Origin of the sequence: Actinoplanes oblitus (genome assembly GCF_030252345.1) — a bacterium.
Lineage (GTDB): Bacteria > Actinomycetota > Actinomycetes > Mycobacteriales > Micromonosporaceae > Actinoplanes > Actinoplanes oblitus.
Map to the genome: position 1 here is coordinate 9,552,775 of NZ_CP126980.1, position 56,202 is coordinate 9,608,976.

56 protein-coding genes and 1 pseudogene (1 of these 57 only partly in view) are annotated in these 56,202 nt (G+C 71.4%); 22 read left to right on the forward strand and 35 right to left on the reverse strand.

Going from position 1 to position 56,202, the window contains the following annotated elements; genetic code table 11:
- Positions 1–446: the 3' portion of a GNAT family N-acetyltransferase gene (locus Actob_RS42645; RefSeq protein WP_284917621.1), read on the forward strand. The gene continues 148 nt to the left of window position 1, outside the view; only the last 446 of its 594 coding nucleotides appear in the window; the start codon falls outside the window, past its left edge; it ends in the stop codon at positions 444–446.
- Here Actob_RS42645 and Actob_RS42650 read toward each other — a convergent pair.
- On the reverse strand, positions 415–786 hold the full coding sequence (locus Actob_RS42650) for a hypothetical protein (protein WP_284917622.1): 372 nt from the start codon (positions 784–786) through the stop codon (positions 415–417). The two genes, Actob_RS42645 and Actob_RS42650, sit on opposite strands and share 32 nt — an antisense overlap.
- A 219-nt stretch (positions 787–1,005) precedes the next feature.
- Here Actob_RS42650 and Actob_RS42655 point away from each other — a divergent pair, with 219 nt between their 5' ends.
- Complete coding sequence (locus Actob_RS42655; RefSeq protein WP_284917623.1) at positions 1,006–1,335, forward strand: ArsR/SmtB family transcription factor; 330 nt, start codon at positions 1,006–1,008, stop codon at positions 1,333–1,335.
- A gap of 60 nt (positions 1,336–1,395) precedes the next feature.
- On the opposite strand, the gene Actob_RS42660 is transcribed toward Actob_RS42655, so the two are convergent.
- Positions 1,396–1,980 carry a monooxygenase family protein gene (locus Actob_RS42660; RefSeq protein ID WP_284917624.1) on the reverse strand — a complete coding sequence of 195 codons (585 nt, stop codon included), beginning with the start codon at positions 1,978–1,980 and terminating at the stop codon, positions 1,396–1,398.
- A gap of 84 nt (positions 1,981–2,064) precedes the next feature.
- On the opposite strand from Actob_RS42660, the gene Actob_RS42665 reads away from it, so the two are divergent.
- A complete protein-coding gene (locus Actob_RS42665; protein ID WP_284917625.1) occupies positions 2,065–2,721 on the forward strand; it encodes a MerR family transcriptional regulator in 657 nt (218 codons plus the stop codon).
- Positions 2,722–2,760: 39 nt separating this feature from the next.
- On the opposite strand, the gene Actob_RS42670 is transcribed toward Actob_RS42665, so the two are convergent.
- The 7 genes from Actob_RS42670 to Actob_RS42700 all read right to left on the reverse strand — a co-directional run bounded on the left by Actob_RS42670 (position 2,761) and on the right by Actob_RS42700 (position 9,102).
- Complete coding sequence (locus Actob_RS42670; RefSeq protein ID WP_284917626.1) at positions 2,761–3,597, reverse strand: hypothetical protein; 837 nt, start codon at positions 3,595–3,597, stop codon at positions 2,761–2,763.
- A gap of 83 nt (positions 3,598–3,680) precedes the next feature.
- On the reverse strand, positions 3,681–4,670 hold the full coding sequence (gene mgrA, locus Actob_RS42675; RefSeq protein ID WP_284922524.1) for an L-glyceraldehyde 3-phosphate reductase: 990 nt from the start codon (positions 4,668–4,670) through the stop codon (positions 3,681–3,683).
- A gap of 427 nt (positions 4,671–5,097) precedes the next feature.
- Entirely contained in the window at positions 5,098–5,700 is a 603-nt protein-coding gene (locus Actob_RS42680; RefSeq protein ID WP_284917627.1) for a hypothetical protein, read from the reverse strand.
- Complete coding sequence (locus Actob_RS42685) at positions 5,697–6,962, reverse strand: hypothetical protein (protein WP_284917628.1); 1,266 nt, start codon at positions 6,960–6,962, stop codon at positions 5,697–5,699. The genes Actob_RS42680 and Actob_RS42685 overlap by 4 nt, the downstream gene beginning before the upstream one ends.
- On the reverse strand, positions 6,959–7,759 hold the full coding sequence (locus Actob_RS42690) for an ABC transporter ATP-binding protein (RefSeq protein WP_284917629.1): 801 nt from the start codon (positions 7,757–7,759) through the stop codon (positions 6,959–6,961). The genes Actob_RS42685 and Actob_RS42690 overlap by 4 nt, the downstream gene beginning before the upstream one ends.
- A gap of 3 nt (positions 7,760–7,762) precedes the next feature.
- Positions 7,763–8,557: a cupin domain-containing protein gene (locus Actob_RS42695; protein ID WP_284917630.1), complete on the reverse strand. Its 795-nt coding sequence runs from the start codon at positions 8,555–8,557 to the stop codon at positions 7,763–7,765.
- A complete protein-coding gene (locus Actob_RS42700) occupies positions 8,554–9,102 on the reverse strand; it encodes an RNA polymerase sigma factor (RefSeq protein WP_284917631.1) in 549 nt (182 codons plus the stop codon). The genes Actob_RS42695 and Actob_RS42700 overlap by 4 nt, the downstream gene beginning before the upstream one ends.
- A 102-nt stretch (positions 9,103–9,204) precedes the next feature.
- Between Actob_RS42700 and Actob_RS42705 the strand changes: the two genes are divergently transcribed.
- Entirely contained in the window at positions 9,205–9,531 is a 327-nt protein-coding gene (locus Actob_RS42705) for a TfoX/Sxy family protein (RefSeq protein WP_284917633.1), read from the forward strand.
- Positions 9,532–9,574: 43 nt separating this feature from the next.
- On the opposite strand, the gene Actob_RS42710 is transcribed toward Actob_RS42705, so the two are convergent.
- The 7 genes from Actob_RS42710 to Actob_RS42740 form a co-directional block, all read right to left on the reverse strand.
- Positions 9,575–10,414, reverse strand: a complete 840-nt coding sequence (locus Actob_RS42710; RefSeq protein WP_284917634.1) for a sugar phosphate isomerase/epimerase family protein — start codon at positions 10,412–10,414, stop codon at positions 9,575–9,577.
- Positions 10,411–11,550 carry a dihydrodipicolinate synthase family protein gene (locus Actob_RS42715; RefSeq protein ID WP_284917635.1) on the reverse strand — a complete coding sequence of 380 codons (1,140 nt, stop codon included), beginning with the start codon at positions 11,548–11,550 and terminating at the stop codon, positions 10,411–10,413. Before Actob_RS42715 ends, Actob_RS42710 begins: the two co-directional genes overlap by 4 nt.
- On the reverse strand, positions 11,550–12,701 hold the full coding sequence (locus Actob_RS42720; protein WP_284917636.1) for a Gfo/Idh/MocA family protein: 1,152 nt from the start codon (positions 12,699–12,701) through the stop codon (positions 11,550–11,552). Before Actob_RS42720 ends, Actob_RS42715 begins: the two co-directional genes overlap by 1 nt.
- Before the next feature lie 246 nt (positions 12,702–12,947).
- Positions 12,948–13,418, reverse strand: a complete 471-nt coding sequence (locus Actob_RS42725; RefSeq protein WP_284917637.1) for a calcium-binding protein — start codon at positions 13,416–13,418, stop codon at positions 12,948–12,950.
- Between the two features lie 10 nt (positions 13,419–13,428).
- Entirely contained in the window at positions 13,429–14,481 is a 1,053-nt protein-coding gene (locus tag Actob_RS42730; RefSeq protein WP_284917638.1) for a hypothetical protein, read from the reverse strand.
- A complete protein-coding gene (locus Actob_RS42735) occupies positions 14,474–14,809 on the reverse strand; it encodes a PadR family transcriptional regulator (RefSeq protein ID WP_284922525.1) in 336 nt (111 codons plus the stop codon). The genes Actob_RS42730 and Actob_RS42735 overlap by 8 nt, the downstream gene beginning before the upstream one ends.
- 182 nt (positions 14,810–14,991) lie before the next feature.
- Entirely contained in the window at positions 14,992–15,234 is a 243-nt protein-coding gene (locus tag Actob_RS42740; RefSeq protein ID WP_284917639.1) for a hypothetical protein, read from the reverse strand.
- 53 nt (positions 15,235–15,287) lie between these two features.
- Here Actob_RS42740 and Actob_RS43940 point away from each other — a divergent pair.
- From Actob_RS43940 to Actob_RS42780, 7 genes and pseudogenes are all read left to right on the forward strand, one after another.
- Positions 15,288–15,720 (forward strand): annotated as a pseudogene (locus Actob_RS43940) (amidohydrolase family protein).
- Between the two features lie 125 nt (positions 15,721–15,845).
- Positions 15,846–16,187, forward strand: a complete 342-nt coding sequence (locus tag Actob_RS42755; protein ID WP_284917641.1) for a gamma-glutamylcyclotransferase family protein — start codon at positions 15,846–15,848, stop codon at positions 16,185–16,187.
- 101 nt (positions 16,188–16,288) lie between these two features.
- Positions 16,289–17,464, forward strand: coding sequence for a calcium-binding protein (locus Actob_RS42760; RefSeq protein WP_284917642.1), 1,176 nt, complete (start codon positions 16,289–16,291; stop codon positions 17,462–17,464).
- A gap of 104 nt (positions 17,465–17,568) precedes the next feature.
- A complete protein-coding gene (locus Actob_RS42765) occupies positions 17,569–17,763 on the forward strand; it encodes a hypothetical protein (protein WP_284917643.1) in 195 nt (64 codons plus the stop codon).
- 141 nt (positions 17,764–17,904) lie between these two features.
- Positions 17,905–21,840, forward strand: coding sequence for a bifunctional nitrate reductase/sulfite reductase flavoprotein subunit alpha (locus Actob_RS42770; protein ID WP_284917644.1), 3,936 nt, complete (start codon positions 17,905–17,907; stop codon positions 21,838–21,840).
- 178 nt (positions 21,841–22,018) lie between these two features.
- The gene (locus Actob_RS42775) at positions 22,019–22,696 is read left to right on the forward strand and encodes a response regulator transcription factor (RefSeq protein ID WP_284917645.1); all 678 of its coding nucleotides are present in this window, start codon (positions 22,019–22,021) and stop codon (positions 22,694–22,696) included.
- Positions 22,693–23,769 (forward strand): sensor histidine kinase, encoded by a 1,077-nt coding sequence (locus tag Actob_RS42780; RefSeq protein ID WP_284917646.1) that lies wholly within the window; start codon positions 22,693–22,695, stop codon positions 23,767–23,769. Before Actob_RS42775 ends, Actob_RS42780 begins: the two co-directional genes overlap by 4 nt.
- On the opposite strand, the gene alr is transcribed toward Actob_RS42780, so the two are convergent.
- Together alr and Actob_RS42790 are read right to left on the reverse strand one after the other, a co-directional pair.
- The gene (gene alr / locus Actob_RS42785; RefSeq protein WP_284917647.1) at positions 23,682–24,851 is read right to left on the reverse strand and encodes an alanine racemase; all 1,170 of its coding nucleotides are present in this window, start codon (positions 24,849–24,851) and stop codon (positions 23,682–23,684) included. The two genes, Actob_RS42780 and alr, sit on opposite strands and share 88 nt — an antisense overlap.
- Entirely contained in the window at positions 24,848–25,855 is a 1,008-nt protein-coding gene (locus tag Actob_RS42790) for a D-alanine--D-alanine ligase family protein (protein ID WP_284917648.1), read from the reverse strand. The genes alr and Actob_RS42790 overlap by 4 nt, the downstream gene beginning before the upstream one ends.
- Before the next feature lie 336 nt (positions 25,856–26,191).
- Here Actob_RS42790 and Actob_RS42795 point away from each other — a divergent pair, with 336 nt between their 5' ends.
- Positions 26,192–26,743, forward strand: coding sequence for a thymidine kinase (locus tag Actob_RS42795; RefSeq protein ID WP_284917649.1), 552 nt, complete (start codon positions 26,192–26,194; stop codon positions 26,741–26,743).
- A 1,675-nt stretch (positions 26,744–28,418) separates the two neighbouring features.
- On the opposite strand, the gene Actob_RS42800 is transcribed toward Actob_RS42795, so the two are convergent.
- The 6 genes from Actob_RS42800 to Actob_RS42825 form a co-directional block, all read right to left on the reverse strand.
- Positions 28,419–29,849 (reverse strand): chitinase, encoded by a 1,431-nt coding sequence (locus tag Actob_RS42800; protein ID WP_284917650.1) that lies wholly within the window; start codon positions 29,847–29,849, stop codon positions 28,419–28,421.
- A 39-nt stretch (positions 29,850–29,888) separates the two neighbouring features.
- A complete protein-coding gene (locus Actob_RS42805) occupies positions 29,889–30,626 on the reverse strand; it encodes a calcium-binding protein (protein ID WP_284917651.1) in 738 nt (245 codons plus the stop codon).
- Complete coding sequence (locus Actob_RS42810) at positions 30,623–30,769, reverse strand: hypothetical protein (RefSeq protein ID WP_284917652.1); 147 nt, start codon at positions 30,767–30,769, stop codon at positions 30,623–30,625. Before Actob_RS42810 ends, Actob_RS42805 begins: the two co-directional genes overlap by 4 nt.
- Positions 30,770–30,862: 93 nt before the next feature.
- Positions 30,863–31,984 (reverse strand): SPFH domain-containing protein, encoded by a 1,122-nt coding sequence (locus Actob_RS42815; RefSeq protein WP_284917653.1) that lies wholly within the window; start codon positions 31,982–31,984, stop codon positions 30,863–30,865.
- A 17-nt stretch (positions 31,985–32,001) separates the two neighbouring features.
- Complete coding sequence (locus tag Actob_RS42820; RefSeq protein ID WP_284917654.1) at positions 32,002–32,253, reverse strand: hypothetical protein; 252 nt, start codon at positions 32,251–32,253, stop codon at positions 32,002–32,004.
- A gap of 55 nt (positions 32,254–32,308) precedes the next feature.
- A complete protein-coding gene (locus Actob_RS42825; RefSeq protein WP_284917655.1) occupies positions 32,309–33,025 on the reverse strand; it encodes a helix-turn-helix domain-containing protein in 717 nt (238 codons plus the stop codon).
- A 224-nt stretch (positions 33,026–33,249) separates the two neighbouring features.
- Between Actob_RS42825 and Actob_RS42830 the strand changes: the two genes are divergently transcribed.
- Genes Actob_RS42830 through Actob_RS42840 form a run of 3 tightly spaced genes read left to right on the forward strand, consistent with a single transcriptional unit; the run spans position 33,250 to position 35,686 of the window.
- A complete protein-coding gene (locus Actob_RS42830; RefSeq protein ID WP_284917656.1) occupies positions 33,250–33,912 on the forward strand; it encodes a DUF4097 family beta strand repeat-containing protein in 663 nt (220 codons plus the stop codon).
- Between the two features lie 11 nt (positions 33,913–33,923).
- A complete protein-coding gene (locus Actob_RS42835) occupies positions 33,924–34,907 on the forward strand; it encodes an ATP-binding cassette domain-containing protein (RefSeq protein WP_284917657.1) in 984 nt (327 codons plus the stop codon).
- Positions 34,904–35,686, forward strand: coding sequence for an ABC transporter permease (locus tag Actob_RS42840; protein ID WP_284917658.1), 783 nt, complete (start codon positions 34,904–34,906; stop codon positions 35,684–35,686). The genes Actob_RS42835 and Actob_RS42840 overlap by 4 nt, the downstream gene beginning before the upstream one ends.
- A 56-nt stretch (positions 35,687–35,742) precedes the next feature.
- On the opposite strand, the gene Actob_RS42845 is transcribed toward Actob_RS42840, so the two are convergent.
- From Actob_RS42845 to Actob_RS42860, 4 genes are read right to left on the reverse strand one after another with little or no spacing between them, the layout of a single operon-like run.
- Positions 35,743–36,417, reverse strand: coding sequence for a DUF4097 family beta strand repeat-containing protein (locus tag Actob_RS42845; protein WP_284917659.1), 675 nt, complete (start codon positions 36,415–36,417; stop codon positions 35,743–35,745).
- Positions 36,418–36,428: 11 nt separating this feature from the next.
- Positions 36,429–37,805, reverse strand: coding sequence for an alpha/beta hydrolase family protein (locus tag Actob_RS42850; protein ID WP_284917660.1), 1,377 nt, complete (start codon positions 37,803–37,805; stop codon positions 36,429–36,431).
- Between the two features lie 58 nt (positions 37,806–37,863).
- Positions 37,864–38,535 (reverse strand): response regulator, encoded by a 672-nt coding sequence (locus Actob_RS42855; protein ID WP_284917661.1) that lies wholly within the window; start codon positions 38,533–38,535, stop codon positions 37,864–37,866.
- Positions 38,532–39,674 carry a sensor histidine kinase gene (locus Actob_RS42860; protein ID WP_284917662.1) on the reverse strand — a complete coding sequence of 381 codons (1,143 nt, stop codon included), beginning with the start codon at positions 39,672–39,674 and terminating at the stop codon, positions 38,532–38,534. The genes Actob_RS42855 and Actob_RS42860 overlap by 4 nt, the downstream gene beginning before the upstream one ends.
- A gap of 122 nt (positions 39,675–39,796) precedes the next feature.
- Here Actob_RS42860 and Actob_RS42865 point away from each other — a divergent pair, with 122 nt between their 5' ends.
- From Actob_RS42865 to Actob_RS42875, 3 genes are all read left to right on the forward strand, one after another.
- Positions 39,797–42,286: an Ig-like domain repeat protein gene (locus tag Actob_RS42865; protein ID WP_284917663.1), complete on the forward strand. Its 2,490-nt coding sequence runs from the start codon at positions 39,797–39,799 to the stop codon at positions 42,284–42,286.
- A 104-nt stretch (positions 42,287–42,390) separates the two neighbouring features.
- A complete protein-coding gene (locus tag Actob_RS42870; RefSeq protein ID WP_284917664.1) occupies positions 42,391–42,936 on the forward strand; it encodes a DoxX family protein in 546 nt (181 codons plus the stop codon).
- A gap of 76 nt (positions 42,937–43,012) precedes the next feature.
- Positions 43,013–44,104, forward strand: a complete 1,092-nt coding sequence (locus Actob_RS42875) for a calcium-binding protein (protein ID WP_284917665.1) — start codon at positions 43,013–43,015, stop codon at positions 44,102–44,104.
- 62 nt (positions 44,105–44,166) lie between these two features.
- On the opposite strand, the gene Actob_RS42880 is transcribed toward Actob_RS42875, so the two are convergent.
- Together Actob_RS42880 and Actob_RS42885 are read right to left on the reverse strand one after the other, a co-directional pair.
- On the reverse strand, positions 44,167–46,413 hold the full coding sequence (locus Actob_RS42880) for an Ig-like domain-containing protein (RefSeq protein ID WP_284917666.1): 2,247 nt from the start codon (positions 46,411–46,413) through the stop codon (positions 44,167–44,169).
- Positions 46,414–46,583: 170 nt separating this feature from the next.
- The gene (locus Actob_RS42885; RefSeq protein ID WP_284917667.1) at positions 46,584–47,081 is read right to left on the reverse strand and encodes a Pycsar system effector family protein; all 498 of its coding nucleotides are present in this window, start codon (positions 47,079–47,081) and stop codon (positions 46,584–46,586) included.
- A 468-nt stretch (positions 47,082–47,549) separates the two neighbouring features.
- On the opposite strand from Actob_RS42885, the gene Actob_RS42890 reads away from it, so the two are divergent.
- From Actob_RS42890 to Actob_RS42905, 4 genes are read left to right on the forward strand one after another with little or no spacing between them, the layout of a single operon-like run.
- Complete coding sequence (locus tag Actob_RS42890; RefSeq protein WP_284917668.1) at positions 47,550–48,248, forward strand: hypothetical protein; 699 nt, start codon at positions 47,550–47,552, stop codon at positions 48,246–48,248.
- Positions 48,241–50,313: a hypothetical protein gene (locus Actob_RS42895; protein ID WP_284917669.1), complete on the forward strand. Its 2,073-nt coding sequence runs from the start codon at positions 48,241–48,243 to the stop codon at positions 50,311–50,313. The genes Actob_RS42890 and Actob_RS42895 overlap by 8 nt, the downstream gene beginning before the upstream one ends.
- A 9-nt stretch (positions 50,314–50,322) precedes the next feature.
- A complete protein-coding gene (locus tag Actob_RS42900) occupies positions 50,323–51,702 on the forward strand; it encodes a hypothetical protein (protein ID WP_284917670.1) in 1,380 nt (459 codons plus the stop codon).
- A complete protein-coding gene (locus tag Actob_RS42905; protein WP_284917671.1) occupies positions 51,692–53,044 on the forward strand; it encodes a DUF4407 domain-containing protein in 1,353 nt (450 codons plus the stop codon). Before Actob_RS42900 ends, Actob_RS42905 begins: the two co-directional genes overlap by 11 nt.
- Here Actob_RS42905 and Actob_RS42910 read toward each other — a convergent pair whose 3' ends face one another.
- From Actob_RS42910 to Actob_RS42930, 5 genes are all read right to left on the reverse strand, one after another.
- The gene (locus tag Actob_RS42910; RefSeq protein WP_284917672.1) at positions 53,045–53,740 is read right to left on the reverse strand and encodes a Crp/Fnr family transcriptional regulator; all 696 of its coding nucleotides are present in this window, start codon (positions 53,738–53,740) and stop codon (positions 53,045–53,047) included.
- A 122-nt stretch (positions 53,741–53,862) separates the two neighbouring features.
- Positions 53,863–54,171: a hypothetical protein gene (locus tag Actob_RS42915; RefSeq protein WP_284917673.1), complete on the reverse strand. Its 309-nt coding sequence runs from the start codon at positions 54,169–54,171 to the stop codon at positions 53,863–53,865.
- Positions 54,172–54,261: 90 nt separating this feature from the next.
- On the reverse strand, positions 54,262–54,465 hold the full coding sequence (locus Actob_RS42920; protein ID WP_284917674.1) for a cold-shock protein: 204 nt from the start codon (positions 54,463–54,465) through the stop codon (positions 54,262–54,264).
- Positions 54,466–54,898: 433 nt separating this feature from the next.
- On the reverse strand, positions 54,899–55,603 hold the full coding sequence (locus tag Actob_RS42925; protein WP_284917675.1) for an alpha/beta fold hydrolase: 705 nt from the start codon (positions 55,601–55,603) through the stop codon (positions 54,899–54,901).
- Between the two features lie 49 nt (positions 55,604–55,652).
- Positions 55,653–56,114, reverse strand: coding sequence for a RidA family protein (locus Actob_RS42930; RefSeq protein WP_284917676.1), 462 nt, complete (start codon positions 56,112–56,114; stop codon positions 55,653–55,655).
- Positions 56,115–56,202: the final 88 nt, after the last annotated feature.

The window sequence follows — 56,202 nt, forward strand, 5'->3', positions numbered from 1 at the left end:
CCGAGGTGATCACCGAGCGACTCGCGACGCACTGGGCCACCACGGCCCTCACCGACGAGGGGCAGTCGCTGACCCTGGGCATCGAGGTCGCCGCGACCGGGCAGCTGGCCGGCGACGTGATCCTGTTCTGGCACAGCCGCCAGCATCGCGGCGGCGAGATCGGTTACGTGCTGCACCCGGACCACGCCGGTCAGGGCTACGCCACCGAGGCCGCCCAGGCGATGCTCAAGCTCGGCTTCGAGGACCTGGGCCTGCACCGGATCATCGGGCGGATCGACGAGCGCAACGAGCCGTCCGCCAGGGTGCTGCGCCGGCTCGGCCTGCGGCAGGAGGCCCGGCTGGTGCACAACGAGCTGTTCAAGGGCGAGTGGAGCACCGAGATCGACTTCGCCATGCTCTCCGAGGAGTACTTCGCTAAATATCCAGGTTCGCCTCAATCCGCTTGAGGTGGTGACGGGCCAGCGCCAGGTTGGCCCGCTCCTTGTGCAGGGCCAGGTAGAGGAACAGGCCCTGCCCGGAACGCCCGGTGAGCGGCCGGATCAGGTGGTACTGCGTGTCGAGGGTGATCAGCACGTCCTCGATGTTCTCGCGCAGCCCCAGCATCTCCATGGTGCGCAGCTTGGCGCGCACCACCTCGGTGTTCGCGGCGGCCGCGACGGTCAGGTCGAAATTCCGGTCGCCACCGGCGATGCCGAGCGCCATCCCGCTGCTGCGGTCGACCAGCGCGACGCCGATCGCGCCGTCGATCTGCATCGCATCCTTCAGGGCCACATCCATGTCCGGCATTCGGCTTCCTCCGATGTCTCGCTTCCGTCGACATCGACTGTCACCGACTCACCGCCGGACCCGTCGCACATGATGTCCGGCTTGGCCACCCGGCCGGCTCGCATGCTGGTGACAGCACCGAGAGAGTTGACGGTTTTCGCAACTCCGAAATAGCACAAGGCGCGTAACCGGGCCGCCCCTCCCGCGTTGGCCGGTGTGAACGACTGGAGGGCATCCGCCGTGTCAGTGCCGCTGTACCAGGCGAAGGCCGAGATGTTCCGGACTCTCGGCCACCCGGTCCGGATCCGAGTCCTGGAACTGCTGCAGGACGGCCCGCGGCCGGTCCGCGATCTGCTGGCCGAAATAGACGTCGAGGCCTCGAACCTCTCCCAGCAGCTCGCGGTGCTCCGCCGGGCCGGCATCGTCACCTCGTTCCGGGACGGCGCCCTGGTCATGTATGCCCTGAGCACCCCGGATGTCGCGGACCTGCTGGCAGCGGGCCGCCGGATCCTCGGCGCGGTCCTCACCGACCGGGACGGCCTGCTGGTCCAGCTCCGCGCCCAGAAATGACCGCTTTCCGCTACGCCGGAAGCTCAGCCCCGGATGACCGCTTTCCGGTACGCCGGAAGCTCAGCCCCGTAGCTGGGAGTGAAAGATCGGCTCCGTGGTCGGCTGGTAGCCCCCGTGCTCGCCTTTCGGCACCACCGGCCGCAGGCCGCGGACGGCGCCGATCCCGGTGGCCGGCATGTCCCCGTAAAGACACTGGTAGGCGCCCTTCGGCACGGAGAACATCTCGTGCCAGATGCCGACCGCGCCGTTACCCGCGAAGTACCGCTTCCAGAACCGGTCCTGCGCCGGGCGGTGCAGCCGGGCGCCGTCGTGCGCGAACGCGCGGATGTCGCCGGCCCGGCGCCAGTACTGGATCAGCGTGACCTGACGCAGCCCGGGGCCGCCGAGCAGTTGGTAGCCGAGCAGGCCGCTCTCCGGGTCGGCGGCGAGCTCGCGGAGCATCCCGGGCATCGCGAACATCACCGACAGCCAGCTGCGCAGCGAGCGCCACCGGTTGATCCGCATGCCGACCAGGAAGATCGCGATCGGCTCCTCGTTGTCGGCCATGAACCGGCCGCGGTGCACCTGGTCGTCCACCGGCCCGGTGCGCTGCCAGCGCGGGTGCATGAGCAGTTGAGTTCCGTGGAACAGCGCCGACCCGGCCATCGCGGGCTCCCTCCGCTATAAGATAGTTCCACTATCCTATTGACGGCGGTCGCTGTCCAGACCGTTCCGGAAGAATGGCTCAGCGTGCGCCTGTCCGAACTCAGCACCGAAAGCGGTGTGCCCATCGCCACCATCAAGTTCTACCTGCGTGAGGGCCTGCTGGAGCCGGGGACGCCGATCAACGCACGGCAGTCCGCCTACGACGACAGCCATCTGCGCCGGCTGCGCCTGGTCCGCGCCATGCAGCAGATCGGCGGCATGAGCATCGACCAGGTGCGAAACGTGCTCTTCGCGGCCGGCGAGAGCACGCTGAGCCGGCACGAGCGGCTCGGCGTCGCGCAGTACATGCTGCCGCCGCTGGTCGAGGCGCCGGCCGGCGATCCGCTCTGGGACGAGGTGCACGGCGAGGTGCTCGCCCTGATGACCGAGCTGGGCTGGCTGATCAATGACTTCAGCCCGTCCCTGAACGCGCTGACCAGGTCGATCGTCGCGCTGCGCCGGCTCGGTTACCGCGACGGCATCGAGCACCTGCGCCGCTACGCCGCCGCGATGCACCCGCTCGCCGAGGGCGAGTACCGCTTCATCGACGGCCACCGGGACCTGGACGAGGCGATCGAGGCAACGGTCGCCTACACGGTGCTCTACGAGCCGATCCTGCTCGCGGTCCGCCGGCTGGCCCACGAGGACGTCTCGGCCCGCCTGCACGGCCGCCGCCCGATCAGCCCCCTCGACGGCGTCTAGCCCGGTCGGCCCACGTCGCGGGCGTACCCCGATGTGGGCTCAATCGGCCAGAGCCGGAGAACGCCAGCGCTCGGCAGGACCCGCCAGCAGCCAGCCGACCGCGCCGGTCAGCGCCAGCAGGATCATCAGAATCAGGTACACCCAGCTCAGCGTGCTGTCCCAGCGGACCTCGCCGGGGTAGCGAAGCAGGCCGATCACGCCGGCCGCACCGGCGACCAGGTAGTTGATGGCGCCGGCGCGCTGGCGGTCCGGATCGCCCTCCCGGATGGCGAGGATCGAGCCGATCCCGAAGACCAGCGCCCACACCCCCAGCGCGGAGACGTCGAGTTCGCTGACCGGCCAGGGCCACCGGTCGGCGGCCGTGGCCGGGAAGAGCAGCGCGAACAGGCCGACACCGGTGCCGATCAGGGCCACGACGGCGACCGGCAGCACGGTCAGCCAGAGGCGGGGGAACTCGCGCCGCGGGTTCTGCCCGGGCGCCCGGACCTGCAGCGCCAGCAGGATCGCGCCGGCCACCGGGGCGAGCAGGTGCACGATCAGCCAGCCCCAGGCGTTGCCGAAGGCGACGATGTCACCGCCGCCGAGGTGGGTCCGGCCCGCGTAGCGCAGCGTGACCAGCAACATCAGCACCATCAACGCGAGCGTGCTGAGATACGCCACCCGGACGTCCACCCACCGCCGCAGCCGCAGCGACGCGACCAGCATGGCCAGGCCGCCGCAGTAACCGGCGCCCATCGTGGCCGCGGACAGCGGTGACTGGAACGTCCAGGCGAAACCGCGGCCGCCGAGCACGAACAGCAGCAGCACCTGGAGGCCGGCGCAGACCGCCAGCGGGATGAGGAAACCGGCTCGGATCGCGGGCGTGACGTCCTTCATCCCGTGAAGCTACAGCGAACACCATCAATTGGATAGTGGCCCTATCCTGTCTCTGTCACATGCCGGGAGAAAGGGCGCCCCCGTCAGTACGCGCTCGACCGCGCCCACAGGTTGATCCCGGACTCCGTCGCGTGCTGATCGATCTCCGCCAGCTCGGCGTCGGTGAACGAGGTGTTGCCGAGCGCCGCCAGATTGTTCTCCAGCTGGGCGACGCTGCTCGCGCCGAGCACCACCGAGGTCATCCGCGGGTCGCGTACCGACCAGGCGATCGCCATCTGGGCCAGGCTCTGCCCGCGCCGCTCGGCTATCGCGTTCAGCGCCCGGATCTTGCCGAGGTTCTCCTCGGTTAGCCACTGTTTGGTCAGCGACTTCTGCTCGTCCGCCCGGGACCCCTCCGGCACCCCGTTCAGGTAGCGGTCGGTGAGCATGCCCTGGGCCAGCGGCGAGAATCCGATGCACCCGGCGCCGACCCGCTCCAGCACGTCGAGCAGCTCGCCCTCGACCCACCGGTTCAGCATCGAGTAGGACGGCTGGTGGATCAGCAACGGCGTGCCCAGGTCGCGAAGGATCGCGGCGGCCTCGGCGGTCTTCGCCGGCGAATACGACGAAATGCCGACGTACAGCGCCTTGCCCGCCCGGACCGCGGCGTCCAGCGCGCCCATCGTCTCCTCGAGCGGCGTCTCCGGGTCGAACCGGTGCGAGTAGAAGATGTCCACATAGTCCACGTTCATCCGCCGCAGCGACTGGTCCAGCGACGCCGTCAGATACTTCCGCGACCCCCACTCGCCGTAGGGTCCCGGCCACATGTCATAACCGGCCTTGGTCGAGATGACCAGCTCATCGCGGTAGGGCGCGAAGTCCTCGGCCAGCAGCCGACCGAAATTGACCTCGGCGGAACCGTACGGCGGGCCGTAGTTGTTGGCCAGGTCGAAGTGCGTGACGCCGAGATCGAACGCGCGCCGCAGCACCGCACGCTGCGTCTCGATCGGCTTGTCGTCACCGAAGTTGTGCCACAACCCCAGGGAGATCGCGGGCAGCTTGAGGCCGCTGCGCCCACAGCGGCGGTACTCCATGGCGTCATAACGGGCCGTCGCGGCCGCATAGGAACTCACCGTTGATTCCTACCGCACTCCGGCTGCTTCCGGTCGCGGTCCGCACAACCCTCGCTGCCGCAACCCCAACCACCCTCGCTGCCGCCACGCCGCCCCAGAGCTTGCGGATCCTTTTCCGGTACGACTTGGCGCCCCGTGGCAATCGGCACGCGAGGCCCGGCCCCCGCACGACCGCAACGCGTGTCGTGCGGGTCCGCTGCCCCTCCCGGAAACCCGGCGGCAGTCGCACCGGGCACAGCCGGTCAGCCCTTTGCCGGGGTGGAACGGCCGGCGGGACGGGCAGGTGAGGCCGAAGGTAGTCAGGCGAGCAGGTCCGGGAGCCCGGCCAGACACGCTGACCGGCCGGCCAGGCGGCCCGGCCGGTCAGGCGGTCAGGCCGGTCAGGCGGTCAGGCGGGCAGGTCGGCGGTGGCTCGGCGGGACGGGCCGGCCAGCGCGTAGGTGGCGAGGCCCGCGACCGCCGCGAGCAGCGCCAACAGGGCGGCCGGGGTGTTGCCCGGGTCCTGGGACTGCCACGTGAGCAGCTGGCCGACGACCGTGTCCGAGCGGGGGAACATGACGGCGGCCAGAGTCCAGCCGAGCGGCAGGAACCAGGAGCGGACCGGGGTGAGCAGGCTGGCGCCGAGCGCGGTCAGGCCGAGCAGCCCGGCCGCGTCGCGGAGCACCACCGACGCCGGGCCGATCCGGGCCGAGGTGAGCAACGTGATCGCCAGCAGGCCCAGCACGATCAGCAGCGCGGCCAGCAGGTGGGCGGCCCGGCGCGGCGGCCAGGACACCGCGGCGGTGCGGTCCAGGGCGTAGTCCGGGCTGCTCAGCGTCACGGTCAGGGCCGACACCAGCAGCAGCACGGTCAGCACCACCAGCGGCGGGTCCGCGTCCCGGGTCTTCCCGAATCCGGCCCACAGCCCCCACATCAAGCCGGCGCAACCACCGGCCAGGGCCAGGGCCATCGGGGCCCGCCGGGAGCGCAGGTACAGCGCCAGCCACCTCACGACGTGCAACCCACCGCGGCCTGGCGGATCGCGACGAGCCGGGCGGTCGCCTGCCCGGCCGGCAGAGCCCGCAGCTGCTGCCAGCGGACCACGGCGGCGGCGGTGTCGTCGGCCTCCTCGGTCACCGGCTGGCGCCCGATCAGCAGGTACGCGGCGGCGAGCGAGTCCCGCCAGTCGGGGCCGTTCGGGCAGTCGTAGGACCCGGCGAACGCCGCGATCACGATCTCCTGCGTCAGGTCGTCCATCTCGCCGTTCCGGATCGGCACGAGCGCCACGCCGGCGTTCCGTGGGGCCGGCACGTACGGGATGTAGGTGGTGGTGTCCTCGTTCACCCGGGTCGGCCCGCCGGGCAGCCTCGCCAGCAGCGCCAACGCCGCCCGGGCCTGCGGAACCACCTGAGGCAGCAGCCCCTCGTGCACCCGGCTGACGCACACCCGCGGCTCGTCCGGGGCGCAGACCAGCACCTGGGCCGCATGATCCACCGAGTCGACGACGAGCCGGTTCTGATGCGGCATGACAGCGATCGCCAGGGTGGCGCCGAGCACCACCGGCAGCAGCGCCGCCACCCGGATCCGCCAGCCGCGAGCCGCGAACAACAGCAGCCCGGTGATCGCCAGCGCGCCCAGCCAGCTCGCCTGCGCGGCGCTGACCCGGCCGGGCACTGTGGTGTAGGCGTCCGGCATGTTCATCTCGTAGATCGGCGAGAAGACCAGCGCCAGCCAGCCGCGGGGCCGGGTGGCGCCGGGGATGGTGAGCAGCAGTCCGAGACCGGCCACCGCCAGCAGCGGCGCGGTCACCAGCCACGGCAGCAGGCGGCCGATCGCGAGACCCACCCAGACCGCCGCGACCAGCGACAGCACGCCGACCACGGTGACGGTCAGCACCGCCGGCGGCAGGTACAGAGCGGTACCGACCAGGGAAACGGCGCCCGCGGCGCCCATCAGCAGGTAGCCGGCGGTGAGGGTGACCGCCATCGCCAGCAGCGTCGGCACGGCGCGGTGCACCCGCGGCCGGGGCGTGGTGGCGAGCAGCTCGGTCATGTTCGCCTGCCGCTCGCGGCGGCCTTCCCAGGCGCCGGCGGCCAGGGCCAGCGGCCAGAGCACCGCGAGGTACAGCCGCTGGGTCATGGCCAGTTGCATCCAGCCGGTCGGCCAGTCCGTTTCGTCGAACAGGTAGAGCAGCGCCACGCCGGCGACCAGCAGGATCAGGGCGGACCCGAGCGCCGCGGAGCGGCGGATCTCGATGCGCAGGATGCGGCTCATCGGCACGCCCCCGCCCGGTCCCGGCGCAGCAGCGCCGAATAGCCACGTTCGGCGGGGCTGTCCCCGGCGTCGCCGTCGCCACCCTGCGCGACCAGGTCGTCCGGCGTGCCCTGGAAGACCAGCCGGCCCTGGTTGATCATCACGACGTCACCGCACGCGGCGACCACGTCCTCGACCAGGTGGGTGGAGACCAGGACACAGCTGTCCACCCCCAGGTCGCGCAACAGCTCGCGGAAGTCGAGGCGCTGCTCCGGGTCGAGCCCGACGGTCGGCTCGTCGAGCAGCAGGAGTGCCGGATCGTTGACGATCGCCTGGGCGATGCCGACCCGGCGCAGCATGCCGCCGGAGAGCGTCTTCAGCCGCGCGCCGGCCCGGTCGGCCAGGCCGACCCGCTCGATCGCCCGCTGCACCGCGCCGGGCACCGTGGCTTTCGGCATCTCCTTGAGCCACGCCATGTACTCGACGAACTCGCGCACCGTGAAGCGCGGGTAGAAGCCGAACTGCTGCGGCAGGTAACCCAGGCCGCGACGGATCCGGCGCAGGTCGGCACGCCCGTCCACGGACTCGCCGAGCAGCGTCAGCTTGCCGCCGGCCGGTTCCAGCACGGTCGCCAGCGCCCGCATCAGCGTGGTCTTGCCGGCGCCGTTCGGACCGAGCAGGCCGTGCACCCCGGTACCCAGGGTCAGATCGAGCCCGTCGACGGCCAGGTGCCGGCCGGCCCGGACGCGCAGTTGCTCGGTGTGCACCGCCCACGGATGGGTGGTGGGTGCGGTCTCGGCCGCGCTCACCGTACGCATGAGTCATCTCCTCCTGAGAAAGCGGTCGGCGCGGGCCGTCGCGAAGGCCGCCGAGGCCACCGCGATGAACGCCCAGACGCCGAGACTGCCCGGCTGAAGCACGACCGGGAGGTGGGCGGTGTAGACCGCCGGTAGGGCCACCGCGCACGACCAGGCGGCGATCAGGACGAGCGCGGCACGGCGCACGCCGATGAACGCGCCCAGCGCGATGGCGGTGGTGGTGAAGGCCAAGCAGGGCAGCAACGCACAGGCCAGCGAGACGCCGGCCCGGTCGCTGGCCAGCAGCAGCATCGGCACGATCACGGCGAGCACCGTGGCGGTGCGCCGCAGCAGCAGGGGCAGTCCGGCCGCCGGGGTGCTGGCGATCAGCTCGCCGGCCGGGTCACTGCCCCGGCTCCAGGCGATCGCCACCGCGGGCAGCGGCGCGACCGGCGCCAGCAACAGCACCAGCGACGGCATGCTGGGCTGCAGCGCCTGGAGCAGCACCGCGCAGCCGAGCACGGCGCCGGTCATGGTCAGCCACGGCACCAGCTGCCAGACCAGCCACCGGTTCCGCGCCACCGACCAGCGCTGCCGCGTCCGCACCGGGGCGGGTCCGGTCGCGACGTCCCGGTCCAGCTCGTCGCGCACCCGGTCGAGCAGGGTCAGGACGTCCGCCGGGGTGCTGCCGGCCAGCCGGGCGCGGCAGTCGGCGCACTCCTCCAGGTGCACCTCGACCGACCAGAGGGCGGCCTCGTCGAGGCCCGGATCGCCGGACGCGTACCGGGAGATCACCGACGGGTTGGGGTGTCCGGTCATGACAGTGCCTCCCGCAGGGCGAGCCGGGCCCGCCGCGCCCGGGACTTGACGGTGCCCTCCGGCACCCCGAGCAGCAGTGACGTCTCCCGGACCGAGAGACCGTCGAGGACCATCGCGCGCAGCACCTGCCGGACGTCCGGGGGCAGGGTCAGCAGCGCCTGCTCCAGTTCGTGGCCGACCCGGGCGGCCATCACCTCGTCCTCGGCGGCCGGCACCGTCGTCGCGGTGTGCGCGGCCGGCACCTTCTCCTGCCGGGCGCGGCGGCGGAACGCGTCGACCAGCCGGTTGGCGGCGATGGTCCAGAGCCAGCCGACAGCGCTGCCGTCGGTGGCCGAGCCGGCGAAGTCGCCGGCGGCCCGCCAGACGGCCAGGTAGGTCTCCTGCATCACGTCGGCGACCACGTCGTCGTCGGCGCACCGGCGGCGCAGCCGGACGGCAAGCCACGGCGAGGTGCGCCGGTACAGCTCGTCGAACGCGCGCCGGTCGCCGGCGGCGGTGCGCCGCACCAGCTCCGCCTCGTCGGCCGCGTCCAGGCTTCGTCTCACAACCAGCAAGACGACGGCAGGGGGCCCACGGTTCTCCAGCCGGAGTGGCGTGCGTCACATTGCTGACGCCGAGGGCCCGCGGGCGGTGGGTTAGCGTGAGGCATGGCTTTCGACGAGGCGCTCGCGGAGCGGATCCGGGACGGGCTCGGGGACGTCGACGGGGTGACCGACAAGCGGATGTTCGGCGGGATCACGTTCATGGTGCACGGCAACATGGCCGTCGGCGTGATGGGTGACGACCTGATCGTGCGGCTCGGCGCGGCGGCCGGGGAGTCCGCCCTGGCCGAGCCGGGCACCCGGGTCTTCGACTTCACCGGCCGCCCGATGAAGAACTGGATCGTGGTGGACGGCGACCGTCTCGACGACGACGGCCTGGCCCGCTGGCTCCGGGCCGGCGTCGACTTCGCCTGCTCCCTGCCGCCGAAATAGCGGGCCCGGCGCGGACATCGTCGGCCGCCGCCGGACCCGGCTCCTAGAGGACGCTTCCGTACGCGGTGAGCGTCGCGTCCAGCACCTCACGCCCCGGCCGTGCCCACAGCTCGGCGTTCATCACCTCGACCTCGATCGGCCCGGTGTACCCCGCCTTGTCCACCGCGTCGTGGAACGCCCGCATGTCCACGCAGCCCTCGCCGGGCAGCCCCCGTCCGGTGAGCACGCCGGCCGGCAACGGCGTGATCCAGTCGGCGAGCTGGTAGATCGCGATCCGCTCGCCAGCCCGGGCGATCTTGTCCAGCACGGTGTCGTCCCACCACAGGTGGTAGGTGTCGACGGTGACGCCGACCTGCCCGACCGGATGCCGCGCGGCGATCGTCATGGCCTGGTCCCAGGTGTTGATCACGCAGCGGTCGGCGGCGTACATCGGGTGCAACGGCTCGATCGCCAGGGTCACCCCGGCGGCGGCCGCGTGCGGCACCAGCCGGGCGATCGCGTCGGCGACGTGCTGCCGGGCCCCGGCGATGTCCTTCGAGCCGTCCGGGAGGCCACCGGAGACCAGGACCAGCACCTTCGTGTCCAGCGCGGCGGCCTCGTCGATCGCCCGGCGGTTGTCGTCGAACCAGTCCGGCAACTGGAAGAAGCCGCTGCGGCAGAGCGTGGTGACGGTCAGGCCGGCGTCGCGGACCAGGGCGGCGGAGCGGGCCAGGCCGTACTCGGCGACCGGCTCACGCCAGAGCGCGACCTGGCCGACGCCGGCCTGGACGCAGCCGGCGACCAGTTCCTCCAGTCCCCAGGACTTGGCCGTGATCTGGTTGAACGAGAACCGGCTCAGGACGCCACCTCCACTGTGCCGCGGCGTGCTCGGGTGCTCGCTCATCCCGCCATCACCTCGAAGAATCGGTTCGCGCGGTGTGCCGCGAGGTCCGGATCCGGCAGCAGGCCCGCCGCGTCGGCGAGCTCGATCAGCCGGGCGAAGTGCGGCACCGACCGGCCCGACTGGAGGCCGCCGACCATGGTGAAGTGCGACTGGTGGCCGGCCAGCCAGGCCAGGAAGACGATGCCGGTCTTGTAATAGAACGTCGGCTTCTCGAAGATGTGCCGGGACAGCGGGACGGTCGGCGCGAAGATCCGGTCGTACTCGTCCAGGTCACCCCGGTCCAGGGCGGCGAATGCGGCGGCCGCGGCCGGGGCGATCGCCGCGAAGATGCCGAGCAGCGCGTCGGAGTGTCCCTGGTCGTCGCCGCGGATCAGCTCCGGGTAGTTGAAGTCGTCGCCGGTGTAGAGCCGGACACCGGCCGGGAGCCGGCGGCGCAGCCGGATCTCGTGCTCGGCGTCGAGCAGCGAGATCTTGATGCCGTCCACCTTCGCGGGATTGCCGTTGATCAGTTCCAGCACCGTCTCGGTGGCCTTGTCCACGTCGGACGAACCCCAGTACCCCTCGAGCGCGGGGTCGAAGGCGGTGCCGAGCCAGTGCAGCACCACCGGCTGGTCGGAGAGCTCCAGCAACGAGCGGTAGACGGACAGGTAGTCGTCGGCGTCGCGGGCGGCGGCGGCGAGATGCCGGCTGCACATCAGCACCGGAACGGCGCCCGCCGTGAGGACGTCGGCGAGTTGCTCACGGTACGCGGACGCGATCCGGTCGAGCGGGACAGCGCCCGGCGTCAGCTGGTCGGTCGCCACGCCGGCCACGATCCGGCCGCCCACCGACGCGGCCTCGGCGGCGCTGCGCCGGATCAGTTCCCTGGTCGCGGCGTAGTCGAGACCCATCCCCCGCTGCGCGGTGTCCATCGCCTCGGCCACCCCGAGGCCGTGTGACCAGAGGTGGTGCCGGAAGGCCAGGGTCGCCGCCCAGTCCAGGACGGCCGGCGCGCCGGGTGCGTTCGGCGCCGCCGGATCCGCGACCACGTGCGCCGCGGCGTACGCCAATCGGGTGCTGGGTGGGGTTTTCGGGTTCTCCCAGCGGCGCCGGTCGGCGAGGGTGAGCGGGCCGGACGGCAGATTCACCGTGGCCATCAGGACTTGCCCAGCTCGATGCGGCGGCCCTCGCGGGCGGACCGGAGACCCGCCTCGGCGAGCCGGACGCCACGGGCGCCGGAGGCGAAGTCCCAGTGGAACGTCTCACCGGCGACGACGTGCCGGAGGAACGCCTCCCACTGCACCTTGAAGCCGTTGTCGAACTCGTCGTTGTCCGGCACCTCGGACCACTCGTCGCGGAACGACCGGCCGGTGAGCGGCAGGTCCGGGTTCCAGACCGGCTTCGGCGTGCTCGCCCGGTGCTGGATCTTGCAGCCCCGCAGGCCGGCGACCGCGCTGCCGTGCGTGCCGTCGACCTGGAACTCGACCAGCTCGTCGCGGTTGACCCGGACCGCCCAGGACGAGTTGATCTGGGCGACGATGCCGCCCTCCAGCTCGAAGATCGCGTAGGCGGCGTCGTCGGCGTCCGCCGTGTACTCCTCGCCGCGCTCGTCGACCCGCTTCTCGATGTGCGTGGCGATCGTCGCCTGCACTCCGCGGACCGCGCCGAACAGCTCCTCCAGCACGTAGTTCCAGTGCGGGAACATGTCCATCACGATGCCGCCGCCGTCGGCCAGCCGGTAGTTCCAGCTGGGACGCTGGGCGGCCTGCCAGTCCCCCTCGAAGACCCAGTAGCCGAACTCGCCGCGCACCGACAGGATCCGGCCGAAGAAGCCGCCGTCGATCAGCCGCTTGAGCTTGCGCAGGCCGGGCAGGAAGAGCTTGTCCTGGACCACGCCGTTGCGGATGCCGGCCGCGGCGGCCAGCTCGGCCAGCTCCTCGGCGGCGACCGAGCTCTCCGCGAGCGGCTTCTCGGTGTAGACGTGCTTGCCGGCCGCGATCGCCTGACGGATCGCCTTCTCCCGCTGCTGGGTGACCTGCGCGTCGAAGTAGATCTCCACGTCCGGCCGGGCCAGCGCGGCGTCCAGGTCGGTGGTCCACTCGGTGAGGCCGTGCCGCGCGGCGAGCGCGGCGAGTTTGTCCGGGTCACGACCGACCAGGATCGGCTCCGGCCAGATGTGGCCGCCTCCGGGCAGGGCGACGCCGCCCTGCTCCCGGATGGCGAGCAGGGAGCGGACCAGGTGCTGCCGGTAACCCATCCGGCCGGTCACTCCGTTGAGCACAATGCCGATCGATCTGCGCGCTGCCATGTGTCGGGACCCCTTTGCTCCAAGGAAAGCGCTTTCCTGCTGATCGCAGCGTAGGACCCGAACGCGCTTCGAACAAGGGGCGACGAAGCCGGCTGTTGATCGCCATGGACGGATCCGGACCGATCCGGCGATGGCAGCGATCCGGCCGCACTGGTCACACCGCACGGCAAGCGGCTCGGGACACCGCTCGCGGGCCGGCCCGGGAAACGGAAAAGGGCCCCGCGAAGGGGCCCTTCTCGTGGTCGCTCAGCGTTCGCAGTTGACCGCGACGTCCGGGCTGTGAGGATGGCACTCGTCGCCGGCGGTGCCGTTCGGGCCGCCGTCGAGGGCGTCGACGCTGGCCGGCGTCTCCGAGCCGAAGAGCAGGTCGTCGCCGGCATCGCCGTAGAGGTGGTCGCGGCCCGCGTCGCCCTCCAGCACGTCGTTGCCGCCGGCGCCGTGCAGAATGTCGTCGCCGTCCAGGCCCTCCAGTCGGTCGTCGCCGTTGCCGCCGGACAGCACGTCGTTGCCGTCCCAGCCGGCCAGAGCGTCGGCGCCGTCGCCGCCGTCGAGCAGGTCGTTGCCGGTGTCGGCGTCCAGTCGGTCGTTGCCGCCCCGGCCGTAGAGCCGGTCGGAGCCGGGCATGCCGAACAGGAAGTCGCTGCGCGAGCCGCCGACGAGCCGGTCCTTGCCGGAGCCGCCCTCGGCGAACATTCGCAGGTCGGTGTTGTTCACCACGGCGGCGTGATCATATAGCGGGCTCCCCCGAGCGCCGGCCGGTCGGGGCGAGCCGGTTGATCGATCGCGCCTCGGCCACCAGGACGATCGCGGCCAGCAGGGAGAGGCCGATGACCGCCGGCGCCAGCGGATTCGCGATCTGGTTGCCCAGCGGGTACATCAACTCGGTGCGGAGCAGGACCGCCGTGCTGGACGCCGGCCACATGCTCGCCACGCAGTCGAAGCTGTTCACCGCGGCGGCGGTCATCGCCGGCAGGCTGAGCAGCAGCACCCGGCGCCGGGTGGCGGGCTCGGTCCGGGCCGCCCGGTGTGCCAGCCAGGTCAGGCCCGGCCAGGCCAGCAGGGCACCGATCAGGAAACCGGCGATCGCCCCAGCCAGCAGGCCGGGCGGCTCGACCGGGTACCAGGAGATGGTGATCCCGGTGTGCTCGTAGGTCCCGGCGACGGTGATCAGCGCGCCGCCGCGGCCGGCCCAGAACACGCCGTCCGGGGAGTTCTCGTCGCGCACCAGCTCGCCCGTGGTCCAGCCGTCGCGCTGCAGTTTCCGGTACGCGGCGGCGAGCACAGCCGGCGGGTCCGGCACCCGGTCGTAGCCGCGTGACTGCTCGTCGGGCACCGGGCGGGAACCGGTCCAGCCCCGATCGGCATAGCCGTACAGGGTGCCGGACGTGCCGGCGAGGTAGGCCAGCTCCACCGGGTGGTAGCCGGACGCGTCCACACCGGTCGCCGCCGGCTGCCCGGCCAGTTCGTCGGCGAGCGTGGCGAGGTCGGGCGACTCGGGGCGCTGGGCGGCGTAGACGGCGACCGCGCCGGCGCCGCTGAACACCAGGGCCACCCAGAGCGTCACCAGACCGACCACGACGGCGCTGATCCGGCTCGGCGGCACGAAGCGGTACCGCAGGCCGACCAGCAGCAGGTACATCGCCTCGCCGCGGGACGGCCTGGTCTGCCCCGGCTCGGCCGCGTCCAGCAGCGTGGTGAGGATCTCCACGCCACGCTCGCGGCGGTAGAAACGGGGGTACGCCCAGAGCAGGCGGCGGTAGGAGCGCTCCAGGTCAGACATGCTGAACTCCCCCGATGAAGCCGAACGCCTCGCGCAGCCGGGTGACGGCCACCTTCGCGTTCGACTGGAGCCTCGCCACCGCCTCCTCGAGCGCCGCGCGTCCGTCGTCGGAGAGCACGTAGTACCGGCGGAGCCGGCCGCCCACCGCCTCCTCGCGGTCCACGACGATCAGGCCGTCCGAGCTGAGGCGATCGAGCGCCGCGTAGAGGGTGCCGGCCTTGAGCCGCACGCGGCCCTCGGAGAGCTCCTCGACCGCCTGCATGATCCCGTAGCCGTGCAGGGGCGTACGCACCAGCGCGGTCAGGATGAAGAACGTTGGTTCCTGCATCGTCACGACTGGAATATAGACCATCTTTATATACAGTCAATCTGTACGTGGCCGCGCGTCGTTCCCCCGGCCCGGGATTCAGCCCGGCGGTCGCCGGGCGGCCCGGTGCCCGGCGAACGCCGCGGGTAGCCACGGGACGGGGCCGGTGCTTCCGGGTCAGGGGTAGGCGTACCGAATCGGGGTCAGGCTCTTCTCGCTCTGGCTTCGACAGCGTCCAGGAGCAGTTCCAGGGCCAGCTCGAACTGGTCTTCGCGGTCGACGTCGCTCAGGTGCTCGGCGACGTTGCGGATGTGCGGGTACCGGTCGGCGGGCAGGACCACGTATTCCCTGGTCCAGGCGAGGCCGTCGCGGTCCATCACGTCCAGGCCGGCGGCGTGCGCGTTCGCCTCGAAGGCGGTCCAGGCCAGGATGGTGCCGGCAACCACGCGCGATCGAGGCGGCGCGGGCGGCGAACGGCTTCCGGGACACCCGGCTGCACCTGGCCCACCTGCAGGTCGTGCACCCGGCCGACGTGCCGCGGTTCCGGCGGCTCGGTGTGACGGCGAACCCGCAGCCACTGTGGGCCGCGCACGAGCCGCAGATGGACGAGCTGACCAACCCGTTCCTGGATCCGGCGCTGGCCGGGCGGCAGTATCCGTTCGGTGACCTGCTGCGAGCCGGGGTGACCCGGGGCGGCGGACGGGCGGGTGTTCCTGCCCGCGCAGCGGCTCGACCTGGGTACGGCGCTGACGGCGTACACCGCGGGGAGCGGGTATGTGAGCCATCGCGACGACAGTGGCTGCCTCCGTACCGGGAATGTGGCGGACCTGGTGGTCCTCGATCGTGATCCGTTCGACGGACCGGACGCCGAGATCGCGGCGACGAAGGTCGCGATGACCTTCGTCGGCGGCGAGCTGGTCCACGCCGCCTGAGCCGCGGCGATACCCGGAACCGGGAAGCGGATCGTGGCCGGCCGGATACCCACCGCGACCCTTCCCGGTCCTAAAAGCCGGGACGGAGGCTCATCCGCCGTGCCACTACCGGGCAGGATCAAGGCATGCCTCTGCTCTTCTCGTACGGGACCCTGCAGAATCCCGCCGTCCAGCGGGCCAACTTCGGAAGGGAACTGGAGGGCCGGGCGGACACCCTGCCCGGGTACGCGGAACGGCTCCTGGAGATCACCGATCCGGCGGTCGTGGCGACCAGCGGCAAGACCCACCACCCGATCGTCGTGGAGACCGGCGAGGACGCCGACCGGGTGCCCGGCACCGTCTTCGAGATCACCGAGGAGGAGCTGATCGCGGCGGACAAGTACGAAGTGGACGACTACCACCGGGTGCTGGTCTCGCTCGGCTCCGGGGTCCGCGCCTGGGTCTACGTGAGCGCCGCCGCCTACTGACCCATGGTTCCACTGTTCCTGAGCCGTCCACCGGCCCGGGCTCCCGCGAAGATCGCCGAGTCTCTATGATTCCGGCCATCGACACCACCGGGAGCCACCGCATGCGACGTAAGCTCTGGCCGGTCGGGTCCGGTCTCGCCCTGCTCAGCGTGCTCGCCTCCGGCGCCTTCGCCGGCCCGGCAGCCGCCGCGAGCTACGGTGACGCGACCGCCGGCGCCCACCGGATCACGTTCACCGCCGACTACGGCGTCACCAACAAGATCGTCATCACCCGCTCCGGGCGTACCGTCACCATCGACGACCGGGTGGAGATCCGGCCCGGCAAGGGCTGCAAGCGGGTGACGGGCGACAAGACCCGGGTGCGCTGCAAGACCACGAAGGCGACCACCCTGGTGATCGTCAAGGTCAACGACCGCAACGACTCGGTCGTGAACAACAGCGACCTGCGGATGGAGGCCGACGGCGGGCCCGGCAACGACAGGATCGTCGGCGGGCCGAAGGCGGACATCCTCTGGGGCGATCAGCTCTGCCCCTCGGTCCGGGGCGGCAACGACCGGATCTACGGCCGCGGCGGCAACGACGAGATCTACGCCGAGGACGGCTCGGACTACGTCTCCGCCGGCGACGGCGACGACCAGATCAGCGGCGACAACACCTGCGGCGGCACCCGGAAGTATCCCGGGAACGACGTGCTCCACGGCGACAACGGCAACGACTGGGTGGTCGGCTACGGCGGCAACGACCGCGTCTACGGCGACAACGGCAACGACTCGCTGCTCGGCGAGGCCGGCCGGGACTACCTCTCGGGCGGTGCCGGAGCCGACTGGATGCGCGGGGACGCCAGCGACCGCGCGGTCGCGGCCGACGTGCTGCTCGGCGGTTCCGGGCCGGACCGGGTGGACTACTACCACTACCGCAAGGCGGTCACCGTCGACCTCGACGGGGCCTCCGGTGACGACGGGCTGCCCGGCGAGCACGACACCGTCGGCGCCGACGTCGAGGGCATCGACGGCACCGGGGCCGCCGACCGCCTCACCGGCAACGGCGCGGCCAACCAGATCGACGGGTACGGCGGCAACGACGTGATCCGCGGTGGCGGCGGTGACGACCACCTCAACGGCGAGGACGGCACCGACCGGATCTTCGGCGAGGGCGGCAACGACACCCTCGGCACCTGGAGTCCGCTCGCCGTGCTCGACGGGGGCCCGGACAGCGACATCTGCCAGGGACGGCCGGAGACGGCGATGAACCTCTGTGAGGACCGGCAGATCTGGTGAACGGCAGCCGCCAGGCCGGGAGACCCGACCCGGATGGCGGTTGTCCCGATTCACGGTGGTAGGGAAGGCTTTCGGCTCGTTCGCTGACGAGCCCTGGAGTACGCATGCCCGACCGCACCCTGCGCCGCGCGGTGACCACCGCCGCACTCGTCTTCATCGGCGCGGCGCTACTGATCTTTAGTGGTCTGCTGGCCGGGACCGCCCAGGACGCGGTGTACCTGCTGCTGCCGGTGACCTGGCTGACCGTCTGCTGCGGGCTGGCCGGCCTGGCCCTGTCCCGGACCCGCCGGGCCGGCTGAGCCGGGCGCCGGCTCACAACCGTGGGACGGGGATCGTGAGGATCGGGTAACTCTCGAAGCATGTTCGGGTGACAGGGCGGTAATCGCGGGTTCCTAGCGTGACCAGTCGAGGACATCTGCTCGACGGAAGGAACCCCGCCTGTGGCCACCCAGGTGCGTACCGTGTGTGGCTACTGCGGTGTCGGCTGCGGCCTGGTGCTGGACGTCGCCCGGGACGCCGGCGGGCGGCGGCGGGTGCTCAAGGTGACCGGCGACAGGGACCATCCGGCCAACGCGGGCCGGCTCTGCACCAAGGGTGCGACCAGCGCGGACCTGCTCTCGGCCGGGGGCCGGCTGGGTCGCGCCCTGGTGCGCGCCGAGCGGGGTGCCGAGCCGCGCGAGCGGGACCTCGACGAGGCGATCGCGGAGACCGCCAGGCGGCTGCGGGCGATCGTCGACGAGCACGGCCCGGACGCGTTCGCCATGTACGTTTCCGGTCAGATGACCCTCGAGGCGCAGTACCTGGCGAACAAGCTGGTGAAGGGCTTCATCGGGACCAACAACATCGAGTCGAACTCGCGGCTCTGCATGGCCAGCGCCGGCACCGGCTACAAGCTGTCGCTGGGCGCCGACGGGCCGCCCGGGTCCTACGACGACCTGGATCACGCCGATGTCTTCTTCGTGATCGGCGCGAACATGGCGGACTGCCACCCGATCCTGTTCCTGCGGATGATGGAGCGGGTCAAGGCCGGCGCCCGGCTGATCGTGGTCGACCCGCGGCGCACCGCCACCGCCGACAAGGCCGACCTCTTCCTGCAGATCCGGCCCGGCACCGACCTGGCGCTGCTCAACGGCCTGCTGCACCTGGTGGACAAGGACGAGGAGTTCATCGCGGCGCACACCGAGGGCTGGGCCACGATGCCGGAGCTGCTCGCCGACTACCCGCCCGCCGTTGTGGCCGAGCTGACCGGGCTGGCCGAGAACGACATCCGTACCGCCGCCGAGTGGATCAGTGGAGCGCGGAACTGGGTCACGCTCTGGACCATGGGGCTGAACCAGAGCACCCACGGCACCTGGAACACCAACGCGATCTGCAACCTGCACCTGGCCACCGGCGCGATCTGCCGGACCGGGAGCGGCCCGTTCTCGCTGACCGGCCAGCCGAACGCGATGGGCGGCCGGGAGATGGGCTATCTGGGTCCGGGCCTGCCCGGCCAGCGATCGGTGCTGGTCCCGGCCGATCGGGAGTTCACCGAGCGGGTCTGGGGGCTGCCCGGCGGCACGCTGCGCACCGAGGTCGGCAAGGGCACCGTCGAGATGTTCGAGCGGATGGCGGCCGGCGAGATCAAGGCCTGCTGGATCATCTGCACCAACCCGGTCGCCTCGGTCGGCAACCGGAAGACGGTGATCGCCGGGCTGGAGGCCGCCGAACTGGTGATCACCCAGGACGCCTTCGGCGAGACCGAGACCAACGCGTACGCCGACATCGCCCTGCCGGCCGCGATGTGGTCGGAGACCGACGGCATCATGATCAATTCCGAGCGGAACCTGACCCTGGTGCATCCGGCGGCCGACGCGCCCGGCGACGCGCTGCCCGACTGGCTGCTGATCTGCCGGATCGCGGCCGCGATGGGCTACCCGGAGGCCTTCTCGTACGGCAGCGCGTCCGAGATCCTCGACGAGATCAAGCTGTTCGCCAACCCGCAGACGGGCTACGACCTGCGCGGGGTGTCGTACGAAAGGCTCATGGACGGCCCGGTCCAGTGGCCGGCCGCGCCCGGCGGGCCGGACCGCAACCCGATCCGGTACCGCGAGGCCGGTGGTCTCCGCTTCGCGACGGCGAGCGGAAAAGCGATCTTCTACCCGCGCCCGCACCTGGATCCCGCCGAGCTGCCCGACGACGACTTCCCGTTCGTGCTGAACACCGGCCGGCTGCAGCACCAGTGGCACACCATGACGAAGACCGGCAAGGTGGCCAAGCTCTCCAAGCTCAACCCGAGCCCGTTCGTCGAGATCAATCCGGCCGACGCGCGGGCCCACGGGATCGCCGACGGCGACCAGGTGGAGATCGAGTCGCGGCGCGGGCGCGCGGTGCTGCCGGCGGTGCTCACCGACCGGGTGATGCCGGGCAACTGCTTCGCCCCGTTCCACTGGAACGACCTGTTCGGCGAATACGTCAGCGTCAACGCGGTGACCAGCGACGCCGTCGACCCGCTGAGCTTCCAGCCGGAGCTGAAGGTGTGCGCGGTGGCGCTGTCGAAGGTCGCCGCGCCGGCCGCCGAGCCCGCTGTCGCGCCGTCCCGGATCCACGACGTGCTCGGGCTGGATCCGGCACCACCGGTGCTGAGCGACGGGCAACGCCGCTACCTGGCCGGCTTCCTGGCCGGGCTGCCGCCGGTGCGCCCGGACGCACCCACCCTGCCGGCCAACGCGCCGTTCGACCCGGCCACCGCGATGTGGGTGAACGGGCTGCTGGCGGGGATCTTCCACCCCGTCGCGACAACCGCTGCCGATCCCTCACCGGCCGGGCCGCGCCTGCAGATCCTCTGGGCCTCACAGACCGGCAACGCCGAGGAGTTCGCTCGCGGTCTGGGGTCGCGGCTCGCCGAGACGGGACGGCAGATCTCGGTACGCGGGATGGACGGCGCCGCCACGGAACTCCTCGATCCGGGCGCCGACCTCCTCGTGGTGACCAGCACGTTCGGCGACGGCGACGCACCCGACAACGGCGCCGAGTTCTGGCAGTCGATCGCCGGTGACGGCGCACCCCGGCTGGACGGGCGCAAGTTCGCGGTGCTCGCCTTCGGCGACTCCACCTACGACGACTTCTGCGGGCACGGCCGTCGCCTCGACGAACGCCTCGCCGAGCTGGGCGCGGAACGGCTGGCACCGCGCGCCGACTGCGAGCCGGACTTCGAGGACACCGCCGGCCGGTGGCTGGACGCGGTGCTCAAGGCGCTCACCGCGCCGCCGCGGGTCGCGCCCACCAAGGCGAGCCCGCTGACAGCCGCCCTGGTCGGCAACCGCCTGCTCAGCCGGCCCGGCTCGGCCAAGGAGGTGCGCCGGTTCACCTTCCACACCGGCGGCCTGCTGGAGTACGCCGCCGGCGACGCGCTCGGCGTGTGGCCGGTGAACGGCCCGGACCTGGTCGACGAGTGGCTGTCGGTCACCGGTCTCGCCGCGGACACCGCCGTGGAGCTGGACCGGGTCGGGATGATCCCGCTGTCCGAGGCGCTCGCCCGGCACCTGGACATCACGAAGATCACCACGGATCTGCTCCGGTTCACCGCCGAGCGGGGCGGGGACGGGCAGCTCAAGACGCTGCTGCGGCCGGACAACAAGGGCGAGCTGGCGAAGTGGACCTGGGGCCGGCAGGCCGTCGATCTGATCGCCGAGCAGGGTGTGCGGGCCTCCGCGCAGGAGTGGGCCGGGGTGCTGAAACGGCTCCAGCCCCGGCTGTACTCGATCAGCTCGACCCCGCTGGTCGACCCGGACCAGGTGAGCCTGACCGTGTCGGTGGTCCGGTTCGACGGCCTGCTCGGGCGGCAGCGCCTGGGCGTCTGCTCGACGTACCTGGCCGACGCCGTCGACGACATCGAGGTGCCGGTCTTCGTGCAGAAGGCGCCGCACTTCCGGCCACCGGCCGACCCGGCCACCCCGATGATCATGGTGGGGCCGGGCACCGGGGTGGCGCCGTTCCTCGGCTTCCTCCAGGAGCGCCAGGCGACCGGGGCGACCGGGGCGAACTGGCTGTTCTTCGGCGAGCAGCGGCGGGCGACCGACTTCTACTACCGCGAGGAGCTGGCGGCGCTCTCCGCGGCCGGCACCCTGACGCGGCTGGACCTGGCGTTCTCCCGGGACCAGCGGGCCAAGGTCTACGTGCAGGACCGGATGCGCGAGCAGGGCGCGCAGCTGTGGGCGTGGCTCCGGGACGGCGCGCACTTCTACGTCTGCGGCGACGCCAGCCGGATGGCCAAGGACGTGGACCGAGCGCTGCACGAGATCGCTGTCAACCACGGGCGGTTGTCCCCGGAGGCGGCCACCGCGTACCTCAAGCAACTCGCCGCCGACAAGCGCTACGTCCGCGACGTGTACTGACCGGAGCGTGACGACGGTCAGGCTGGAGCCGGCGTCGTCGGTCGCCGCCCTGGTCAAGGCCGGTGCCGGCACCGGTCGGATCTGATCAGCCTTTTCCTGACTCACTCCAGACAGGGCGTGGGGCGTGACAAAAACCGGAAGCCACCGGCGGTTGGGTGCCGGTGGCTAGGGTGCAGCCGTGCGCATTTTGATGGCCGACGACGAGCGGACCCTGGCCGACACGGTCGCCGACGGGCTGCGGCAGTTCGCCATGGCGGTGGACGTCGTCTACGACGGCGCGGCCGCGCTCGAACGGATCGGCACGCACCGGTACGACGTCGCCATCCTGGACCGGGACATGCCCGGGCTGACCGGTGACGAGGTCTGCGTCCGGGTCGTCGGCCAGGGCATCGACACCAGGCTGCTGCTGCTCACCGCGGCCGCAGGCATCCGGGACCGGGTGGAGGGGCTCGGACTGGGCGCCGACGACTACCTGACCAAACCGTTCGCGTTCGCCGAGCTGGTGGCCCGGGTGCAGGCGCTGGCCCGGCGCTCGGCGGCACCGCTCAAGCCGGTGCTGGAGCAGGACGGCGTGGTGCTCGACACGGTCCGGCACTTCGCCTCCCGGGACGGGCTGACGCTGAACCTGACGCCCAAGGAGTTCGCCGTGCTGCGCGTGCTGCTGCGCGCCGGCGGACAGGTGGTCAGCGCGGAGGACCTGCTGGAACAGGCCTGGGACGAGAACACCGACCCGTTCACCAACTCGGTCCGGGTGACCATCATGACGCTGCGCAAGAAGCTCGGTGAGCCCGCGGTGATCCACACCGTGCCCCGCGTCGGTTACCGGCTGGGCACCCTCGCCGGCGGCGCCGAGTGAAGACCGGCTCACCGGGCCGCCGGATCACCGTGGTCGGCACCGCGGCCTTCGTGCTCGGCCTCCTGGTCTTCTGGCTGGCCGACGTCCTGCTGTTCTGGCTGCGGCTGGCCGGCAGCGGGCTCTGCGGTCCGGCGCAGAGCCGCGGCGCCCTGTGCCGGGCCCTCGGTCAGCGCCCCGACCTGCAACACTTCGCGCTCGTCCTGCTGGTCTCGGCGGCCGCGCTGGGCGGCGCGCGCTGGGCGGTCCGCTGGTGCCTGCAGCCGATCCGGGAGCTGGAGCCGGTGATCGCCAGCGTCGGCCCGCAGAACCTCGGCTACCGGATCAACCCCGGCGACGGCGACACGGAGATCGCGGTGCTGGCCCGGGCGATCGACGCGATGATGGACCGGATCGCGATGGGTTACGAGGCGCAGCGCCACTTCGCCGCCAACGCCGCGCACGAGCTGCGCACCCCGCTCGCCGTGCAGCGCACCCTGATCGAGGTGGGCCTGGCCCGGGCCACCAGTCCGGACAAGCTCGACCTGGTCACCGCGCAGCTGCTGGAGACCAACGAGCGCAACGAGCGGCTGATCGAGGGCCTGCTGGTGCTCAGCGAGAGCGACCGCGGCCTGGTCACCAAGATCCCGCTGCGGCTCGACGAGATCGTCGCGGCGGTGCTCGACGATCACGAGGCGCCGGCGGCGGAGGCCGGCGTCACGATCACCCGCAAGCTCGCGCCCCGGACCGTGCTCGGCGAGCGGGTGCTGCTCGAACGGCTGGTCACCAACCTGGTGCAGAACGCCATCAAGTACAACCGGCCGGACGGCACCATCGAGGTCGAGGTGGGCGACGAGCCCGCGCTGGCCGTCACCAACACCGGTGACGACGTGCCGCCGGGCGTGGTGGCCGCGCTCTTCGAGCCGTTCCGGCGGCTGTCCGGCACCCGGATCGACCACAGCGGCGGCGCCGGACTGGGGCTCACCATCGCCCGGTCGATCTGCCGGGCTCACGACGGGGTCATCGCCGCGCGCTCGTCCGGGCGCGACGGGCTACGGGTGGAGATCGCGCTGCCGCCCGCCAGGAGCCCGCGGTAACAGCGCCGGACCCGGGGGCCGACGCCGGTCAGGATCTCGTGCGGGTTGGTCTCCGCCCAGCGCGCCCACTCGGCGACGGTCGGCTCGCCCCGCTCGCCCGGGCCGAAGAGCACCACCCGGTCACCGGCCCGGACCGGCAGGTCACCGACGTCCGCCACGACCTGGTCCATGGCGATCCGGCCGACGATCGGCACCCGGCGGCCGTGGATGGCGACCTCGGCACGGCCGGCCACCCGGCGCGGCACGCCGTCCGCGTACCCGGCCGGGATCAGGGCGAGGGTGGTCTCCCGGGTGACGACGTGATCCGGGCCGTAGGAGACGCCGGTGCCCGGGCCGACCCGCTTGGTGAGGATGACCGTGGACTCCAGGGTCATCGCCGGGCGCAGACCGAACGTACGGCCCGGCACCGGCTCGGCGCCGTACAGCGCGATGCCTGGGCGGACCAGGTCGAACCGGGCCTGCGGCAGGTGCAAGGTGGCCGCCGAGTTGGCCAGGTGGGTGAGCGGCCGGGGGAAGCCTATCGCGGCCGCCGCGGCGCGCGCCTGACCGAAGGCGATCAGCTGCCGGCGCAGGCCTGGATCGTCCGGGTGCTCGGCGTTCGCGAGGTGGGACCACACGCCGCGTACCGTGATCAGGCCGGCCGCCTGGAGTTTCGCGGCGACAGTGAGCAGGTGCGGCCAGTCGTCGGCGGTCGCGCCGGCGCGGGACAGCCCGGTGTCCGCCTTGAGGTGCACCGCCGTGCGGCGACCGCGCCGGCCCGCCACGCGGGCCAGCGATTGCAGGGTGTGGACCGCGCTGACCGACAGGTCGACATCCGGTACGTCCGGTACGTCGTCCGGCTCGTACAACCACATCAGGATCGGCGCCCGGATCCCGGCGGAACGCAGCTCCACCGCCTCGGCCGGCGAGGTCACGCCCAGCCAGGAGGCGCCGGCGGCCAGCGCGGCCCCGGCCACCTCGACGGCGCCGTGCCCGAACCCGTTCGCCTTGACGACCGCCATCAACCGGGCACCGCCGGCGGCCCGGCGCAGCAGCCGGGTGTTGTGGCCGATCGCGTCGAGGTCGACGATCGCCCGGGTCATCGAGCGGCACTCAGCAGCAGATCGAGCAGCTCGGGGTAGGACCGTCCGGCGGCCCGCCAGATCTGCGGGAACTGCGACAGCTCGGTGAGGCCGGGCAGCGTGTTGACCTCGTTGAGCACCACGCCGTTCTCGGTCAGGAAGCAGTCGACCCGGAGCAGGCCCGCGCAGCCGAGCGCCCGGAACGCCAGGATCGCCGTCTCCGCCAGCAGCCCGCGCTGGTCCGGCCGCAGGTCGGCGGGAATGACGAAGTCGGCGGCGCCGGCGGTGTACTTCGCGTCGAAGTCGAAGAACGCGGCCCCGTGCTTGATCTCCAGAGCCGGCCCGGCCTCGAGCGTCCCGTCCGGATGCTGGAGCACCGCGACGTCCACCTCACGACCGGCGACGGCGGCCTCCACCAGCACCTTGGTGTCGTGCTTGCGGGCCAGCGCGATCGCCTGCTGCAGGCCGGACCAGTCGTCCACCCGGGTGACGCCGACGCTGGAGCCGCTGCGGGCCGGCTTCACGAAGACCGGCAGGCCGAGGCGCTCCCGGTCGGCCGGGGTGACGTCGTCGTCGCCGGCGCGCAGCACCACGCCGTCGGCTACCGCGATGCCCTCGGCCGCCACTATCGTCTTGGTGAACTGCTTGTCCATCGCGGTGGCGCTGGCCAGGACGCCGCTGCCGACGTACCGGACGCCGGCCGCCACCAGGACCGCCTGCAAGGTGCCGTCCTCGCCGAACGGGCCGTGCATCACCGGGAACGCCACGTCGACGGTGCGCAGCACGCCGAGCGCGACGATCAGGCTGCCGGACCGCATCGGCTGCGGCGGGAACTCCGCGCCGGTGCCGGTGTCCCGGCCGATCTCCCACACCCCGGCGCGCGAGATCCGGATCGGCAGCACCTCGTAGCGCCCGCGGTCCAGATAGCGCAGGACCGAGGCGGCGGAGCGGCAGGAGACGTCGTGTTCCGCGCTCTGGCCGCCGAAGATGACAGCGACCCGGGTCTTGCCGGTGGAGCTCTGCATGCCGCACATCTTGAAGATCAAGTTGTCCGGTGAGCGTCAGCGATCCGCTTATCCGCCCGTTACCCCGGACCAATCGGACGAACGCCGCCTCTCGTTCCGGACGAGCCAGGCGGATCTCGGCTGTCGTTCCGGACGAGCCAGGCAGACAGCGGCTGCTGTTCCGAACGAGCCAGGCGGATCTCGGCTGCTGTTCCGGACGAGCCAGGCAGACAGCGGTTGCTCCCCCGGCCGAGCCGGGCGGACACCGGCTGCCCTTTCGGACGAATCGGCCGGGCTCGGTCACCGGCCCCGGGGTGCGTGCCATCGGCCGGCCCGCTTGGTGGCACGCTCTGCGTCATGGACCTGACCGTGATCCTCGGCCCGATGAAGGGCGGCAAGTCACTCGAGATGATCAGCCTGCTGTCCCCGCTGCAGCACACCGGCATCCCGCACCGCATCTACCAGTCGGCCCGCCACGGCCGGGACACCGCGGTGATGTCCCGCTCCGGCGGCAGCCTGGAGACGCTGAAGGTGCCCACCCTGGCCGGTGCCGCCGACGGCGACATCGAGGTGATCGGCGTCGACGAGATCCACATGTTCACCGTCGACGACATCGCGGTGCTCGGTACCGCGGTCCGCGCCGGGGTCAAGGTGGTGGTGGCCGGCATCGACCTGGACCACCGGGGGCAGCTGTTCGCGCCGGTCCGGGCGCTCTTCGAGCTGGCACCGGAGAAGGTGATCTACCGCCGCGCGGTCTGCGACGTCTGCCGCTCCCTCGACGCGACCCACACGCAGGTCCTGGAGCACGGCAAACCGTTCATCCGCGAACTCGCCCCGTCGACAGCGCTCCCGGACGACGGGACATACACCTATGAAGCCCGCTGCCGCCGCTGCGTCGTACTCCCCTGAGCGACACCTTTCCGATCAAGAGATTGCTGACTCGGACCCGCGCTGATCACTGATCGTCGCTCCCGCCAGGGACCCTTCCGGGCCGGGCAGGACGCTGGCGCGTCCAAAACGCCCACCCCTCCAGGGCGACGCCCGCCGCCGCCCACGACCGCCAACCCCATTCCGGCACCACCTCGGCTGGCACTCACGGTGGTATCCCGCGGGTATCCCGCACCCGGAAACCACCACCACACCCAGCCGCAACGGACAGGCTGGCACTCACGGTGGTATCCCGCACCCGGACACCACCCTCACGACCAGCCGCGACCGGCGAGACCGAGCGGGCTGGCCCCCACGGTGGTATCGCGCGCCTGGACACCACCGTCACGACCAGCCGAGTCCGACGGGCTGGCACTCACGGTGGCCTCCCACGCCCGGACACCACCCTCACGACCAGCCACCACCGGCAAGACCAACCGGGCTGGCACTCAGAGTGGCATCGCGGGCCCGGCCACCACCGTCACGACCAGCCACCACCGGCGAGACCGAGCGGGCTGGCCCCCACGGTGGTATCGCGCACCCGGACACCACCGTCACGACCAGCCGAGTCCGACGGGCTGGCACTCACGGTGGCCTCCCACGCCCGGACACCACCCTCACGACCAGCCACCACCCGCAAGACCAACCGGGCTGGCACTCAGAGTGGCATCGCGGGCCCGGCCACCACCGTCACGACCAGCCACCACCGGCGAGACCGAGCGGGCTGGCCCCCACGGTGGTATCGCGCACCCGGACACCACCGTCACGACCAGCCGAGTCCGACGGGCTGGCACTCACGGTGGCCTCCCACGCCCGGACACCACCCTCACGACCAGCCACCACCCGCAAGACCAACCGGGCTGGCACTCAGAGTGGCATCGCGGGCCCGGCCACCACCGTCACGACCAGCCACCACCGGCGAGACCGAGCGGGCTGGCCCCCACGGTGGTATCGCGCACCCGGACACCACCGTCACGACCAGCCGAGTCCGACGGGCTGGCACTCACGGTGGCCTCCCACGCCCGGACACCACCCTCACGACCAGCCACCACCGGCAAGACCAACCGGGCTGGCACTCAGAGTGGCATCGCGGGCCCGGCCACCACCGTCACGACCAGCCACCACCGGCGAGACCGAGCGGGCTGGCCCCCACGGTGGTATCGCGCGGCCGGACACCACCACCACGACCAGCCACCACCGGCGAGACCAACCGGGCTGGTGCTCAGGGTGGTGTCGCGGGGCTGGACACCACCGTCACGACCAGCCGCGACCGGGGCGCGACCGATCGCGGCTGGTGCTCAGGGTGGTATCGCGGGGGCGGACACCACCCTGAGCGCCAGCTGACCGGGTTGGGGTTTGGGCGGACCACCGGAAGGGGGCAGTTCGGCCCGGATGCGGCCTCGCGGCCGTGAGGTAAAGGCCGCCTGGCGTCGAGGCACGGGACGAGGCTGTGCGGTTGGGGACGGGCAGGGCGTACCGGAAAAGGGTTTTGGGGTGCGGCGGACGGTCGGGGAGGCCTACCGGGAAAGGGTTGCCGGGGTGGCGGACGGTCAGGGTAGGCCTACCGGGGAAGGGTTGCCGGGGCGGCGGACGGTCAGGGTAGGCCTACCGGGGAAGGGGGCGGCGGAGGGTCGAGGAGGCCTACCGGGAAGGGGGGTCAGGGGAGGGCGTTCAGGAACGGCTCGTGGTTGTTCTTGAATTCCCAGCTGTAGAACTTGTCCCAGTTGATCGACCAGGTCATCAGGCCGCGGAAGTTCGGGTTCAGGCCGCTGCGCGGGGTGTAGCCGCCGCAGTTGCTGCCCTTCACCAGGCAGGTGACCGCCTGCTGGAGCCCGGCCGGGGCGACATACCCGTTGCCGGCGCTGGTCGAGCTGGGAGCGCCGAACGCCACCTGGTCCTCGCGCAGCGCCGGGAACATGGCGGCGGTGTTGCCGGCAACCGGGAAGCCGGCCAGCATCATGTCGGTCATCGCGATGTGGAAGTCGGCGCCGCCCATCGAGTGGTACTGGTTGTCCAGGCCCATGATCGAGCCGGAGTTGTAGTCCTGGACGTGCAGCACGGTGAGGAAGTCACGGACCGCGTAGATCACCGGGAGGTAGGAGCCCGCCCGCGGGTCCTGGCCGCCCCACGGGCCGGAGCCGTAGTACTGGTAGCCGAGTTGCACGAAGAACGTCTCCGGGGCCATGGTCAGCACGAAGCCGGCGCCGTAGCGGGCCTTCAGGCTCTTCAGGGCGCTGATCAGGTTGACGATCACCGGGGTGGTCGGGTTCTTGAAGTCGGTGTCGCCGGTGTTCAGCGACAGCGAGTGGCCCTCGAAGTCGATGTCGACGCCGTCCAGGCCGTACTTGTCGATGATCGCGCTGACCGAGCTGACGAACTTGTCCCGCGCCGCGGTGGTGGTCAGCTGCACCTGGCCGTTGGCGCCGCCGATGGAGAGCAGCACCTTCTTGCCGGCCGCCCGCTTCGCCTTGATCGCGGCGAGGAACTCGGCCTCGGTCTCCACGCCGGGGCACTCGGTGACCGGGCAGAGCTTGAACTGGATGTCACCGGAGGTGACGCTGGTCGGCTCGCCGAAGGCCAGGTTGATGATGTCCCACTCGGCGGGCACGTCGGCCATCCGCAGGTAGCCGGAGCCGTTGGCGAAGCTGGTGTGCAGGTAGCCGATCAGCGCGTGCTTGGGCAGGCCACCGGCGGGGATCGGGGTGGTCGGGCCGGTGCTCGGGCTGGTCGACGGGCTCGGGCTGGTGCTCGGGCTCTGCGAGGGGCTCGGACTGGTCGACGGGCTGGTGCTCGGGGACGGGCTGGTGCTGCTGGCGCTCGGGGACGGATTGGTGGTTCCGCCGCAGGCGCCGTTGTTCACCCAGACGTCCCACTGACCGCTCTTGAGGGTCGGGTCCTCACCCTGTGTCCACCACTTGGCGGTGTAGTTGTTGCCGCCCTTGGAGGCGACGTTGTCCTTGACGTAGGTCGCGGAGGCACTCCAGGCCGGCGCGCACGCCGTGGCGGCGCTCGCCGTGGAGGCGGCATAGACACTTGTGCATGCGGCGGCGAGCACTGCCGCCGTGGCGAGGGTCACGGATCGACGCATGGGCAATTATTAGGACTGTTAACTGAAGATGTAAAGAGGTCAGCGCTCGCAGTCGTGCCGAGCATCGCCGCGGGCGACCTCGCACTGGTCGTCACCGGCGCCGCCGTACAGGACATCGCGGCCGCGCTTGTCGCGCGCGTCGGCGCTGCCGTCGTCGCCGTTCAGGTAGTCGCCGCCGGCGTCGCCGTAGAGCGTGTCGTCGCCCGCCTCGCCGTAGATGAAGTCGTCCTCGGACCCGCCATGCAGGACGTCGTCGCCCGGTCCGGCCGAGATGAAGTCGTAGCCGGCGCCCGCGTCGATGTAGTCGTCACCCTCGAAGCCGTTGAGGCTGTCCCGGCCGCCCCGGCCGTAGATCCGGTCGTTGCCGGTGTCGCCCTCGATCCGGTCGCGACGCGGACCACCGACGATCACGTCCGAGCCCCGCTCACCGTTGGCGTCGAGGCGCAGATCGCTGTCGTTGGTGATCCGGTCGTTCCGGTCGCCGGCCCAGACGATCACCTGGGTGGGCGCTGTCGCCAGCGTGCAGCGGACCCGGGTCCGGTCACCCCGGACCCGCTTGCAGCCGGTGCCCGCCTTGATCGCGTACACGTCGTCGATGGTCACCGTGGTGCCGGAGCGGGTGATCACCACCCGGTTCCGCTGGCCGGCGGCGGCCCAGTAGCGGACCTTGGTGGACTGGACGACCGACACCGTGCCGGTGCCGGCCGCCTGCGCGGGAGTGGCGGCGAAGCCGATCAGGGCGACGGCGATCAGCGAGATCGCGACCGGCCGCCTCACGCCACGGCCTCGGCGGCCGCGGTGCACCGCACGGTGCTCGTCCCGGTCACCTTCGCCACCCCGGTCGCGGCGGCCTGCGCCGGGACGACCAGGACCGGGGGCGAGGCGACGGCGGCCAGGAGACGAGCACGTGACAGCGACATCCCCCTATCTCAATCGAACCCGATCTTGGGGGCTAGGCCGGTCCCAGAGAACGGGACCGTATCGACGCAACGATGGGACGAGTCGCCGGCCGGCTAGGCGACCGACTTGGGGCTGATCGGGGCGACCGCGCTGCCCGGTGCGGCCGGCTCGGTGCGGATGCCGGCGCGCAGGGTTTCCAGCATGGTCATGCCCTGAGCGGCCAGGGACGCGACCACGCTGTTCAGCCCCTCGGCACCGTCCAGGACGGTGACGTTGGCGCCGCGCAGACCCTCGGCGGCGGCGCGGAGCATCTCCGGCAGCCGATCGATGATCGCCTGGTCCAGGGCGATCCGGTCCTGTGCCGCGGCGGCCTCGGCGGAGAGCTTGGTGGCGTCCGCCTGGGCGCGGGCCAGCGCGCGGATCCGCTCGGCCTCCGCCTCGGCCGGCCGGACCACCTCGGCGATCAGCTGAGCCTGGCGCAGCTCGGCGTTCTTCTGGGCGACCAGCGCCTGCTCGGCGAGCACCTCCTGGGCGGCCCGCGCGGCGGCCAGCGGGCCGGCCTGCGACGCGGTCTGCTGCGCCTGGTCGATCTCGGCCTGGTACTGCGCGCGGGCGATCGCCGTCTGCCGGGCGTACTCCGCCTGGTGCCGCACGCTCTCCTGTTCGGACATCGCGCTCTCCCGGTCGGCGGCGGCCTGGGCGACCTTCGCCTCCTGGTTGACCCGGGCCTGGTGCGGCGCGGCGAGCGCCTTGATGTAGCCGACACCCTTGTCGTCGATGCTGCTGATCTGCAGCGAGTCGACGGCCAGGCCGATCCGGGCCATCTCGGTCTTGCTGGCGTCGACGATCGCGTCGGCGAGGGTCTGCTGCTCCCGGATGATCGACTCGACGGTCATGCTGCCGATGATGCTGCGCAGGTGGCCGGAGAAGATCCGGCCGACAAGCGTCGGCATCTGACCCTGGTTGCCCTGGAAGCGGCGGGCCGCCGCGGCGATGGACTCGTGGTCGTCCCCGACCTTGAACGCGATCACCGCCTGCACGCCGAGCGTCAGGCCCTGCTTGGTGTAGCAGTCCTCGACCACCTCGGCCTCCTGCATGGCCAGGGTGAGCCGGGTGGCCTTGGAGAAGATGGGCACGACGAAGACGCCGTGCCCGGTGACGATTTTGAACGGCAACGCGTCCGCTCCCCGTTGTTTCCGGCCGCTGATCAGCAACGCCTCATTGGGGGCGGGCACCCGATAACCGAACACTTCTACAGCCCTTCATCGACGCCGCGGGCGATCCCGTCCGGCGGCACAGTGGGCCATGGCTCGACGTCGACTTGGCGCGCGCCACGGTTGTGAATGACGAGTACCGCTGCTCCGACCGGGAGGGGTTCCGGCGCATACGCGAGGTAGTAGTGCGGCATACCGGCGACCAGCACACGAATCTCCCCGGCCCGGGCGCCGCCACGGATCGCGGTGATCACCGTCCCGACCCGGCCGATCAGCGTCTCACTCGTCACGCCTGCATTGTGCTCCTGCGCCGCGACCCGCCGCCGCCCCGGAAATGAGGGCTGGTCAGGGCTCGGTTTTCGGGTAGAGGATCTCGCGGGCCTGCTCGGCGGCGCGGACGATGGCCTCCGCCACGAAGTCGACGAAACGGGCGACGTTCTCCAGCCGGACGCCGGCCGGGGTGTCCGCGCCGAGCACGCCGACGCCCTCCCGGGCGATCCGGGCGAACTCGGCGTTCGACCGGGCGCTGGCGAGCATCGACTGGTAGAGCGCGGCGTTGTCGACGACGTACCGCTCGCGGCGGCGCTCGTCGCGCTCCCGGCGGATCAGGCCCAGGCTCTCCAGCAGGGTGACCGCCTTGGAGACGGAGGCCTTGCTGACCTGCAGGTGCTGGACCAGCTCGGCGGCGGTGAGGCTGCCCGCGTCGGTGATGTAGAGGCAGGTCAGCAGGCGAGCCATCATCTTGGGCAGGCCGGAGGCCATGATGTTGGTGGTCAGCGCCTCCTCGAACTCGCGCACCGCCTCCGGGTCGCGGCCATGCGTGTTCAGCCGCGCCTCCGGGCCGCGGGGGACGGCCTTGCGCCGCTGGTGGGCGCGGCGCTCGGTGGCCCGGTGGGCGAGATCGGCGCGATAGGCGGTGGGCCCGCCGTTGCGCATCACCTCACGGGTCACCGTCGAGGTGGGACGGTCGAGCCGCCTGGCGATCTCCGCATAGGCCAGCCCGTCCGCCACCCCCAGCGCGATCTGCTGACGTTCCTGCTGGGTGAGCCTGCCTCCCGGCATCGACGATCTCCTTCCGTACGCCCGTGACCGCCTCAGCGTAGCGTTCAGACCCACTCCATTGCAATGAACACTCTCGTTGCATTGCATTTAGAACGGTCTCGTTGCAACGAAATAACTGTAGTGAGCTGGATTTTCTGTGCCGTTGCGCAACAAGTACGTTGTCTACTTCGCGAACGCAACGTAGCGTTTCCCTCATCAGAAACACCGAGTGCAGGGAGCGCACCATGCAGAGCTTCGACACCCCCGCCCCGATCTCCGCCGTCCTGGACATCCCGGCCGGGCGCGTCCGGATCGTCGCCGCCGAGCGGGCCGACACCGCTGTCGAGATCCGGCCGGCGGACGCCGCCAAGGCCCGGGACGCGAAGGCCGCCGAGCAGAGCCGGGTCACCTACGCCGACGGCGTCCTGCGGGTCGAGGTGACGGCCAAGCACCAGGCGCTCGGCCCGTCCGGTTCGGTGGACGTGACAGTTCAGCTGCCCGCCGGCTCCCGGGTCGAGGTGCGCTCGGCCAGCGCCGAGTTCCGGACCACCGGCGCGCTGGGCACGGTCAGCTTCGAGGGCGCGCACGGTGCCGTCGACATCGCCGAGGCCGCCGGGGTCCACCTGACCGGCAACGCCGTGGACGTCACCGTCGGCCGGCTGACCGGGCCCGCCGAGATCAGCACCGACCAGGGCGACATCCGGATCGGGGAGGCGCACCGCGGCACTGTCGTGCTGCGCACCCAGGCCGGGAACATCGCTGTCACCGCGGCGGCCGGCGTCTCGGCCGCGCTCGACGCCGGCACCCCGCACGGCCGGATCGACAACAGCCTGAAGAACGACGGCACCGCCGAGCTCGACATCCACGCCACCACCTCGTCCGGCGACATCGTCGCCCGCAGCCTCTGAGGAGCACCGACATGACCAACCTGGCGATCGCGGCGAACGGGCTGCGCAAGTCCTACGGCGACAAGGTGGTGCTCGACGGCGTCGACCTGGCCGTACCGCGGGGCAGCGTCTTCTCGCTGCTCGGCCCGAACGGCGCCGGCAAGACCACCGCCGTCAAGATCCTGTCCACGCTGATCTCCCCCGGCTCGGGCTCCGGCCCGATCCGGGTGGCCGGGCACGACCTGGTCACCGACCCGCAGGCGGTGCGCGCGGCGATCGGCGTGACCGGGCAGTTCTCCGCCGTCGACGGCCTGATCACCGGCGAGGAGAACATGCTGCTGATGGCCGACCTGCACCACCTGTCCCGGGCCGAGGGCCGGCGCGTCACCGCCGGGCTGCTGGAGCGGTTCGACCTGGTCGAGGCGGCGGGCAAGCCGGCGTCGACCTACTCCGGTGGCATGAAGCGCCGCCTCGACATCGCTATGACACTGGTCGGCAGCCCGCGGATCATCTTCCTGGACGAGCCGACGACGGGTCTCGACCCGCGCAGCCGGCACAACATGTGGCAGATCATCCGCGAGCTGGTCGCCGACGGCGTCACCGTCTTCCTCACCACCCAGTACCTGGAGGAGGCCGACCAGCTCGCCGACCGGATCGCCGTGCTGCACGACGGCACGATCGCCGCCGAGGGGACCGCCGGCGAGCTGAAGCGGCTGGTCCCGGGCGGCCACGTGCGGCTGCGGTTCACCGACCCGCTGTCCTACCAGCAGGCCGTGCTCGCCCTGCCCGGCGCGGTCCGCGACGACGAGGCGCAGGCGGTGCAGCTCGCCAGCGACGGCAGCCAGCACGACCTGCGCTCGATCCTCGACCGGCTGGACACCGCCGGGGTCCGGGCCGACGAGCTGACGGTGCACACCCCCGACCTGGACGACGTGTTCTTCGCCCTGACCGCGAGCCCCACCGAACGGAACCAGACCGCGAGCCCCGACCAGCAGGCCCAGGAGGCCCACCGATGAGCACTCTCACCCTCGCCGTCCGCGACTCGTCCACCATGCTGCGCCGCAACCTGCTGCACGCGCGCCGCTACCCGTCGCTCACGCTGAACCTGCTGCTCACCCCGATCATGCTGTTGCTGCTCTTCGTCTACATATTCGGCGACACCCTCGGCGCCGGCCTGGGCGGCGGCCGCGCCGAGTACATCGCCTACCTGGTGCCCGGCCTGCTGCTGATGACCATCGGCAGCACCGTGATCGGGACCGCCGTCTCCGTCTCCACCGACATGAGCGAGGGCATCATCGCCCGGTTCCGCACCATGGCCATCCACCGTGGGTCGGTGCTGATCGGCCACGTGATCGGCAGCGTCGTGCAGTCGGTGGCCAGCGTGGTCCTGGTCGGCGCGGTCGGCGTCGCCATCGGGTTCCGCTCCACCGGCGCCACGGTCCTGGAGTGGCTCGCCGCGTTCGGGCTGCTCGTGCTCTTCGCCCTGGCCCTGACCTGGATCGCGGTGGGCATGGGCCTGGTCAGCCCGACCGCCGAGGCGGCCAGCAACAACGCCATGCCGCTGATCCTGCTGCCGCTGCTGTCCAGCGCCTTCGTCCCGGTCGACGCGATGCCCGGCTGGTTCCAGCCGATCGCCGAGTACCAGCCGTTCACCCCGGCCATCGAGACCCTGCGCGGTCTGCTGCTCGGCTCCGGCATCGGCCACAACGGCTGGCTCGCCGTCGCCTGGTGCCTCGGCCTCGCCGTCCTCGGCTACTTCTGGTCCACCGCGAAGTTCAACAGCGACCCGAGGTAGCGAAGCACCTCGGACGCGGCGTACCCCCGGCAGGCTGCCGGGGGTACGCCGCGTTCTCACGCCGCCGGGACGACCTGAATGGTGCCGCCGCCGGACTCGACGCCGATCCGGTGTGCGGCGGTGCCGTCGGTCGGGACGTCGATCCTGGTCGAGCCGCCGTCGCCGCGAGCGTCGACGCGGTAGCTGTCCCGCGGCAGCCGGAGCGTGACGTCACCGCCGGCACTGTCCACGCTCACCGACCCGGGCGCCGTGGCGAAGGTGAGCTGGACGGCGCCGCCACCGGTCCGCGCGGTGACCGGGCCGAGCCCGCTCCCGTCGACAGCGCCGCCGCCGGAGGTCAGATCCAGCTCGCCGGTCAGGCCGGTGACCGAGACCGCGCCGCCCCCGCTGTCCAGCGTGGCCCGGAACCCGGCCGGCACCACGAGGTGGTAATCGACGCCGCAGCTGCCCCGGTGACCCTGGCAGCCGGAGGTGAAGGTGAGGTCCGAGCCGACCACCCGGTGCTCCGGTGACGGCTTCGCGCCGGCGTACCGGAGGGTCTCGGAGACGTGCACGGTGTCGCCGGCGCCGGCCGTGACGGTGATCCAGCCGCCGAGGCTGCTGACCGCCACGGCGCCGGCCCGGCCGGTGAGGTCGTAGGTGCGGGTCTCGGTCTGCTCCGGTTCGCCGCAGGCGGCGAGCGCTCCGAGCGTCAGGGACAGGGCGGCGAGAACGGTGCGGCCGGTACGCATGACGGCGCCTTTCAGGGAAGGAGGAGGCCCCAGTACAGGGCCCAGGGAAGGAAGAGGACGCCGGCCACGATCAACAGGCTCTGGCGCGGACGGTCGGCGGTCGAGGTGCGCCACGCGTGGATCGTCATGGCGGTGGTGATCACGGTGATCAGCGCGACGGCTTGCAGGGCCAGCCAGAACACCGGCCGCCCGGCCACCATCGGGCCCGGTGAGATGCCTTTCCAGTTGGCGCTGTCGGCCACCGTGACGAAGTAGGCGACGAAGCCGAGCACCGCGGTGGCGCCCACGGCGGCGAGGAGCCGGGCCGGGCGGGCGACGGCGACCGGGCGGCGCCGGACCCGCCGGACGAGCGCGACGACCGGGTACGACAGGAAGCCGACCAGGAGCACGGCCAGCACGGCGAGCTGGGCCGGCCAGGACTCCCACCACGCCGACGGGGTCACCGCGGTGCTGGTCGCCTGCTGCACCGGGGACGGGTCGGCCCGCGGCGGCGGCACCTTGCCGGCACCGACCGCGCGGACCCAGCCGCCGACGATGTCCGGATAGGACGGGTACAGCGCGTCGGTGAACATCCCGGTGCCGTCCAGGACCCGCAGGGTGTGCCCGGCACCCGGGAGGAACCGGACGGTCAGCGGGCCGCCGACGGTCCGGCGCAGCACCGCCGCGCTCTCGGCGGCCGGCACCTGGGTGTCCGCGGTGCCGTAGACCGCGAGCACCGGCTGGGTGACCCCGGCCAGCGGCGGCCGCGGGTCGTGGCTCGCCTCGGCGAACAACCCGGCGTCGTCGGCGAGCCGGTAGAACCGGTCGGACAGCGTGTCCCGGAGCGCGCCGGAGACCCCGGCGGCGGCCAGCTTGTTGCGCATGTTCCAGTTCTGCACCCGCAGCGGCGACAGGCCCGGGGCGGACGCGAGGACCAAAAAGGCGATGTCCCGGGACCGGCTCGCGGCGATCGGCATGACCCAGCCGCCCTCGCTGATCCCCCACAGCCCGACCGCGTCCGGCCGCACGCCGGGCTGCTCGCGGAGAACGCCGGTCGCGGCGACCACGTCGTCGGCGAGCAGCGAGTAGTCCGGGTCACCGAGTGGGCGTTTGTCGTAGGCGAGGACGGCGATGCCCTGCCGGGCGAAGGCGATCGCCTCCGGGGTGACACCGGTCCGCTTGCCGTTGCCCGAGCCGTGCACCAGTACCAGTCCGGGTAGTGGGCCGGCCGCGTTGCGGGGCGCGAAGACCGTACCGTAAAGCGGTTTTCCGTTTTTGATCGGAATGATGACGTCGGTGGTGGTCACGTCGGCCGGGATCGGCCGGGCCGGTGCGGCGGCGGCCGGGACGCCGGTCAGCGCGATGGCGACGAGGGCCAGGACCAGGATGCGAAGGCTGCGTGCGATCACCAGTCGAGCATCGACGAATCGGCGCCTCGGCGAATCGCCGCAGCGAGCGGTTCCGGCCTCACTCCGCAGAGGGAGGCGCCTGCCCCGCGACGATCAGGCCGGACTCGTAGGCGGCCACCACCGCCTGCGCCCGGTCGCGCAGGCCGAGCTTGGCCAGCACGCTGCTGACGTGCGTTTTCACGGTGTGTTCGCTGACCACCAGGGCGGCCGCCATCTCGGCGTTGGTGAGTCCGCGCCCGAGCAGGCGCAGCGCCTCGTGCTCGCGCGGGGTGAGCCGATCCAGGCCGGCCCACGGGGTGACCGCCGGCGCCTGCCCGCGGACCGCGGTCTCGATCAGCCGGGTGGTCACCGCCGGCGCGAGCAGCGACTCGCCGGCGGCGACGACCCGGACCGCGTGCACCAGCTCGGCGCGGCGCACGTCCTTGAGCAGGAAGCCGCTCGCGCCGGCCCGCAGCGCGTCGTAGACGTAGTCGTCCTGGCCGAAGGTGGTCAGCATGAGCACGCGGACCGGTTCGCCGCGCAGGCGCCGGGCGGCCTCGATGCCGTCCATCCCGGGCATCCGGATGTCGAGCACCAGCACGTCGGGGGCGTGCTCGCGGACGGCAGCGAGCGCCTCGGCGCCGTCCGCGGCCTCGGCGACGACCGCCATGTCCGGCTCGTTGTCGAGGATCATCGCGAAGGCGCCCCGGATCAGTTCCTGGTCGTCCGCCACCACGATCCGGATGCTCATCGCGCCACCTCCACCGTCTTGCCGGGCAACCTCGCCTCGACCTGGAACCCCCGGCCACCGGGCGCCGGGCCGGCCGTCGCGGACCCGCCGCAGGACGCCGCCCGCTCCCGGATCCCGATCAGCCCGTGTCCCGGCGCCTGCCCGGTCGTCCGTCGCGGCCCGCGACCGTCGTCGGCCACCGTGATCACCAGGTCGTCGCCGCGCCAGTCGAGGGTCACCGTCACGGTCCTGGCGCGCGCGTGTTTGAGCACGTTCGTCAGCGCCTCCTGGACGATCCGGTAGGCGGCCACCCCGGCGTCGGGCGGCACCGTGCCGGGCTGGCCAAGAACGGTCAGAGTGACGGCCACTCCGCCGACCTGCGACACGTTGCCGACCAGCTCGGCGATCTCGTCGAGGGTCGGTTGCGGTGCGCGGGCACCCTCGCCCGAGGCGTCCAGGACGCCGAGGATCCGCCGCAACTGGGCCATCGCCTCCCGCCCGGCCGCCGCTATCGCGTCGAAGGCTTCTTCGGTACGGGCTGGGCCCTGTTTCATCACCACCGGGCCGGCCTCCGCCTGGGCGATGGTGATGCTCACCGCGTGCGCCAGGATGTCGTGCATGTCCCGGGCGATCCGGGACCGCTCCCGCTCGGCCTCCAGCTCCCGCTCCCGTTCCAGGTGACGCGCTCGTTCCTGGAGGGTGCGCACCTCCTCGCGGCGGTTCGCCCAGGCGCGGCCCATCACGTACGCGGTGGTCCAGAGCAGCGCGCCGCGGGCCGCCGTCTCGATCGAGCCGGTGAGGAGGAACGCGCCCCAGCCGATGATCACGATGGCGCTGATCCGCTGCCAGCGAGGCGCCTGAGCGGCCACGGTGAACATGGCGATCAGTGCGCCGTACCAGAGCGGCTGCCGGGGACCGCCGGGTACCAGGTCGTAGCCGGCGGCGGCGGCCTCGGTGGCCAGGAGGACGGCGAACGGGGCCCGGCGCCGCCAGATCACCGGCACCGACACGGCGACGGCCACGGCGTAGCACGGGAGCGGCCAGTGCCGGTCACCGGAAAGGAACGGGGCGAGCTGGGCGATCAGGGCGATCAGCATCAACCCGGTGTCCACGGCGGCCGGCGGGAAACCGCGGGCCCAGGTCACGACTCGCTCGTACACGGATCGATTCTCGCGTATCCGAACCCGCCGCACACGCCGATACATGGCCGTTACGACGATTCGGGTACGACTCATCCATTCGCATGATCCACTTTAGGTGATCTTCGATATAGGGTCACGCGATGGTTAATCGAAGGATCGGCGCGGCCACCGTCGCCGTGCTGACCGGCACCACCGCGCTGGCGGTCGGCTCCGCCGCCCCGGCGCTCGCCGGCACCAGCCCGGTCATCGCCGTCGAGTCGGTCGGCGACATCCTCGTCGACGGCGCCCACCAGCGGGTCTTCATCAGCGACCCGGACGGTGGCAAGGTCGTCGCGACCGACTACAGCGGGAACGAGCTCGGCAGCGCACCGGTGAGCGACGCGCGCGATCTGGCTCTCGCCCCGGACTCGTCGCGGCTCTACGTGACCTCGGCGCGCGAGTCGGCGGTCTTCGCGCTGGACACCAGCACGCTGGCCCAGGACGCGAAGTACTCCACCGGCGACGTCGCGCCGCAGGACGTGGCCGTCGCCGGGGACCGGATCTGGTTCTCCTACCTCGATGGCGCCGGCGCGCTGGGCACCATCGACGTGTCCACCGAGACGCCGACCGTGCTGCTGGACCGGTACCGGACCGGGACCTCGGCCGCGGAACTGGCCACCGCGTCCGCCAAGCCCAACCGGATCGGCCTGGCCTCGACGGACAAGACCGCCGTCCTGGACGTGTCCGGGGACGCCGCCACCGAGGTGGCGGCCGCCGACGGCAACAGCGGCAAGATCGTCGACATGGCGATCTCGCCGGACGGCGAGCGGATCGCCGCGGCCCGCGAGGGCGACCAGGCGATCACCCTGCGCGATGTCGGTGACCTGGGTGTGTCGCGGTACCTGCGGTACGAGCAGTTCGCGAACGCCGTCGACTTCGCCGCCGACGGGTCGGTCGCCGGCGGCGCCCACGGCGTGCTGGCCCCGAACCTGTACGTCTTCACCAGGTCCGACGAGCTGATCACCTCGCTCACGTCGCCGAACGACGGGCGCGGCGTGGACCGGGCCGTGGCCTGGGAACCGAACGGTGACCGGCTGTTCGCCATCTCGGCCAACGGCACCGTGTTCCGGTTCAACGCCTACTCGGACACCAAGCAGGCGCCGACGACGGTGACCCTCGCCGGTCGGCCGAGCGTGGTGCCGGGCGAGCCCGTCACCCTCACCGGCAAGCTCGCGTCGTCGGTGCCAGCGGCCGCCGGCAGCACTGTCACGATCACCCGGGACGGCGCCTCGCTGGGCACCGTGGAGATCGGCGCCGGCGGCTCGTTCTCGGTCACCGACACCCCGCCGGCCGGCGGCACGGTGACCTACCAGGTCTCGTACGCCGGTGACGACTCCCACTTGCCGTCGACCGCGAGCACCTCGGTCCGGGTCGAACGGGCCGCGTCGACGGTGACCCTCTGGGGCCCGTCGACGGTGATCCCCGGTGCGCCGGTCACCGTCACCGGCCGGCTGACGTCGCAGGGTCACTCGCACGCCGGCGACTCGCTCGCGGTCTCCCGCGCCGGGCTGCCGCTGGGCACCGTCACCGTCGACGCCGACCAGAACTTCTCCTTCACCGGCACCGCGCCGGACGCCGAGGGCACCTGGGCCTACGAGTTCACCTACGCCGGAAGCGACACCCTGCTGCCGGGCAGCGCGACGGCGCCGGTGGTGGTCTCCCGGACCGCGTCCACCCTGACGCTCGCCGGGCCGTCCTCGGCGACCCGGGCCAAGCCGCTCACCATCACCGGCACCCTGGCCTCGCCGCTGGCCCTGCCCGCCGGCACCACGGTGTCGATCACCCGGATCGACCTGGAGCACCCGGCAGGCACGTCGCTGGGCACCGCGCCGGTCGCCGCCAACGGGTCGTTCTCGGTCACCGACACCCCGCCGGCCGGCGGCACGGTGACCTATCGGGCCGCCTACGCGGGCGACCGGACGCACACCCCGGCGACGGCGACGAAGGCCGTCGCGGTGTCCCGGACCACGCCGTCCGTGACGCTGACCAACGGCGGCAAGGTCTACGACTACGGCCGGACGGTGTCCTTCACCGCGCACCTCGGCGCCACCTACCAGAACCGGACCGTGGAGATCTGGGCCGACCCGAGCGGCGCCGACCAGGCCAAGGTGCTGGTCAAGCGCGGCACCGTGAACGGCTCCGGCAACGTCACGGCGAGCGTCCGGCTGACCCGGGACACCACGGTCTCCGCGGTGTTCACCGGCGACGCCCGGACCGCGCCGCGGACCGTGACGGCGACGGTCGGCACCCGGGTCAGCCTCACGCTGAAGGTGTCCCGGCACTACAAGACCGGAAAGATCGGCGGCACGAAGTACCGGTACTTCCACGTCACGACCGACGCCCGGTTCACCACCTCGATGACCGGCGGCGCCACCCGGAAGGTCTACGTCTCGCTGCAGTCGTACGCCAAGGGCAAGTGGCGGACCATGGACACCGGGTACTTCGACGCCACCGACGCGCTGTACCTGAACGGCAAGAACCTGGCCGGGGTCAGGCTGCGCGTCCGGACCGCGTACGTCAGGGGCCTCTCCGGTGACAGCCTGAACGCCACCACCTGGACGCCGTACCAGTACTTCACGTTCACGAAGTAGCACGCGCGGCCTCTCGGTGGCCCGTTCCGTGGTGGCCACGGATGTGGATCCGTACTCCCGGACGAGACGCTGAACTCCTCAGCCACTCGTCCGGGAGACCTGCCATGAACACACACACCATCGTCGAGAACCAGCCGCGCAACCTGCGGATCACCGTCAACGGCACGCTCTGGGCGCTGCAGATCCTGTGGGGCTTCTTCTTCGCCGGCAGCGGCTTCGGCAAGGTGCTGCTCTACGACGGCGCCCGGTACGCCGACGCCCCGAACGCCGTGGCCTGGTACGCCGCGGTGCCGCAGCCGCTCATCGTCGTCATCGGAGTGTGCGAGCTGCTCGGCGGCATCGGCCTGTTCCTGCCGGCCATCACCCGGGTCCGGCCGAGGCTGGTCCCGCTGGCCGCCGCCGGCCTGGCCCTGACCATGCTGCTGGCCGCCGGCTTCCACCTGATCCGCGGCGAGTTCGTGCTGATCCCGGTCAACGTCCTGCTGGGCGGGGTGGCCGCGGTCATCGCGGTGGGCCGTTGGAGCCGGCGGCCGATCGCCCCGGCGCCGCTCACCACCCGGCGCGCCGTCACGTCCCTCGTGGTGCTCGCGGTGATGACGCTGACCATGATCGTGCCGACCTGGTACACGATGACCCACGGCCGGTTCTGAGTCCACTCCGGCCTTTCCTTCCCAGCGTCGTAACGGTACCGTTTCGCCAACGATTCACGATCTTGGAAGGACTGCCATGCCCCGACTCGCCTGGACGGCGGCCGCCGGTATCACCTTGACCACCATGGCCGCGGTCGGGACGGTCGCCTCCCCCGCGCAGGCGGCCACCGGTGGCGTCGCCTCGGTGACCTCCACGACCCGCGTCCAGTACAAGGCGGCGAGCGGCAAGCAGAACCGGGTGGTGATCACCCGCTCCGGCCGGACGATCACGATCGACGACCAGGTCGCGGTCACCGCCGGCAAGGGCTGCAAGAAGGTCAAGGGCGACCGGACCAAGGTGCGGTGCACCACGCCGAAGGCGCCCACCGGGGTCACGATCTACACGTACGACCGCTACGACGTCATCGTCAACGACTCGGACCTGCGGATGAAGGCGTACAGCGGCACCGGGAACGACACGGTGTTCGGCGGCTCGCGGCGCGACGAGATCCAGACCGGCAGCGGCAACGACAAGGCCGACGGCCGGGGCGGCAACGACACCCTCTGGGGCCTGACCGGCAACGACACCCTGCGCGGTGGCACCGGCGACGACCAGCTGTGGGGCCTGGAGGGCAACGACCGGCTCTACGGCGACGCGGGCGGGGACATCCTCGAGGGCGGCCTCGGCCGGGACTACCTCAACGCGGGCGACGGCAACGACTCGCTCCGCGGCGACGAGACGCAGAAACCGGGAACCGTCGCGGCCGACCTCCTGCTCGGCGGGGCCGGCTGGGACCTGGTCAGCTACAGCGAACGCACCAGGGCGGTGAGCATCGACGCCGACGGCGTCAAGGGCGACGACGGGCAGTCCGGTGAGCACGACAGCATCGGTGCCGACGTCGAGTCGTTCTTCGGTGGTTCCGGCAACGACCGGATCACCGGGAACGCCGGGGACGGCTCGTTCTCCGGCGGTGACGGCAACGACGTGATCCACGGCGGCGCCGGCAACGACTACATCGCCGGTGGCGAGGGCGCCGACAAGCTGTACGGCGACGCCGGTGACGACTCGCTGGACGGCAGCGACTACGACAAGCAGCTCGCCGACCTGCTCGACGGCGGCGCCAACAACGCCTACGGCGACCACTGCGAGAAGGCCACCAAGGACACCCGGGTCCGCTGCGAGAACTGACCTGGTGACAGCGAAGCGGGCCGGGACGTGCACTCGCACGTCCCGGCCCGCTTCGCTGTCTGTCAGCGGCGGTACGCCCGCCCGGCCGAGTACCGGACGTTGCCCGCCTTGTCGTAGGCGCGCAGCCGTACGGTGAACTTCTTGCCGTACTTCGCGGGGTTCAGCACGAAGCGGTAACCGGCCGTGCTGTCGGTGGCCACCACCTTGCCGTTGACCAGCAGCTGCACCTTGGCCACGCGGTTGCGGTCGCTCGCCGACGCCGCGATGGTCACCTTCTTGGTCAGCTTCGACCTGTTCTTCGGCGCCTTGGTGAGCGCGAGCGTGGGTGCGGTGTTGTCGACGATCACCGTACGCGTGACGCTCGCCGAGTTGCCCAGCTTGTCGACGGCCACCCAGGTGATCGTCTTGGTGCCGTCCGGGCCGGACGACAGCCGTACCGACGTCACCGGGCCGCTGCGGCCCTTGAGGTTCGTGACCGCGACGCCGTGCGCGTCCGCGGCCCGCAGCGAGGTGACGTAGGTGGCGCCCCGGATCAGGGCGTGCTGACCGGGCGTGACGGTCATCGTCGGAGCCGTCTTGTCGATGCTCACCGGGAACGATCGGGTCGAGGTGTTGCCGGCGGCGTCCCACACCTGCAGCCGCACGGTCGCGGTGGCGGCGGGGAAGGCTCGCGCGTCCCAGGCGAAGGCCGGGCTGCTCGACTTCAGGACGCCGTTGACCGACCATTCGGTCCGGACGATCGGCGACTCGTCCTGGATCGTCGGCTTCAGCGTGCTGACCGCCCCGAGCCAGCCCGCACCGGTGTCCAGCCGGTTCGTCGAGTACGCGCCGGCGAAGTCGACCCGGGCGATGACCGGCGCCGTGCTGTCCACCGGCTTGTCGACCACGACGTAGTCGGTGGCCAGCGTGGCGGTGTTGCCGGCCAGGTCGGTGAGAACGAACCGGGGCGAGGCGGCACCGCTTGTCGCGTTCCAGGTGTAGGTCCGGGACGCGTCCGGCAGGTGGTGAACGCCCGATCCGTCGATCGCGTCGACGCGCCAGACGTCGCCGGCAACGCCCGACAGGGTGATGGTGACCGGTCCGCTGTACACCGACGACCCGGCCGCCGGCGCGAAGGTAGCGGTGGGGACGACGTTGTCGACGTGCACCTTCACCGCCTTCTCCGCGTAGTTGCCCGCGGCGTCGGTGGCCCGCACGGTGACGGTGGCGTCGGTGTCGCTGGGCAGGCTCGCCAGCGAGGCCTCGCAGCCGCTCCGCACCGTGCAACTCGCCGGAAGGGAGCCGTTGACGCTCGCCGCCAGCTCGGTGACGCCGACGTTGTCGGCTGCCGCCGGGTGGAAGACCAGGTTCGCCGGGACCCGCTGGCCGTCCAGGAGCCCGGTGTGCACGACCACCGGTTTGGCCTGGTCGACGCCGCCGTCCGGGATCGGGTTCGCGGTCAGCAGGGCGGCGTCGTTGGACCTGTCCAGGTCGTCGAGGCGCTGGCACTGGCACGGCGGGTTCACCACGACCGTGCCCCGGGCGTCCGCCACCACCTTGTTGATCTTCAAGGTGAGCGTCCAGGTGGCGGTGGTGCCGGCGGTCAGCAGGGATGGCGACGCGCAGACGTAGTGCGCAGCGTCGTCGCCCCGGCCGCACTCGTCGGGCGCGCTGACGACCGAGGTACCCGCCGGAAGGGCCACCTCGACCTCGGCGGGTGACCAGCCACCGCGGCCTCCGTCGAGCGAGGCCGGGCCGTCGTTGCGGACGCCCACCGTGGCCGGCACCTGGTCACCGACCGCGCCGGAGACCGCGTCGCCGATCGCGACGAGGTCAGCACCGTTCGCGCCGGTCACCGTGACGTCGATCGTCTGCAGGGAGTCGTCAGCCCGGTCGCCCGGCTGCTCTGCCTCCTGCAACGGGAGGACGTCGCCGACGCCCGCGGCACCACCCTCGTGGCCCGCGACCTGGTCCGCGGTGAGCCACTCGAACTGACCGTTCAGGCTGCCCGGCGCGTAGGTGTCCGCCCGAACCCGGTACGGCAGCACCACCCGGTAGCTCTTGCCCGGCTCCAGCGTCCGGTCGAACGTGCAGAGGGTCGGTGCCCCTTGCTCGTACGCACAGTTGGCGAACTGCTCGGTGGGCTCGAAGCCCCGGAGGGTGTAGAGCGCGACGCCGACACCGGTCAGTGCCGTGGCGCCCGTGTTGGTCACCGACAGGGCGACCTCGAAGTCGCCGCCGGGCGCCGCGCTGAGCTGCTGCGCCGCGCCGGCGCGCAGTACCGGACCGGTGGCCGCGTGGGCCGGGGCCGCCAGAGCGGCGGACGCCACAGCGGCAGCCGTCCCGGCAAGGGCCCAACGAAGGAGAGAGTGCGTCAACGGGTTCCTCCCGTACCAACCCTGAAGATCAAGTCGCCGCATCGTAGGAGACTTCGATGTGGACCGTTGCCCCGTCGCGCACTCATGGTCGGGTCGATACCGTATCGTTGCGAAGCTGGTGCTCAGGTCAGCACCACGACCATCACGAGCAGGAAACCGATCATCGTGGCGGTCAGCGCGGCCTGCATGAGCAGGTGTTTGAGCCAGTTCGCCCGCGACATGGCCACCAGTTGCCGCGCCACCTGCTCGACCTGTCCCGGCACGGTCAGCCCGAGCAACTGGGCGGCCAGCTCGGCGGGGTCGCGCCGGCGCAGATCGCCGAAGAAGATGGTGCCGCCGGCACCGCCGCGCCGCCCGCCCAGCACCGGGAAGACGACCGCCGCGGCGAGCAGCGCGGCGACCGCGCACAGCACCACCGCCACGGCCAGCATCGTCAGCCGCGGACCACTCAGGACCTGGACGAAACTGTCCTTCTGGATCCGCGCCGACAGCATCGCGCCCAGGATCAGCCCGTTCAGCGCCAGCAGGATCGACGCCTTGGTGTCGACCTTGCCGGCCCAGCTCTCCTGCGCGGCGTGCGCCCGCCAGGCCACCTCCAGATTGATGCGCTCCCGCTCCATTTCACCACCCTTATCGGGTACGGCACTCGCGTCGCCTGTGGGGGCGGACTGAATCTGCCTCATAGCTGAAGGGATAGCACGCGCGCACCACTCGAATGTCACCGAAAACGTGAAACCCTTCGACAGCCGGCGCCATTTTGATGATCGACTCGGAAGCGGTCGGCCGGGCGTACCTCGTGCCGTCAGCCGTCCGTCCGATCACTGGCGCTTCATGGCTGCCGGTAGCGGTCTGTCCGTCTCGCGGAGCTGGTCAATCCACCGGTTTCGGACAGGAAACGCGCACGGCAGCATCTAGGACGCAGCCGCTCCGAACAGTTTCCCCAGACTCCGACTTTTGCGGTTATCGGAATCTAGATCTTGTAGTTGGCTGACAGCTCGGGAATGCGGGCCCCGAATTCCGGGGCGAAATCAAAAGAGCAGGAGAACTCCGTGCGGGGACGCATCGCCGGTCGTCGGCCATTACTTTCCGTGGACGCGCGTGGCTATGGTGCGGCCGACGGCCGGCGGCAGATCGCCATTCAGCGCGGGCTGGTCGACCTCCTCGACGACAGCGCCGAGGCGGCCGGCCTGCGGCGCTCCGCCTGGGAACGGCAGAAGGCGGGCGACGGCGAGTTCGCGGTGCTTCCGGCCGACGAGCCGGAGAGCGTGCTGATCGACGGCTTCGTCCGCGCCCTGGCCGACCGGGTGGCCGACTACAACGAGGACCGGCGGGACGAGGCGCGGATGCGACTGCGGCTGGCCATCCACAACGGCATCGTCGAACCCGCCGCGAACGGCTACGCCGGCGCCGGAGCCGTGGTCGTCGGCCGGCTCTGCGACGCCGCGCCGGCCAAGGCCCTGCAGGACGCCCTCCCGGAGGCCGGCCTCGTGGTGATCCTCTCCAACCGCGTCTTCCTGGACACCGTCGCGCAGGGCCACACGGCGTTGCGGCCCACCCGGTTCCGCAAGGTGCGGGTACGGGTCAAGGAGTACCAGGACGACGCCTGGCTGCACGTTCCGGACCTGGACATCCGGGCCGTCGACCTGGGCGACGGCACCCGGCCGGAGAGTCCGCCCCCGCCGCCCGGGCCGCCTGGACCACCCGGGCCGCCCGCCTCGGTGGTCAACAACTTCTACGGCGAGACGGCCGCCGAGGTGATCGGCGTACAGGTGCGACACCATGGCTGAGGAGGCGGACGCGCCGGCCGCCGAGGAGTCCGGCGGGAGTTCCGCCGACGACACCGGTGGGCAACGGAACGGCAAGGTCGCCGAGCCCGGGGACACGAAGAAGATGGCCGACGTCTTCAACGTCTTCCTGGGCGCGGTCGAGGCCGGGACGATCGGCCAGCAACACGGGCCCGCACAGCGACGGACGCGACTCCGATCGGCGACCGGCAAGATCGACGACGACGAGGTGCGTACCGATACCGAGTTCTTCTGCCGGCCGGAGAGCTTCGACGAGGCGTTGAAGCGGTTGTCCGCCGATCACGTCGTGGCGATCCGCGGTGCGATGGGGATCGGCAAACGCACCGGTGCGATCAACCTGCTGCGTGCGGTCACCACCGGACAGCTGGTCATCATGTCCTCGGTCAGCGACCTGAAGGAGCTGGCCTCTCTCAACTACGTGAAGGGGCACGGCTACCTGATCGTCGACCGGGTCGACGGGCGGGCCGGTGGCGACATCGACTTCCAGTGGCGCACCGTCCGTGATCAGGTACGCAAGGCCGGCGCGCACCTCGTCGTCACGACCGTCACCACCGCCTCGGCCCAGATCGACTCGGTCGGCCACATCGACTGGAGCCGGCCCGACGTCCGGACGGTGAGCCGCGCGCACCTGGTCGATCGGGACGTCCCGGACGAGATGCTCGACGTGATCGCCGGGCATTTCGACGCCGAGTGCTCGATGGCCGACGTCATCGCGACACTGCGCGCCATCCGCAAGGGCGTCGAGCCCGAGGTGGCGCTGGACAAGCTCACCGAGACCTCGGCCCGCCGGGTCGGCGAGTGGTTCGAGGCGCACCGGACCGACCAGTCGGCGATCCTCGACGTGGCGACCGTGGCGTTCCTCGGCGCCGTCATCTACCGCGACTTCGACTCGCTGCGCCTCGGCCTGGAGGCGTGCCTCAAGGAGCACGGCGCGATAGCGCCACCGGCGGCCAAGAGCAAGAAGACCGACGAGAACGGCGGCCAGCTGCTCGACCGCCGCAGCCGGCTGCACAGCGACGAGGGGCTGGTCTGCGAGCGCCGGATCGCCGGTCCGACGAGCGACCGGCGCGTCCTGGTCTTCCGCAACGACACCTACCGGCGGCACGTGCTCGCCGAGCTCACCCGCCGGTACGAGACACCGTTCTGGAACGCCATCGCGCAGTGGCTGCACAGCCTGGTCCTGAACCAGCCGGACGCGGAGGTCGCGATCGGCCTGGCCGAACTCGCCGCCTGGGACTTCGACGAGGTCGAGCTCGCCTATCTGATCCCGTGGTCGAAGGGTGAGATCTACACGGCCGGCCAGACGACAGCGGTCTTCGTGCTGTGGGCGATGTGCTTCCGGGACGAGACGCAGCCGACCGCCCTCAAGGTCGCCAAGCAGTGGGCCAACCACGGCGACCCGAGCCAGCGCTGGGCGGCAGCCATGGCGTACAGCGGAATCCTCGGCGCCTGCGATCCGGCGCAGTCGATCCGTCAGCTGTGGCAGCTGATCTTCAGCTCGGGTCAGGGGTTCGACGAGGCCTGCTACGCGATGGCGGTGCTGTTCGGGACGCTGCTGGAGACCGGGAGCGCCGGGAAGGTGCTGACCACGCTGGACGAGCAGCTGCGCCGCCCGCCGCGCCGCCCGGCCGACCGGCGCATCACGATGTGCGCCCGGCAGGTCCTGGTCGAGGTCCTGGTCATGCGGCAGAACCGGCAACAGGTCCCGGCGACCTTCCACTACCTGGTCAAGTACCCGAAGCGGCTGCCTCTGGTGGCTCGGCTCTGGGCCGAGGGGATCTGCCACCGGCCGCACCGCCAGGTGGTCCTGCAGGCGCTCTGGCACGGCCTCAACCGGCTCCGGCACATCACCGACGATCCGATCACCTTCGCGAACGCGCTGGGTGAGGCACTGGTCTCGGCGCTGCCGCCGACCGAGATCGGCTCCTTCTACGAGCACCTGCGGATCGTGGACAGCCGGTCGGCGAACCGTACCAAGCCCATCAGTTCCCCCGCCCGGATCCTGCTCCAGGTGATCGGACGGCATTACCGCCGCAAGGCGAGTTGAGAGGTGACGATGTCCGCCTATCCGCTGGTCCGCAGCGTATCCCTGAACGACGCGCAGAAGGGCGGTCTCTTCGGGCTGGGCAAGAAGCGCCGGGTGGCGGCCGACCTGCCCAAAGCCGATCCCCACGAGGTGTGGGTGTACCGGGTCGAGGGCCGCCATGTGGTGAACCGCGGCGAACTGGCGCTCGACGACGACGACGTGGTCCGCGCCGACAGCGTCAGCCTCGTCAACGTGGGCCGGGACGTCCCGGTCACCGTCGAGCTGCGGCTTCCGTCGGCCGAGGCCAGCGACTTCACCGTCCGGGTCACGTTCGCCTGCACCGTCACGGACGCCGCCCGGGTCGTCCGCGAGGACATCAAGGCGGCGCCGGCCGTGCTCGCGTACCTGCGGCGGGACAGCAAGCTGGGTCATCTCGCGCTGAACTACCGGATGAGTGACCTGAACGCGCTGCGCCGCGACGCCACGGCGCGGATCCGGGCGTACACCGAGGTCAAGGCGCCGGAGATCAACGGCTTGGACGTACGGTTCGTCGGGATCGAGGTGCTGACCCCGCAGGAGCTCGGCGCCTTCGAGCAGAAGCGGCGCGAAGCCGAGGCGTCCTACCTGCTCCAGCGCCAGCAGGCCGGGCACCATCACAGCGCGGAGATCGAGGACGAGATCCACGCCCAGGGCATGGCGGGACGCCGTCGTGGCGCCCGGTACGTCACCGAGCAGGAGGATCAGGAGCACGGCATCTCGCAGCAGCACCGCGAGCAGCGTGCCCGGCACCGGATGACCGCCGAGGACCTCGACTTCGTCCGCCACCAGGCCGACCTCACCTATCAGTCGGTCGGCTCCGACCCGATCCGGGCGTCGCTGCTCGCCGAGGCCAAGGGCCAGGGCGACATGCGGGGGTTCGCCGAGAGCCAGGCCGCCGCCGACCGCGACCGGGTCGAATACCAGCGCAAGCAGTTCGCGCTGGACCGCGACGACGACCGGCAGGCCATCGAGTGGGCACGCCAGCAGCGTGCCCAGCAGGAGGCCGCCGACCGCGCCGAACGTCTCGAGGACAAGCGCGAGGACCGCAAGGACGCCCGGGACCAGCGTCGCGAGCAGCGCGAGGACGACCAGAAGAAGCTGGAGCTGCAGTTGGACGTACTGCGCGAGCTGGCGAAACACGGCCACCTCGACATGATCAATGTGCAGGTCGACAAGCTGGTCGCCGACATCTCCGGCGGCACGGTCTCCGCGGTGGCCACGGTGAACTACGACGAGTTGCCACCCAGCACGCCGGCTACTTCGCTGCGGGCAGCCGGCGAGGACACCGACACCGACACCGATCAGGACGACGCGGCGGTGCACCTGCCGAACCTCGACAACACCGAGGGGGATGACGACGATGGTCGCTGACATCACTGTCGACCTGTCCCGGCCGCGCGGCACCGAGCCGCCTGCCGGGCGGGCGGCCGTACCGCTGCGGGAGGCGCTGTACCGGCGCCCGGAAGCGCCCGACACCACCACGATCTCGCTGCTCGCGCGGCGGCTGATCGGCGTCCGTGAGCAGATCCTCTCCTGGGTGCCGGAGGAACGCCCGCGCTACACCCGGCTCGGCCTGATCGTGGTCAACACGGCGCTGATGGCGGCGATCTCGCTGTGGACGGCACTCACCCGCGTGGTCGACGTGCCGTGGCCGCTGGTGATCCCGGTGGCGGTCTTCTGGGGTCTGCTCGTGCTCACCATCGACAGCTGGATGGTGTCGAGCAGTCACGGCGCGCTCGGCGCCGGCCGGTGGTTCATGTTCGTCCCCCGGTTGATCATGGCGGTGCTGCTGGGCTGCGTGATCGCCGAGCCGCTCGTCCTCTGGATCTTCCATCCCGCGATCCACACCGACGTCGAGCACCACCGGCAGGAGGTGACCGGTACGGAGCGGGGCCGGTGGACCAGATGCAACCCGGTGGACGGCACCGTCACGGCCGGCCTCGCCGGGTGCGAGCAGCACCAGCTGGCCCTCCAGGGTCCGGCCGGCACCCAGGGAAAGGTCGCGTCACTCACCGCCCAGCGCACCGAGCTCGGCAAGGAGTACGCCCGGCTCTCCGCCGAACTCACCGCCAAGCAGGAGCTCGCGCAGGCCGAGTGCACCGGCAACAAGATCGCCGGCGGATCCACCTCGCAACGCCGGGGCAACGGCCCGCTGTGCAAGCAGGCCTGGCGGGTCGCCGACGACTTCGAGGCACAGAACGATCTCCCGGGGCGGCAACGGAAGATCGCTTCACTGGACCAGCAGATCGAGGCGCTGAGCCTCCGGCTCGGTGACTCACGTCAGACGTACGCGCAGGCCATCGAGAAGGGCATCGACGCGAAGGTCGAGCAGTTCGAGGGCCAGTTCGGAAAGATCGACATCATCGACGAGGCGCAGGGGCTGGAGCGCCTGTCCGAGCGCAGCGGTTTCGTCTGGTCGGCCCAGTGGCTGGTACGCATCCTGCTGATCGTGGTGGACAGCCTCCCGGTGCTCGCCAAGATGCTCAGCGGCTGCACCTCGTACGACCGGCTGGTGAACCGGCAGCTCCGCACCGGGCAGAGCTTCCACGGGCTCAGCCTGGATTACGCCGAGCACCAGGAGAAGGCGTCGATCAAGACGGCGACGGACCGGGTCGACACGCAGAGCCGCCTCGTGCGCGAGCAGCACGACGAGGACCTGGACGCCGAGATCGACCGCCGGGCGAAACGGTACGCCGACGAGATGCGCGACTGATCAGGCGCTGCTCACGCCGTCCCGGGCGGCGGCGAGCCGCTCCGGATCCTTGATCCGCACCCATCGGTAGCCGTTCTCGATCAGCCCCCGGTCGCGCAGGGTCCGCAGGGAACGCTGAACGGTGTCCGGCGAGGCGGCGCCGGCGAGCGCGGCCAGCTCGGCCTGGTTGAACCAGTTGGGCAGGAGGACCGATCCGTCCTCCTGCCCGTCGCCGCAGATGGCGATCAGGTCCAGGATCACCCCGATGAGCCGGCCGAGCACCGGACGGGTGGCGGCCTCGACCCGGCGCCGGTTCGCGAGCCGGAGTTGCTCCACGACGAGGGCGCTGAGCAGCTGTTCCGCAGGTGGGTGGGCCTTGAGGAAGGCACGCAGCGTCTCGGGCAGGATGAACCGCGCCACGATCGGGGTGCAGGCGATCACCGTGGCCGACCGCGGCTGCCCGCTCATCGCGGCCAGGTCACCGACCGGGTCGCCGGCCCCGCGTACGGCCAGCAGCACCGCGTGCGGCCCGTGCGACGCGGTGACCTTGACGAACCCGCTCAACAGGAGCAGCGTCTCGCGGCTGGCGGCACCCTCGCGGAACAACACGTCACCGCTCCGGTAGTGCCGCTCGGCGCCGAGGCCGAGCATCTCGGCGCGGGCCCGCGGTGGCAGGCGGGCGAGCAGGGTCGCCGGACGCCACCCGTCAACCGTCATGCCGCACCCCCTGACGGCCAGAATTCATCGAGGGCCGGACGACCGCAACACCGGGCCGACCGGATCCACCTCGAGTGTCCCCCGGCTCTCGCCAGTGGCAGCTGCTGCCCCACTCGGCCGGATCAGTGACCCGGGGTGATCCCTCGGGTCCGTCCAGCGTGGATGTGCTGGTTCCCTCGTTCGAGGGCCGCGTCGATCATCACGGTGAAGGGGTTGCGCAGCCGGTGCATCGCCTTCTCGTCACAGGCCGACGCATGCCGTACCGGAATGTGATCTTCCGTGGTGGGCGGAGCGAGAAACGGTGTCACCCGGTCCCCGGCGATGACGGCGGCCGGCCGCGCGAACGGCGGAATTCCGGCGAGGGTTCCGGGCACGCGCGGTGCCGTGGCAATAGTGGTCATGGATTCCTTCCGGGAACGGCCCGCGAACACATCGCAAGAATGAACCGGACCGAAATAAAGCTGGAGAATGCCGAACGGCGGCCCGCTGAACCAGTCGGGCCGCCGTTCGAAGATCGCGAATCAGAGCGCGCGAATGTTTTCCGCCTGCAGGCCGCGCTGGCCCTGGGCGATGTCGAACTCCACCCGCTGATTCTCGTCGAGGCTCCGGAAGCCGCTCGCCGAGATCGCCGAGAAATGGGCGAACACGTCGGCGCCGCCGCCGTCCTGGGCGATGAAGCCGAAGCCCTTGTCACCGTTGAACCACTTCACAGTACCTGTAGTCATGTCTGCTCCTTCGCAGGCTGTCGGAGACCGCACCTCGCGGTCTCGCACGCCGCCGCGTTGATCACCCGCGTCGGAACCGACACGAAAAACGAAAAGCGCCTGGACGGATCACAAGATCCATCAGGCGCCGAAAACGTCTACGGAAATCAAAACTGCAACTCGGCAACAGTAGCACAGAAATTCGCGGCCGCCTCCCGAAATTCTCCCGAGATCCAGCTCGGCGGTTTTGGGCCGCTCGGACGGCCGGATAAATGTTGCCCCGGGGCCGGAATTCGTTCGGCCCGCGGACCGCTGCGCGAGGCCCGTTCCGGTAACTCTCGTGGAGCCGGCCTCCCGGTGTGGCCGTGGCCCGTTTCCACAGGCCACGGCCTCCATCCCGCTCCGGATGACCTCGGTGCGGCGCCGCCCCCTCACCGGCACCGCACCGGGGACGTCAGACGATCGCGGCAGCGGCCCGCAGGATGACTTCGGCGACCGCGGCGGGCTCGGAGGCGGGGATGGCATGCGAGGCGCCGGGCAGTTCCACCTGTTCGCGGGCGCCGGCCCGCTCGGCCATGAAGCGGTGCGCCGCCAGCGGGATGTTGTAGTCGAGCTCGGGATACACGAACCAGGACGGCACTGTCTTCCAGGCCGGCTCGCCGGACCCCTCGTTGAGCGCCGCGGTGTTCAGCGGGCGCTGCGCGACGGCGTCGAGGGCCGCCCGCTCGGCAGGTACGTCGGCGATGAACTGCCGGTGGTACTTGTCCTGCCGGATGTACAGGTCGACGGTGCCGTCCGGCAGGGGCACCTCGGTGAGGGTCTCGCCGAGGGTTCCGCCGGGGAACTTGCCGGACAGTTCGCCGATGCTCTCGCCCACCTCGGGTGCGAAGGCGGCGACGAACACGAGTGCCTTGACGTGGTCATGGCCGACGGCGGCGTTGGACATGACCGCACCGCCGTAGGAGTGGCCGGCGAGCACTACCGGCCCGTCGATGGTGGCCAGGATGCTGGAGACGACGGCGGCGTCACCGGACAGGCTGCGCAGCGGGTTGGGTGCGGCGATCACCCGGTAGCCGTCGGTGAGCAGCCGCTGGGTCACCTCGGTCCAGCTGGCCGACTCGGCGAACGCGCCGTGGACGAGGACGATGGTGGGTTTCATGGCAGAGCCCTTCAGCGGATGGCGAGAACTGTGAACGGGAGCTGGGTGGTCAGGCCGCGATCTCCACCTGGAGTTCCACCTCGACCGGGCTGTCCAGTGGCAGCACCGCCAGGCCGACGGCGGAGCGGGCATGGATCCCGGCCGGGCCGAAGACGTCGTGCAGGAAGGTGGAGGCGCCATTGAGGACCTGGGCCTGACCGGTGAAGGACGGCAGCGAGGCGACGAACCCGGTCACCTTGACGATGCGTACCACCGCCTCGATGCCGACCAGCGCGTCCACCGCCGCGAGGGCGTTCAGTGCGGCGGTGCGTGCCAGGTCGGCTGCCTGGTCGACGTCGACACTGTCGCCGACCTTGCCGGTGACCGGCAGCGTGCCGCCGACGAAGGGCAGCTGGCCGGAGGTGAAGACGTACGAGCCGGAGCGCACCGCCGGCGCGTAGCCGCCGACGGGCGTGGCGACATGCGGCAACGTGATGCCCAACTCGATGAGCCGGTTGTTCCAGTTCCCCATGATGTGTGCCTCTCCTGTCGCGGCCGGGCCGGCTCCTGCTGCGCCCGTACTCGATCTCACCCGGGCCGGGCGCCGCGGAACACGCGGA

Excerpts from the sequence above, each read along its gene's own strand:
- Actob_RS42795 (WP_284917649.1), top strand. The coding sequence starts at position 26,192 with ATGGACCTGACCGTGATCCTCGGCCCGATGAAGGGCGGCAAGTCACTC.
- Actob_RS42735 (WP_284922525.1), bottom strand. The coding sequence starts at position 14,809 with ATGCAGGAACCAACGTTCTTCATCCTGACCGCGCTGGTGCGTACGCCC.
- Actob_RS42685 (WP_284917628.1), bottom strand. The coding sequence starts at position 6,962 with ATGAGCCGCATCCTGCGCATCGAGATCCGCCGCTCCGCGGCGCTCGGG.
- Actob_RS42885 (WP_284917667.1), bottom strand. The coding sequence starts at position 47,081 with ATGGAGCGGGAGCGCATCAATCTGGAGGTGGCCTGGCGGGCGCACGCC.
- alr (WP_284917647.1), bottom strand. The coding sequence starts at position 24,851 with ATGACCCGGGCGATCGTCGACCTCGACGCGATCGGCCACAACACCCGG.
- Actob_RS42920 (WP_284917674.1), bottom strand. The coding sequence starts at position 54,465 with ATGACTACAGGTACTGTGAAGTGGTTCAACGGTGACAAGGGCTTCGGC.
- Actob_RS42830 (WP_284917656.1), top strand. The coding sequence starts at position 33,250 with ATGCAGAGCTTCGACACCCCCGCCCCGATCTCCGCCGTCCTGGACATC.
- Actob_RS42865 (WP_284917663.1), top strand. The coding sequence starts at position 39,797 with ATGGTTAATCGAAGGATCGGCGCGGCCACCGTCGCCGTGCTGACCGGC.
- Actob_RS42730 (WP_284917638.1), bottom strand. The coding sequence starts at position 14,481 with ATGTCTGACCTGGAGCGCTCCTACCGCCGCCTGCTCTGGGCGTACCCC.
- Actob_RS42715 (WP_284917635.1), bottom strand. The coding sequence starts at position 11,550 with ATGGCCACGGTGAATCTGCCGTCCGGCCCGCTCACCCTCGCCGACCGG.
- mgrA (WP_284922524.1), bottom strand. The coding sequence starts at position 4,670 with ATGGAGTACCGCCGCTGTGGGCGCAGCGGCCTCAAGCTGCCCGCGATC.
- Actob_RS42690 (WP_284917629.1), bottom strand. The coding sequence starts at position 7,759 with ATGCGTACGGTGAGCGCGGCCGAGACCGCACCCACCACCCATCCGTGG.
- Actob_RS42720 (WP_284917636.1), bottom strand. The coding sequence starts at position 12,701 with ATGGCAGCGCGCAGATCGATCGGCATTGTGCTCAACGGAGTGACCGGC.
- Actob_RS42870 (WP_284917664.1), top strand. The coding sequence starts at position 42,391 with ATGAACACACACACCATCGTCGAGAACCAGCCGCGCAACCTGCGGATC.
- Actob_RS42845 (WP_284917659.1), bottom strand. The coding sequence starts at position 36,417 with ATGCGTACCGGCCGCACCGTTCTCGCCGCCCTGTCCCTGACGCTCGGA.
- Actob_RS42855 (WP_284917661.1), bottom strand. The coding sequence starts at position 38,535 with ATGAGCATCCGGATCGTGGTGGCGGACGACCAGGAACTGATCCGGGGC.
- Actob_RS42875 (WP_284917665.1), top strand. The coding sequence starts at position 43,013 with ATGCCCCGACTCGCCTGGACGGCGGCCGCCGGTATCACCTTGACCACC.
- Actob_RS42925 (WP_284917675.1), bottom strand. The coding sequence starts at position 55,603 with ATGAAACCCACCATCGTCCTCGTCCACGGCGCGTTCGCCGAGTCGGCC.
- Actob_RS42900 (WP_284917670.1), top strand. The coding sequence starts at position 50,323 with ATGTCCGCCTATCCGCTGGTCCGCAGCGTATCCCTGAACGACGCGCAG.
- Actob_RS42650 (WP_284917622.1), bottom strand. The coding sequence starts at position 786 with ATGCCGGACATGGATGTGGCCCTGAAGGATGCGATGCAGATCGACGGC.
- Actob_RS42810 (WP_284917652.1), bottom strand. The coding sequence starts at position 30,769 with ATGTCGCTGTCACGTGCTCGTCTCCTGGCCGCCGTCGCCTCGCCCCCG.
- Actob_RS42790 (WP_284917648.1), bottom strand. The coding sequence starts at position 25,855 with ATGCAGAGCTCCACCGGCAAGACCCGGGTCGCTGTCATCTTCGGCGGC.
- Actob_RS42910 (WP_284917672.1), bottom strand. The coding sequence starts at position 53,740 with ATGACGGTTGACGGGTGGCGTCCGGCGACCCTGCTCGCCCGCCTGCCA.
- Actob_RS42895 (WP_284917669.1), top strand. The coding sequence starts at position 48,241 with ATGGCTGAGGAGGCGGACGCGCCGGCCGCCGAGGAGTCCGGCGGGAGT.
- Actob_RS42670 (WP_284917626.1), bottom strand. The coding sequence starts at position 3,597 with ATGAAGGACGTCACGCCCGCGATCCGAGCCGGTTTCCTCATCCCGCTG.
- Actob_RS42705 (WP_284917633.1), top strand. The coding sequence starts at position 9,205 with ATGGCTTTCGACGAGGCGCTCGCGGAGCGGATCCGGGACGGGCTCGGG.
- Actob_RS42760 (WP_284917642.1), top strand. The coding sequence starts at position 16,289 with ATGCGACGTAAGCTCTGGCCGGTCGGGTCCGGTCTCGCCCTGCTCAGC.
- Actob_RS42825 (WP_284917655.1), bottom strand. The coding sequence starts at position 33,025 with ATGCCGGGAGGCAGGCTCACCCAGCAGGAACGTCAGCAGATCGCGCTG.
- Actob_RS42695 (WP_284917630.1), bottom strand. The coding sequence starts at position 8,557 with ATGACCGGACACCCCAACCCGTCGGTGATCTCCCGGTACGCGTCCGGC.
- Actob_RS42905 (WP_284917671.1), top strand. The coding sequence starts at position 51,692 with ATGGTCGCTGACATCACTGTCGACCTGTCCCGGCCGCGCGGCACCGAG.
- Actob_RS42835 (WP_284917657.1), top strand. The coding sequence starts at position 33,924 with ATGACCAACCTGGCGATCGCGGCGAACGGGCTGCGCAAGTCCTACGGC.
- Actob_RS42930 (WP_284917676.1), bottom strand. The coding sequence starts at position 56,114 with ATGGGGAACTGGAACAACCGGCTCATCGAGTTGGGCATCACGTTGCCG.
- Actob_RS42710 (WP_284917634.1), bottom strand. The coding sequence starts at position 10,414 with ATGAGCGAGCACCCGAGCACGCCGCGGCACAGTGGAGGTGGCGTCCTG.
- Actob_RS42765 (WP_284917643.1), top strand. The coding sequence starts at position 17,569 with ATGCCCGACCGCACCCTGCGCCGCGCGGTGACCACCGCCGCACTCGTC.
- Actob_RS42840 (WP_284917658.1), top strand. The coding sequence starts at position 34,904 with ATGAGCACTCTCACCCTCGCCGTCCGCGACTCGTCCACCATGCTGCGC.
- Actob_RS42800 (WP_284917650.1), bottom strand. The coding sequence starts at position 29,849 with ATGCGTCGATCCGTGACCCTCGCCACGGCGGCAGTGCTCGCCGCCGCA.
- Actob_RS42660 (WP_284917624.1), bottom strand. The coding sequence starts at position 1,980 with ATGGCCGGGTCGGCGCTGTTCCACGGAACTCAACTGCTCATGCACCCG.
- Actob_RS42755 (WP_284917641.1), top strand. The coding sequence starts at position 15,846 with ATGCCTCTGCTCTTCTCGTACGGGACCCTGCAGAATCCCGCCGTCCAG.